The 57,671-nt window shown below is 67.1% G+C and carries 42 protein-coding genes (1 of these 42 running past the window's edge); 17 read left to right on the forward strand and 25 right to left on the reverse strand.

Annotated elements, in window-relative coordinates:
• The first annotated feature begins 55 nt into the window (after positions 1–55).
• Positions 56–4,531: a beta strand repeat-containing protein gene (locus GBZ48_RS36410; protein WP_343049634.1), complete on the forward strand. Its 4,476-nt coding sequence runs from the start codon at positions 56–58 to the stop codon at positions 4,529–4,531.
• 50 nt (positions 4,532–4,581) lie between these two features.
• Here GBZ48_RS36410 and GBZ48_RS22930 read toward each other — a convergent pair whose 3' ends face one another.
• A complete protein-coding gene (locus GBZ48_RS22930; RefSeq protein ID WP_174473122.1) occupies positions 4,582–5,076 on the reverse strand; it encodes a MarR family transcriptional regulator in 495 nt (164 codons plus the stop codon).
• A gap of 240 nt (positions 5,077–5,316) precedes the next feature.
• Between GBZ48_RS22930 and GBZ48_RS22935 the strand changes: the two genes are divergently transcribed.
• A complete protein-coding gene (locus GBZ48_RS22935) occupies positions 5,317–6,015 on the forward strand; it encodes an HAD family hydrolase (protein WP_174473123.1) in 699 nt (232 codons plus the stop codon).
• 393 nt (positions 6,016–6,408) lie between these two features.
• On the opposite strand, the gene GBZ48_RS22940 is transcribed toward GBZ48_RS22935, so the two are convergent.
• Positions 6,409–7,692, reverse strand: coding sequence for an MFS transporter (locus GBZ48_RS22940; protein WP_174473124.1), 1,284 nt, complete (start codon positions 7,690–7,692; stop codon positions 6,409–6,411).
• Between the two features lie 786 nt (positions 7,693–8,478).
• Between GBZ48_RS22940 and nifJ the strand changes: the two genes are divergently transcribed.
• From nifJ to GBZ48_RS22970, 6 genes are all read left to right on the forward strand, one after another.
• Entirely contained in the window at positions 8,479–12,054 is a 3,576-nt protein-coding gene (gene nifJ / locus GBZ48_RS22945) for a pyruvate:ferredoxin (flavodoxin) oxidoreductase (protein ID WP_425486010.1), read from the forward strand.
• A gap of 182 nt (positions 12,055–12,236) precedes the next feature.
• Positions 12,237–13,742, forward strand: a complete 1,506-nt coding sequence (locus GBZ48_RS22950) for a tagaturonate reductase (protein ID WP_174473125.1) — start codon at positions 12,237–12,239, stop codon at positions 13,740–13,742.
• A 67-nt stretch (positions 13,743–13,809) separates the two neighbouring features.
• Positions 13,810–14,106 carry a hypothetical protein gene (locus GBZ48_RS22955; protein ID WP_174473126.1) on the forward strand — a complete coding sequence of 99 codons (297 nt, stop codon included), beginning with the start codon at positions 13,810–13,812 and terminating at the stop codon, positions 14,104–14,106.
• A 34-nt stretch (positions 14,107–14,140) separates the two neighbouring features.
• Positions 14,141–15,205, forward strand: coding sequence for a LacI family DNA-binding transcriptional regulator (locus GBZ48_RS22960; RefSeq protein WP_174473127.1), 1,065 nt, complete (start codon positions 14,141–14,143; stop codon positions 15,203–15,205).
• A gap of 190 nt (positions 15,206–15,395) precedes the next feature.
• Positions 15,396–16,439, forward strand: coding sequence for a serine hydrolase domain-containing protein (locus GBZ48_RS22965; RefSeq protein ID WP_246307396.1), 1,044 nt, complete (start codon positions 15,396–15,398; stop codon positions 16,437–16,439).
• 83 nt (positions 16,440–16,522) lie between these two features.
• Positions 16,523–18,049: an FAD-binding oxidoreductase gene (locus GBZ48_RS22970; protein WP_246307397.1), complete on the forward strand. Its 1,527-nt coding sequence runs from the start codon at positions 16,523–16,525 to the stop codon at positions 18,047–18,049.
• 62 nt (positions 18,050–18,111) lie between these two features.
• Here GBZ48_RS22970 and GBZ48_RS22975 read toward each other — a convergent pair whose 3' ends face one another.
• From GBZ48_RS22975 to pflB, 3 genes are all read right to left on the reverse strand, one after another.
• Positions 18,112–20,640 carry an esterase-like activity of phytase family protein gene (locus tag GBZ48_RS22975; protein WP_174473130.1) on the reverse strand — a complete coding sequence of 843 codons (2,529 nt, stop codon included), beginning with the start codon at positions 20,638–20,640 and terminating at the stop codon, positions 18,112–18,114.
• Positions 20,641–20,755: 115 nt separating this feature from the next.
• Complete coding sequence (pflA, locus tag GBZ48_RS22980; RefSeq protein WP_174473131.1) at positions 20,756–21,517, reverse strand: pyruvate formate-lyase-activating protein; 762 nt, start codon at positions 21,515–21,517, stop codon at positions 20,756–20,758.
• Between the two features lie 205 nt (positions 21,518–21,722).
• Positions 21,723–24,008, reverse strand: a complete 2,286-nt coding sequence (pflB, locus tag GBZ48_RS22985) for a formate C-acetyltransferase (protein ID WP_174473132.1) — start codon at positions 24,006–24,008, stop codon at positions 21,723–21,725.
• A 396-nt stretch (positions 24,009–24,404) separates the two neighbouring features.
• On the opposite strand from pflB, the gene GBZ48_RS22990 reads away from it, so the two are divergent.
• Positions 24,405–25,277, forward strand: a complete 873-nt coding sequence (locus GBZ48_RS22990) for a MurR/RpiR family transcriptional regulator (RefSeq protein WP_174473133.1) — start codon at positions 24,405–24,407, stop codon at positions 25,275–25,277.
• A 9-nt stretch (positions 25,278–25,286) separates the two neighbouring features.
• On the opposite strand, the gene GBZ48_RS22995 is transcribed toward GBZ48_RS22990, so the two are convergent.
• The 4 genes from GBZ48_RS22995 to GBZ48_RS23010 form a co-directional block, all read right to left on the reverse strand.
• Positions 25,287–26,234 carry an agmatinase family protein gene (locus tag GBZ48_RS22995; protein ID WP_174473134.1) on the reverse strand — a complete coding sequence of 316 codons (948 nt, stop codon included), beginning with the start codon at positions 26,232–26,234 and terminating at the stop codon, positions 25,287–25,289.
• A gap of 14 nt (positions 26,235–26,248) precedes the next feature.
• Positions 26,249–27,475, reverse strand: coding sequence for a radical SAM/SPASM domain-containing protein (locus tag GBZ48_RS23000; RefSeq protein WP_174473135.1), 1,227 nt, complete (start codon positions 27,473–27,475; stop codon positions 26,249–26,251).
• Entirely contained in the window at positions 27,468–28,427 is a 960-nt protein-coding gene (locus GBZ48_RS23005) for an EamA family transporter (protein WP_246307398.1), read from the reverse strand. The genes GBZ48_RS23000 and GBZ48_RS23005 overlap by 8 nt, the downstream gene beginning before the upstream one ends.
• Positions 28,428–28,880: 453 nt before the next feature.
• Positions 28,881–29,258 (reverse strand): hypothetical protein, encoded by a 378-nt coding sequence (locus tag GBZ48_RS23010; RefSeq protein WP_174473136.1) that lies wholly within the window; start codon positions 29,256–29,258, stop codon positions 28,881–28,883.
• A gap of 208 nt (positions 29,259–29,466) precedes the next feature.
• On the opposite strand from GBZ48_RS23010, the gene rraA reads away from it, so the two are divergent.
• Both rraA and acnB read left to right on the forward strand, forming a co-directional pair.
• Positions 29,467–29,997: a ribonuclease E activity regulator RraA gene (gene rraA / locus GBZ48_RS23015; RefSeq protein WP_174473137.1), complete on the forward strand. Its 531-nt coding sequence runs from the start codon at positions 29,467–29,469 to the stop codon at positions 29,995–29,997.
• Positions 29,998–30,199: 202 nt separating this feature from the next.
• Positions 30,200–32,791 carry a bifunctional aconitate hydratase 2/2-methylisocitrate dehydratase gene (gene acnB, locus GBZ48_RS23020; protein ID WP_174473138.1) on the forward strand — a complete coding sequence of 864 codons (2,592 nt, stop codon included), beginning with the start codon at positions 30,200–30,202 and terminating at the stop codon, positions 32,789–32,791.
• 86 nt (positions 32,792–32,877) lie between these two features.
• Here the strand turns inward: acnB and GBZ48_RS23025 are convergent, their stop codons facing one another.
• Complete coding sequence (locus GBZ48_RS23025; protein WP_174473139.1) at positions 32,878–33,777, reverse strand: MBL fold metallo-hydrolase; 900 nt, start codon at positions 33,775–33,777, stop codon at positions 32,878–32,880.
• 283 nt (positions 33,778–34,060) lie between these two features.
• On the opposite strand from GBZ48_RS23025, the gene GBZ48_RS23030 reads away from it, so the two are divergent.
• Positions 34,061–35,170, forward strand: a complete 1,110-nt coding sequence (locus GBZ48_RS23030) for a branched-chain amino acid ABC transporter substrate-binding protein (RefSeq protein ID WP_174473140.1) — start codon at positions 34,061–34,063, stop codon at positions 35,168–35,170.
• Between the two features lie 24 nt (positions 35,171–35,194).
• On the opposite strand, the gene GBZ48_RS23035 is transcribed toward GBZ48_RS23030, so the two are convergent.
• Positions 35,195–38,218, reverse strand: coding sequence for a bifunctional diguanylate cyclase/phosphodiesterase (locus GBZ48_RS23035; RefSeq protein WP_174473141.1), 3,024 nt, complete (start codon positions 38,216–38,218; stop codon positions 35,195–35,197).
• Positions 38,219–38,676: 458 nt separating this feature from the next.
• Between GBZ48_RS23035 and hmuQ the strand changes: the two genes are divergently transcribed.
• The gene (gene hmuQ, locus GBZ48_RS23040) at positions 38,677–39,003 is read left to right on the forward strand and encodes a heme-degrading protein HmuQ (protein ID WP_174473142.1); all 327 of its coding nucleotides are present in this window, start codon (positions 38,677–38,679) and stop codon (positions 39,001–39,003) included.
• A 49-nt stretch (positions 39,004–39,052) separates the two neighbouring features.
• On the forward strand, positions 39,053–39,946 hold the full coding sequence (locus GBZ48_RS23045) for a pirin family protein (protein WP_174473143.1): 894 nt from the start codon (positions 39,053–39,055) through the stop codon (positions 39,944–39,946).
• 43 nt (positions 39,947–39,989) lie between these two features.
• Here the strand turns inward: GBZ48_RS23045 and GBZ48_RS23050 are convergent, their stop codons facing one another.
• The 12 genes from GBZ48_RS23050 to GBZ48_RS23105 all read right to left on the reverse strand — a co-directional run bounded on the left by GBZ48_RS23050 (position 39,990) and on the right by GBZ48_RS23105 (position 50,609).
• Positions 39,990–40,847 (reverse strand): hypothetical protein, encoded by an 858-nt coding sequence (locus GBZ48_RS23050; RefSeq protein WP_174473144.1) that lies wholly within the window; start codon positions 40,845–40,847, stop codon positions 39,990–39,992.
• A 129-nt stretch (positions 40,848–40,976) separates the two neighbouring features.
• Positions 40,977–41,321, reverse strand: a complete 345-nt coding sequence (locus GBZ48_RS23055) for a HesB/IscA family protein (protein ID WP_098738185.1) — start codon at positions 41,319–41,321, stop codon at positions 40,977–40,979.
• A gap of 22 nt (positions 41,322–41,343) precedes the next feature.
• Positions 41,344–41,820: an iron-sulfur cluster assembly protein gene (locus tag GBZ48_RS23060; protein WP_174473145.1), complete on the reverse strand. Its 477-nt coding sequence runs from the start codon at positions 41,818–41,820 to the stop codon at positions 41,344–41,346.
• Positions 41,821–41,835: 15 nt separating this feature from the next.
• Positions 41,836–42,303 carry a Fe-S cluster assembly sulfur transfer protein SufU gene (gene sufU / locus GBZ48_RS23065; protein WP_174473146.1) on the reverse strand — a complete coding sequence of 156 codons (468 nt, stop codon included), beginning with the start codon at positions 42,301–42,303 and terminating at the stop codon, positions 41,836–41,838.
• Positions 42,300–43,562, reverse strand: a complete 1,263-nt coding sequence (locus tag GBZ48_RS23070; RefSeq protein WP_174473147.1) for an aminotransferase class V-fold PLP-dependent enzyme — start codon at positions 43,560–43,562, stop codon at positions 42,300–42,302. Before GBZ48_RS23070 ends, sufU begins: the two co-directional genes overlap by 4 nt.
• 2 nt (positions 43,563–43,564) lie before the next feature.
• On the reverse strand, positions 43,565–44,932 hold the full coding sequence (gene sufD, locus GBZ48_RS23075; RefSeq protein ID WP_246307399.1) for a Fe-S cluster assembly protein SufD: 1,368 nt from the start codon (positions 44,930–44,932) through the stop codon (positions 43,565–43,567).
• On the reverse strand, positions 44,932–45,684 hold the full coding sequence (gene sufC / locus GBZ48_RS23080) for a Fe-S cluster assembly ATPase SufC (protein ID WP_098738189.1): 753 nt from the start codon (positions 45,682–45,684) through the stop codon (positions 44,932–44,934). The genes sufD and sufC overlap by 1 nt, the downstream gene beginning before the upstream one ends.
• Positions 45,685–45,764: 80 nt before the next feature.
• Positions 45,765–47,249 (reverse strand): Fe-S cluster assembly protein SufB, encoded by a 1,485-nt coding sequence (gene sufB / locus GBZ48_RS23085; RefSeq protein WP_174473148.1) that lies wholly within the window; start codon positions 47,247–47,249, stop codon positions 45,765–45,767.
• A gap of 45 nt (positions 47,250–47,294) precedes the next feature.
• On the reverse strand, positions 47,295–47,765 hold the full coding sequence (locus GBZ48_RS23090) for an SUF system Fe-S cluster assembly regulator (protein ID WP_174473149.1): 471 nt from the start codon (positions 47,763–47,765) through the stop codon (positions 47,295–47,297).
• Positions 47,766–48,079: 314 nt separating this feature from the next.
• Positions 48,080–49,102 carry a hypothetical protein gene (locus GBZ48_RS23095; protein ID WP_174473150.1) on the reverse strand — a complete coding sequence of 341 codons (1,023 nt, stop codon included), beginning with the start codon at positions 49,100–49,102 and terminating at the stop codon, positions 48,080–48,082.
• 11 nt (positions 49,103–49,113) lie between these two features.
• Positions 49,114–49,539, reverse strand: coding sequence for a phage holin family protein (locus tag GBZ48_RS23100; RefSeq protein ID WP_098738193.1), 426 nt, complete (start codon positions 49,537–49,539; stop codon positions 49,114–49,116).
• Positions 49,536–50,609: a hypothetical protein gene (locus GBZ48_RS23105; protein ID WP_174473151.1), complete on the reverse strand. Its 1,074-nt coding sequence runs from the start codon at positions 50,607–50,609 to the stop codon at positions 49,536–49,538. Before GBZ48_RS23105 ends, GBZ48_RS23100 begins: the two co-directional genes overlap by 4 nt.
• A gap of 208 nt (positions 50,610–50,817) precedes the next feature.
• Between GBZ48_RS23105 and GBZ48_RS23110 the strand changes: the two genes are divergently transcribed.
• The gene (locus GBZ48_RS23110) at positions 50,818–52,047 is read left to right on the forward strand and encodes a hypothetical protein (RefSeq protein WP_174473152.1); all 1,230 of its coding nucleotides are present in this window, start codon (positions 50,818–50,820) and stop codon (positions 52,045–52,047) included.
• A 160-nt stretch (positions 52,048–52,207) separates the two neighbouring features.
• Complete coding sequence (locus GBZ48_RS23115; RefSeq protein ID WP_174473153.1) at positions 52,208–54,367, forward strand: malate synthase G; 2,160 nt, start codon at positions 52,208–52,210, stop codon at positions 54,365–54,367.
• A 39-nt stretch (positions 54,368–54,406) separates the two neighbouring features.
• Here the strand turns inward: GBZ48_RS23115 and GBZ48_RS23120 are convergent, their stop codons facing one another.
• On the reverse strand, positions 54,407–55,729 hold the full coding sequence (locus tag GBZ48_RS23120; protein ID WP_211105863.1) for a class I SAM-dependent methyltransferase: 1,323 nt from the start codon (positions 55,727–55,729) through the stop codon (positions 54,407–54,409).
• 12 nt (positions 55,730–55,741) lie between these two features.
• Positions 55,742–56,218, reverse strand: a complete 477-nt coding sequence (locus GBZ48_RS23125) for a class I SAM-dependent methyltransferase (RefSeq protein WP_174473154.1) — start codon at positions 56,216–56,218, stop codon at positions 55,742–55,744.
• A gap of 386 nt (positions 56,219–56,604) precedes the next feature.
• Here GBZ48_RS23125 and GBZ48_RS23130 point away from each other — a divergent pair, with 386 nt between their 5' ends.
• A protein-coding gene (locus GBZ48_RS23130) for a methyl-accepting chemotaxis protein (protein ID WP_174473155.1) crosses the window boundary here: on the forward strand, positions 56,605–57,671 show its 5' end (the start). 1,084 nt of this gene lie beyond the right edge of the window; the window shows 1,067 of its 2,151 coding nt (coding positions 1–1,067); it begins with the start codon at positions 56,605–56,607; the stop codon falls past the right edge of the window.

The following is a 57,671-nucleotide window of genomic DNA, read 5'->3' on the forward strand; positions in this document are numbered from 1 at the left end:
TCCGCCCCCGCCCCCGGTGCTGGACCCCAGCGTCGGCAGTGACCGGCCGCATGCCGTGACCACCGCCGAGGATACGTCGGTCGCGCTCGGCCTGAAGGACGGTCTGGCGAACTGGCAGGATGTCTCCACGGTCACCCTGTCGGGCATCCCGGCCGGCGCCAGCCTGACCAACACGGCCGGCGATACGCTGACCGTCACCGGCGGCTCGATCACGCTGACCAAGGCGCAGCTGGACGGCCTGAAACTGACCCCGCCGTCGAACAGCGATGCCGATTTCACGCTCTCCATCGACGTGGTTTCGGGCAGCAGCAACGCCCACACCACGCTGACGCAGGCCGTGACCGTCACCGCCGTCGCCGACAGCCCGCTGCTGACCGTGCAGACGGCGTCCGGCAACGAGGACACCGCCATCGCGCTGGACATCACCGCCGCGCTGGCCGACACCGACGGGTCGGAAACGCTCGCCAGCATCATCATCGAAGGGGTGCCGGCCGGCGCCTCGCTGTCAGCCGGCTATCTCGACTCCACCACCGGGCGCTGGGTGCTGACGCCGGGCCAGCTGGCCGGGCTGAAATTCACCCCGCCGCACGATGCCAGCGGCACCTTCCAGCTGACGGTGACGGCGGTCTCGCGCGAGATCAGCAACGCCGACCGCGCGACCACGACCAAAACGCTGAATGTCGAGGTGGCGCCGGTCAGCGATGCCCCCGCCATTTCCGTCAGCGCCGCCACGGCGCTGGAGGATCATGCCGCAAACCTGTCCATCGACGCCGCGGTCACCGATCTGGTCGGCACCGGCGAGGTAATCACCGCCCTGCGGGTGACGGTTCCGGCCGGCTTCACCCTGTCGGGTGGAACGTCGCTCGGCAACGGCGTCTACGACCTGACCGGCCTGTCGGCGAGCGACCGCGCGGCCCTGAAGCTGACGCCGCCGGCCAACTATTCCGGCACGGTGACGCTGACGGTGGAGGCGGCCTCCCAGGACGGCACGGCGGCCCCCGCCTGGTCGACCAAGAGCTTCTCGGTCACCTACACCGCGGTCGCCGACGCGCCGACCGTCACGGTCCATGACACGACGGGGGCGGAGGATACCGCAATCGCCCTGAACCTGTCGGCCAGCCTCGTCGACACCGACGGGTCGGAGACGATGGCGGTCATCCTGTCGGGCCTGCCGGCCGGTGCCGTGCTGAACCATGGCTCCAACAACGGTGACGGGTCCTGGACCCTGAAACCGTCGGAACTGGCCGGCCTGACCGTCACGCCGCCGCGCAACTATTCAGGCGGCATGGACCTGACGCTGACCGCCACCAGCCTGGAAAGCTCCAACAAGGACACGGCGAGCACCACCGCCACCATCCATATCGACGTGACGGCAGTGGCCGACGCGCCGACCGTCATCGTCGCCAACGCCTCGGGCAGCGAGGACACCGCCATCGCGCTGAACCTGACGGCGGCGCTGGTCGACACCGACGGATCGGAGACCATGGCCATCGTGCTGTCCGGCCTGCCGGCCGGTGCGGTGCTGATCGACGCCAACGGCACCACCCTGACGCCCACCGCCGGCTCGGTCGCCCTGACCGCCGCCCAGCTGTCCGGGCTGAAGCTGATGCCGCCTGCCAACGCCGGCACCGACTTCAACCTGACTCTGACCGCGACGACGACGGAAGCCTCCACCGGCGCCACCGCCACCACCAGCCAGCTGTTCCGGGTCAGCGTCGATCCGGTCGCCGACCAGCCGATCATCACCTGGGCGCCGCTGACCGGCACCGAGGACACGGCCGTGCCGCTGAACCTCTCGGTGGCGCTGTACGACACCGACGGGTCGGAGCGGCTGGGGCTGCTGACGATTGCCGGCGTGCCGACGGGCGCGCTGCTGTCGGCCGGAACGAAGAACGCCGACGGCAGCTGGACCCTGACGCCGGCCCAGCTCACCGGCCTGACCCTGACCCCGCCCGCCAACAGCGATGCGGCGATCGCCCTGACCGTCACCGCCGTCAGCATCGAGTCCAACGGCAGCACGGCGAGCAGGACCGTCACCGTGCCGATCACCCTGGCCGCGGTGTCCGACACCCCGACCCTGACCGTGTCCGCCGCGACGGGCAACGAGGACACGGCCATCGCGCTGACGATCAATCCGGCGCTGACCGACACCGACGGCTCGGAGACGCTGACGATCACCATCAGCGGCATTCCGGCAGGCTCCAGCCTGAGCAACACGGCCGGCAACACGCTGACGATCAGCAACGGGTCGATCACCCTGACGCCGGCCCAGCTTGCCGGGCTGAAGATCACACCGCCGTCGAACAGCGATGCCGACTTCACCCTGACCGTCACGGCCATCGCCACCGACGGCAGCGCGGCACCGGCCAACACCAGCGCACCGCTCCTGGTCACGGTGAATCCGGTCACCGACACTCCGACGCTGACCGTGTCTCCCGCGACCGGCAACGAAGACACGGCCATCGCCCTGACCATCACCCCGGCGCTGACCGATCTGGACGGCTCGGAGACGCTGACGATCACGATCAGCGGCATCCCGACCGGCGCCACGCTGAGCAACAGCGCCGGCAATACGCTGACGGTCAGCAACGGGTCTATCACGCTGACCCCGGACAAGCTGGTCGGGCTGGCGATCACGCCGCCGTCGAACAGCGATGCCGATTTCAACCTGACGGTGACCGCCACCGCCAAGGACGGCAGTGCGGCTGCGGTGTCGGTGTCCTCGACGCTTGCGGTGACGGTCAACCCGGTGTCCGACACCCCGACGCTCAGCGTGTCCGCCGCAACCGGCAACGAGGACACGGCCATTGCGCTGGCCATCAACCCGGCGCTGACCGACACGGACGGCTCGGAGACGCTGACGGTCACCATCAGCGGCATCCCGGCGGGCGCCAGCCTCAGCAACACGGCCGGCAACACGCTGACGATCAGCAACGGTTCGATCACCCTGACGCCGGCGCAGCTTGCCGGGCTGAAGATCACGCCGCCGTCGAACAGCGATGCCGACTTCACCCTGACCGTCACCGCGACCTCGACCGACGGCAGCGCCGCTCCGGCCAGCACCGTTGCGCAGCTTGCGGTCACGGTAAATCCGGTTTCCGACACGCCCACCCTGCTGGTCAATCCGGCGACGGTGGCGGAGGACGGCACGGTCGCCCTGTCGATCACCCCGGCCCTGACCGATCCGTCGGAGACGCTGAGCGTCACCATCGCCAACATCCCGACCGGCGCCAGCCTGACCAACAGCGCCGGCAACACCCTGACGGTCAGCAACGGCGCGATCACCCTGACCCCGGCCCAGTTGGCCGGCCTGTCGATCACGCCGCCCCACGACAGCGGCACCAGCTTCACCCTGTCGGTCACCGCCACCTCGACCGACGGCACCGCCACGCCGGCCAGCCTGTCGCGCTCGCTCGCGGTGACGGTGACGCCGGTTGCCGACACCCCGACGCTGACCACACCGGCCGTCCATGGGCCGGAGGACACGGCGATCCCGCTGACCATCACCGCCGCATCCACCGACACCGACGGGTCGGAAACGGTGACGGTGCGGATCTCCGGCATGCCGGCGGGCGCCAGCCTGAACCACGGCACCCACAACAGCGACGGCAGCTGGACCCTCAGCGCGGCGGACCTGACCGGCCTGACCTACACCCCGCCGGCCGACGCCAACGGCACCGTCACCCTGTCGGTCACCGCGACCGCCCAGGACGGGGCCAGCAGCGCGGCGGTCACCCAGACCCTGGCGGTGACCGTCGATCCGGTGAACGACAAGCCGACGCTGGCCGCCGCCCACACCACCACCGTGATCGCCGCCGATGCGACCGACCATCCGGCCGTGGTTTCCGACGCGACGATCACCGATGTGGACAGCAGCGTCATGTCCGGTATGTCGATCCGCATCGCCGCCGGGTCGCAGACCGGCGACACGCTGAACCTCGACAGCCTGACCATCGCGACCGATCCGTCGACCGGACGCAAGACGGTGGCCGGCACCGGGATCGAGGTCAGCTGGGACGATGCCAACCACCAGCTGTCGCTGTCCGGCACGGCCTCCACCGCGACCTACACCGACATCCTCCACCATCTGGCCCTGACGCCCAACGGCAGCGGCGCCCGGACGCTGGAGGTGATGGTCAGCGACGATCAGGGGCTCTCCAGCGATCCGCTGGCGGTGCAGGTGCTGGTCTCGAACAGCGCGACGATGACCGGCAGCGCGGGTGCGGACATCCTGCATGCCGGCAGCAGCACCACCAGCATGTCCGGCGGGGCCGGCGACGACCTGTTCATCTTCGCCCCGCGCGACGGCAACCTGACCATCAATGGCGGGGCGGGCTGGACCGACGTGGTGGAGGTCGGCGCCTTCGTCGCCAATGCCGGCACCAACTGGATGCAGCAGCTGGACGGGCATGCCTACACGGTGGATCCGTCAGGCCACGGCCTGACCTTCACCCAGGAGACGACCGTCACGCTGGAGGACCAGAACCATCACCAGCTGGTGCTGCAGAACATCGAACGGCTGACGTTCTGATGGGATGGGGCGGAATGGCGGGGCAGGAGCGGAAGAGGCGGCAGGCCGGGTCAGGCGACCGGCGTGCCGTCCGTCTTCTCCCCTCCGGCTTCGCCGTCGCCGCTGTCCGTCTGCATGTGGGTTATGATCCGCTTCATCAGCCGGCCCAGCATCGCCCGTTCGTTCGCCGCCATGGCGGCGATGGGCGGGCTCAGCGACTGGCGCAGGGGGTCGCGTTCCAGCAGGATTCGGCCTTCGTCGGTCAGGTCGAACAGCCAGCCGCGCTTGAATCCGGGGTGCGGGCGGCGGGTCAGCAGCCCTTTGTCCACCAGGGTGGAGACGGTGCGCGACACCGGTGCCAAGTGGATTTTCTGGAACCGCGCCAGCGCGGTCAGGGTGCGCGCCGGCTCCGGCGCGTCATGGAAATAGCGCAGAGCCACCCATTGGGCCGGGAAAAGCCCGTCGGTGAAGCTGATGCCATAGACAAGCCGGCTGACCTGGTCCAGCAAAGTGACCAGATCGTCGTCGGTCGACGGGTTGTCGACATCCTCCGGCCTTTCCGACACGCGCTTTTCTCCCTCCCGACACTGCACCGAACCAACCGGCGGCAAGCTTGGCGGTGGACTGTAGCGAAGTCAACGCGCCAGCGGAAGCAGCAGTCTACGCGCCTGCGTGGTGAAAGTGCCGCGACGATTCGCGTGGATTATCGTTGAGGGAAATCCATTGCCGTCCGCGGCAAAAGCTTGGCGAAAGCAGCCGGTCCGCCCCATCTGTGGTCCAACCACCACAAATCGCGGATACTGGACATGACCGGCACCCCCCGTCTGACCAACGCCTTCCTGTTCGACCTCGACGGCACGCTGACCGACACGGTCTACCAGCATGTGCTGGCCTGGAAGGAGGCGTTGGACGAGGAAGGCATCGCCCTGTCGGTCTGGCGAATCCACCGCAAGATCGGCATGAGCGGCGGGCTGTTCACCAACATGCTGCTGCGCGAAACCGGTCTCGGCGCCGACCAGGCTCTTCTCGACCGGTTGCGCCAGCGCCATGCGCAGGCTTACAGGCGGCTGGCCCCCGGCGTGGTTCCGCTGCCGGGCGCACGCGACCTGCTGGACACGCTGACGGAGCTGAACATCCCCTGGGCCATCGCAACCAGCGGCCGGATGGAGACGGCGCGGCCGGCGCTGGAGAAGCTGGGTGTCGATCCGGCGAAGGCCGCCGTCATCACCCGTGACGAGGTCGAATATGCCAAGCCCGACCCCGACCTGTTCCTGGCCGCCGCCGCGCGCATCGGCGTGGACATCGCCAGCGCCTTCGTGGTCGGCGACAGCATCTGGGACATGATCGCCGCCAAGCGGGCGCGGGCGCTGGGGATCGGTCTGCTGTCCGGCGGCTATGGCCGGGAGGAGCTGGAACGATCCGGCGCGCTGCGCGTCTATGAGGACCCGGCCGATATGCTGGATCATCTGGACGAAGTCGGCGGGCGCCGCGGGCTGGCGCAATAAAAGCGGGAGTGCTGGAACCTATCCGATCCGCCGCCGTGGCCGCCGCCGCCATCATCGACAGCCAGTCCTGCCTGTTCAACTGACCGCCGTCCCCAGACCGGTCATCCTCTGATCGGATGTGCAAAAAAAAGCCGCCGGAAAACCAGCGGCTTTGAAGTCCGAGAGGAACGTCCAACAAGTTGTGCCGGGTCAACCCACGGCGCATCCAGCGGTACAGGACTAATATATTAATATCTCATCGGTCTGGCAAGCGGCTTTCCTTCTTGCGGTCAGATTTTTATTCGGAACGGCCGGACAGGCGACCGGATAGCGCCCAAACGCAAGACGCCCCCGGCGGTGAGCCGGAGGGCGTCTCGATCACATTGAAGGGATGTTTCAGGGGCGGGCGGACCGTCAGTCGGCGCCGGCCGTGGCGTTCGGGACGGCGGCGGCGGACTTCGGGCCGCGCTGGCCCAGGACCAGGGCAATGATGGCGAAGGCGGTCAGGTCGAACACGGTCAGGCAGGCGAACAGCGGCTCGTACCCGATGGTGGTGGCGAGCTGGCCGATCATCAGCGAGAAGATCATGCCGCCCATGTAGCCGGCCATGCCGCCGAAACCGGTCGCCGTGGCGACGTCCTGCTTTTCGAAGGTGTCGGTGACCAGGGCATAGAGCAGGCTGGACAGCATCTGGTGGGCGAAGGCGCCGAGGGAGAACAGGAAGATCGCGGTGATCGGGCTGGCGGCGAAGCTGATCAGCGCCGGGCCGACCATGCACACCGCACCCACGCCGACGCCGGCGATGCGGGAGTTGACCAGCGACATCCGGAAGCGCTTCACGAAGAAGGGCGACAGGTAACCGCTGAGGATGCAGCCGATGTCACCGGCCAGAAACGGCAGCCAGGCGAACAAGGCGAACTGCTTGATGTCCATGCCGCGGGTGGAGACCATGTACAGCGGGATCCAGAAGCTGAAGGTCTGCCAGGCCGGCTCGGTCAGGAAACGGGCGGCGGCGATGCTCCAGAACTTGCCCTTGCCCAGCACCCGCTTCATCGACGGTTTCGGCAGCTCGACCTGCTCCTGGCCGTCCAGGATGTAGGCGTGCTCTTCCTTGGTCAGGCGCGGATGGTTCTCCGGGTTGCGGTACAGCATGTACCACAGGGCCGACATGCCGACACCCAGCAGACCGGTGACGAGGAAGGCTTCCTGCCAGCCATAGGTCAGCGACAGCCAGATGACGAAGGGCGGGGCGATCATCGCGCCGATGGAGCTGCCGGTGTTGAACCAGCCGGTGGCGATGGAGCGTTCCTTGGCCGGGAACCACAGGGTGGAGGTCTTGACACCCGACGGCATGGCCGCCGCTTCGCTGACGCCCAGCAGGCCGCGGAAGAAGGCCATCGACTGCCAGCTGCCGGCCAGCGCGTGCATGGCGGCGGCGATGCCCCAGACGCCGGCGAACATCGCGTAACCCAGCTTCAGCCCGATCAGGTCGGTGATGTAGCCGGCGACCGGCTGCATCAGGCTGTAGCAGAGCTGGAAGGCGCTGACGATGAAGGAATACTGCTCGGTCGTGAAATGGAGCTGTTCCTTGAGCGTCGGCGCCAGGATGCCCAGGGTGTTGCGGTCGATGTAGTTGACCACGGTGCCCAGCATCATCAGGGCAAGGATTTGCCACCGCAAACCACGGATCTTGTTCATCTTTTCCTCACATGCCTGCCACGGCAGGCGCCGGTGCGCACGTACAGGCCCTTCAGGCGGCGATCCTCGGGCGGGACGCCTGGCCGGCGGGTGTTCGGTGCCGGGCGAATGGGTCGCTTCCGCTCTGCGTCAAGAGGGGCGGGAGCATCGCTGACGGAGTTATATTAATATATCAGTGTTGGGTGCAAGCGGTTTTCCGGTGCCGCCTTCGGCTCTTGCGAAAATGTCGCAGTCCAATGATGCGATGCGCTGATTTCTTCGCAGTTGCAGCAAAACCTGCCCGTTTCTCGAGAGCGGTTACTTGCTGCGATGCAATATAATTGAGGGTTGTAAGGACTGTTTTGCTGTTCGGATTTTAAAGGCGGGCCGGTCTGTCCGGTTCATCCGCCTGTAGGAAGCCACAGCATCGGCTCGCCATAAATGACCTGGATCAACGGGCTATGCGCCGTTTCCATCCCGCGGGTAATGAGGGGACGGCCGCAATGCCCCTGCCATCTCCGCGGAAACGCTCGGTCATTGCCAATTGCTGCAGTGCGACAATCTGGGGCCTTCCTTGCAAAAGTAATATATCAGACAGTTGTGCAGCGCAGAGCGGCGGCACCCGGAAATTCCGCTCCGGACTGACCGGCGTCAATGTCTCCGACCCGATTCGGACCGACCATTCGCCCTGGTCGACCGCCGTTTTCTGCCGCACCCCGCGCCGGCTTTTGAGAGACCCGCCGGCCCCGTCATCGAAGACGCCCCCCTCGGGAGACGACTGTCGCCAGCACAAAGGATTTTTCCGGCATGACCCAAAGCCCGACCTCCACCGCCCCCATCAGGCCCGCCTCTTCCGTCCGCATCATGGACGGCAACGAGGCGGCGGCCTCCGTGGCCTATCGCGCCAGCGACGTCATCGCGATCTACCCGATCACGCCGTCCTCGCCGATGGGGGAATTCGCCGACGAATGGTCGGCGGCGCGCCGCCCCAACCTGTGGGGCAGCGTGCCGCAGGTGGTGGAGATGCAGTCGGAGGGCGGGGCGGCCGGTGCGGTCCATGGCGCCTTGCAGGCCGGCGCGCTGGCGACGACCTTCACCGCGTCGCAGGGCCTGCTGCTGATGATTCCCAACATGTACAAGATCGCCGGAGAGCTGACGCCCTTCTGCATGCATGTGGCGGCGCGCACGCTGGCGACCCACGCGCTGTCGATCTTCGGCGACCATTCCGACGTGATGGCCTGCCGCCAGACCGGCTTCGCCATGCTGGCATCGGCCAACGTGCAGGAGGCGCAGGATCTGGCGCTCGTCGCCCATGCCGCCACCTTGCGGGCGCGCGTGCCCTTTCTGCATTTCTTCGACGGCTTCCGCACCTCGCACGAGTTCAACTGCATCGAGCCACTGGCGGACGACGATCTGCGCGCCCTGATCGACGACCGTTGCGTCGATGCCCACCGCCGCCGCGGCCTGACGCCGGACCATCCGGTCGTCCGCGGCACGGCGCAGAATCCCGACGTGTTCTTCCAGGCGCGCGAGGCCGCCAATCCCTGGTACGACGCCTGCCCGGCCATCGTGCAGGAGATGATGGACCGGCTCGCCGCCCGCACCGGCCGGGCCTACCGCCTGTTCGACTATCATGGCCATCCGCAGGCGGAGCGGGTGGTGGTGGTCATGGGATCGGGTGCCGAGACCTGCAACGGAACGGTGGACCGGCTGATCGGGCAGGGGGAGCGCGTCGGCTGCCTGACCGTCCGCCTGTTCCGTCCCTTCGCCATCGCCGATTTCGTGTCCGCCCTGCCGGCGACTGTGCGGCGCATCGCCGTGCTCGACCGCACCAAGGAACCCGGTGCCGTCGCCGATCCGCTCTATCTCGACGTGGTCGCCGCCCTGTCCGAAGCCCGCGCCGCCGATACGGCTGCCATCGATCCGGTGGTGATTGCCGGCCGCTACGGCCTGTCGTCCAAGGAGTTCACTCCCGCCATGGCGAAGGCGGTGTTCGACGAGCTGGGCCGAGACCGTCCGAAGCGTCGTTTCACCGTCGGCATCACCGATGACGTCACCCACCATTCGATTCCCTGGAATGCGGACTGGGCCGTGGAGGAGCCGGGCGTGTCCCGTGCCGTCTTCTTCGGCCTCGGCGCCGACGGCACGGTGGGGGCCAACAAGAACTCGCTGAAGATCATCCAGTCGCGCAGCGGCGGCCACGCCCAGGCCTATTTCGTCTATGACAGCCGCAAGTCCGGCTCGACCACCGTGTCGCACCTGCGCTTTTCCAAGGATCCGATCCGCGCCCCCTACCTGATCGGGCAGGCCCAGTTCGTCGCCTGCCACCATCTGCCGCTGATGGAGCGGGTGGAGGTGGCGGAGATGGCCGCCCCCGGCGCCACCCTCCTGCTGAACGCTCCCGGCACGGCGCAGCAGGTGTGGGATGCCCTGCCGGCCGAGGTCCAGCGCCTCTGCATCGAGCGCAGGCTGTCCCTGCACGCCATCGACGCCGGCGCCGTCGCGCGGGAGGTCGGGCTCGGCCGCCGCGTCAACACCATCATGCAGACCTGCTTCTTCGCCCTGTCGAACGTCATGCCGGTCGAGGACGCCATCGCCGAGATCAAGGCGGCGATTGCCAAGACCTATTCCCGTCGCGGCGATGAGGTGGTGGCGCGCAACATCGCTGCCGTCGATCAGGCGCTGGCCCACCTGCATCCCGTCCCGGTGCCCGACCATGTCACCGCCGGCCATTGCCGCCCGGCCCCGGTGCCGGAGACCGCCCCCGACTTCGTCAGGCGCGTCACCGCCATGATGATCGCCGGCCATGGCGACCGGCTGCCGGTGTCCGCCTTCCCGGTGGACGGCACATGGCCGACCGGCACCTCGAAATATGAGCACCGCAACATCGCGGCGGAGGCGCCGGGCTGGAACGCCGATCTCTGCATCGAGTGCAACAAGTGCGTGCTGGTCTGCCCGCATGCCGCCATCCGCGCCACCGTGGTGCCGGAGTCGGCGCTGGCCAGTGCCCCGGACGGCTTCGAGACCATCCCCTACAAGGGCCGCGAGTTCCCCGGCGGCCGCTATCGCCTGCAAGCCTCTCCCGCCGACTGCACCGGCTGCACGCTGTGCGTCGCCGCCTGTCCGGTGGAGGACAAGAGCGGCTCCGGCCGCAAGGCGCTGGAGATGCGCCCCATCCAGGCGCTGGCCGGCCAGCAGGAGGCCTTCGAGTTCTTCCGCAGCCTGCCTGCCATCCCACGCGAGTCGGTGCCGGTCACCGTCAAGCACAGCCAGCTTCTGGAGCCGCTGTTCGAGTTCTCCGGCGCCTGCGCCGGCTGTGGCGAGACCCCCTACATCAAGATGCTGACCCAGCTGTTCGGCGACCGCATGGTGATGGCCAACGCCACCGGCTGCTCGTCGATCTATGGCGGCAACCTGCCGACCACCCCCTACACCACCGACGCCACCGGCCACGGTCCGGCCTGGGCCAACTCGCTGTTCGAGGACAATGCGGAGTTCGGCCTCGGCCTGCGCGTCGCCATCGACGGGATGGCCGAACAGGCGCGTGACGCGCTGGCCCTGCTGTCCGCCCATCTTGAGCCTGGCCTCGTCACGGCATTGCTGGAGGCCGGCCAGAACGACGCCGCCGGTATCGCCGCCCAGCGCGCCCATGTCGCCACGCTGAGGACGCGGCTCGCCCCGCTGAAGGATCCGCTGGCCCGCCGGCTGGAGCAGCTGGCCGACTATCTGGTCCGCAAATGCGTGTGGATCGTCGGCGGCGACGGATGGGCCTACGACATCGGCTATGGCGGTCTCGACCATGCGCTGGCGTCGGGGCGCGACATCAACATCCTGGTGATGGACACGGAGGTCTATTCCAACACCGGTGGCCAGCAGTCCAAGGCGACGCCCATCGGCGCTTCGGCCAAGTTCGCCACCGCCGGCCGGTCAGCGGCAAAGAAGGATCTGGGGCTGATGGCGATGGCCTACGACCATGTCTATGTCGCCCGCACCGCCTTCGGCGCCCGCGACAGCCACACGCTGAACGCCCTGACGGAGGCCGAGAGCTACCGCGGCCCCTCGCTGGTGCTGGCCTACAGCCATTGCGTCGCCCACGGCTTCGAGCTGTCGCACGGGCTGGAGCACCAGAAGCTGGCGGTGGACAGCGGCCACTGGTCGCTTTACCGCCGCGACCCGCAGCGGCTGGCCGAAGGCAAGACCGCCCTGCAACTGGACAGCGGTGCGCCGTCGGCCGGACTGGCCGCCTTCATGGCCGGCGAGTCCCGCTTCAGCGCGGTGGAGCGCGGCAATCCCGAGCGCTACCACGCCCTGCTGGACGAGGCCGAGGCGGAGATCCGCCGCAAGCGCCACCTGTTTGAGCATATGGCCGGCTTCAAGGAGTAGGGGGGACTCCTTCTCCACAGGGGGAGAGGACTTCCGCCGAGTGTCGTCCTCTCCCCACCACAATGCCGCACCCTTTTCCCCTTGTCTGGCCCATTAATATATTAGTATATTGAACCCATCGCCCGTGCTTGCCCTCCTGGCGCCGGGCCCGGATTTTCAGCTCCCCTTAAGGATGCCCAGTCATGCGTTCCCTGACCCGTGACCAGCTTGCCGGCGGCGCGTTCGACGTCGCTCACACCGACGGCGCCCCGACCCTGCCCGTGACCATTCTTCAGGTGGGAGACGGCAACTTCCTGCGCGGTTTCGTCGATTGGATGGTCGATGTCGCCAATGGGCAGGGGCTGACCAAGGCCGGCGTCGCCATCGCGCAGCCGCTGGACCAGGGCATCGCGCCGCTGCTGAAGGCACAGGACAACCTCTACACCGTCCTTCTGCGCGGCATCGAGAACGGGCGGGAGGTCGAATCCCGCCGCGTCGTCTCCTGCGTGTCGGAGTCGCTGAGCCCCTATGCCGACTGGGGGCGGATGGTCGAGCTGGCTTCGTCTCCGGCGCTGCGCTTCTTCGTCTCCAACACCACCGAGGCCGGCATCGCCGACCGCGAGGAGGCCTATGCCCCCGGCACCTGCCCGGACAGCTTCCCGGCCAAGGTCGCGGCCCTGCTGCATGCCCGCTACAAGGCGCTGGGCGGCAGCGCCGACAGCGGTCTGGTCTTCCTGCCCTGCGAGCTGATCGAGGCCAACGGCACCAACCTGAAGCGCATCGTCCTGGCCCATGCCAGGCGCTGGGGCCTGGAGGCCGGCTTCGCCGACTGGATCGAGACGCACAACCACTTCCTGAACACGCTGGTCGACCGCATCGTCCCCGGCTATCCGAAGGACGAGGCCGCGGCCCTCAGCGCCAAGTGGGGCTATGAGGACAGGCTGGCCGTCGCCGCCGAACCCTTCCATGTCTGGGTGATCGAGGGGCCGGCCCATCTGGCCGAGGAGCTGCCGCTGCACAAGGCCGGCCTGAACGTGGTGTGGACCGACGATCTCCAGCCCTACCGCACCCGCAAGGTCCGCATCCTGAACGGCGCCCACACCGCCAGCGCACTGGCCGCCTATTGCGCCGGGCTGGACACTGTCAAGTCGATGATGGACGACCCGACCGTGTCGGCCTACCTGAACACAGTGATGTTCGAGGAGATCGTCCCCTACGTGCCCCTGCCGGAGGCCGAGCGGCAGGATTACGCCCGCACCATCATGGAGCGCTTCGGCAACCCCTATATCCGGCACGAGCTGATCTCGATCACGCTGAACTCGGTGTCGAAGTGGCAGGTGCGCGTCCTGCCCAGCCTGAAGGACGCGGTGGTCCGCAACGGCTCCGCTCCGGCCGGCCTGTCCTTCTCGCTGGCGGCACTGCTGCACTTCTACCGCGGCGAGCTGTCCGGCGGCGCCTATGCCGGCAAGCGCGAGGCCGGGGTCTACCCGATCAGCGACAATGCCGAGGTGATCGCCGCCATGAGCGCCGTCTGGGCAGCCAACGGCAGCGATCCGAAGGCGCTGGTTGCCGCCATCCTGTCCGACGTCCGCCTGTGGAAGGAGGACCTGACCGCCGTCCCCGGCCTCGCCACGCGGGTGGCCGACAGCCTCGCCGCCATCGAGGCGAAGGGCATGAAGGCCGCCATGGCCGATCTGGTCGCCGGCTGATCCGGCAGCTTTATTGTGGGAAAGCGGGGCGCGTCCATCGGGGCGCGCCCCGAAGGCTGTGACATCGATGACACCCGTTCTGATGCGGCGCATCGCCGAACTGGAGCTTGACGCGGCCGTGCTGCGCCATCGCCTGTTGCATATCCCGCTCGCTCTGCAAGAGGATTGCGGTCTGTGGGCAAGCCATAGGATCATCGGTCGTGAGGCGTTGAGCCTGTTCCGGGCCGTGCGCCAGGAAACGCGTGACAGCGGGGAGGATTGCGATCCGGCGCTCGGCCGGATCGAGGCCGCCTATCAGCTCGTTCACGACGCGATCCTGGCGCTGTCCGAACTGGCGCTTGCCAACCCGCCGACGCGGCACTGAAACGCCGCACTCCGATGCGTGAGGAAGACCGACGATGCAGACGACCGAAACCAGGAAGCGGACGCGCCGCGGCACCCAGCGGGTGACGATGACCGACGTGGCCACCGCCGCCGATGTCTCGGCCAGCACCGTCTCTCTCTATCTCCGCCGGCCGGAGGCGGTGTCCCGCCACCTTGCCGAACGCATCGCGCGGGTGATCGACGAGATGGGCTATGTGCCCAATCTGGTCGCCGGCAGCCTCGCCGCCGCGCGCAGCCGCACCGTCGGCGTCATCCTGCCGTCCATCCTGAATTCCTTCTTCGCCGAGACCTACAACACACTGCAGGGCATGTTCCAGGCGGCGCATTACCAGACCCTGCTCGGCGTCAGCGAGTTCAGCCCGGAGGAGGAGGAAAGCCTGATCCGCGCCTTCCTCGCCTGGTCGCCGGCGGCGATGGTGGTGACCGGCTTCCACCACACCGAACGCACCCGCGCCATGCTGGCCTCCTGCGGCGTGCCGGTGGTGGAGATGTGGGACATGCCCGGCCATCCCGGCGAGGCGGTCAACATCAGCGTCGGCTTCTCCCATTTCGAGGTCGGCCGCATGCAGACCAGCCACCTCTACGACCAGGGCAGCCGCAAGGTCGCCTACATCGGCGCCGCCGCCCACCAGGATCTGCGCGTCCGCAGCCGCACCGACGGCTATGAGGCGGAGGTGATGCGCCGCGGCCTGCACGATCCCATCGACTTCACCGTCCCCGATGCCGCCACGACCGAGGTCGGCCGCTGGCTGATCGACGAGATCCTGACCCGCCATCCCGACATCGACGGCGTGGTCTGCTCCAACGACGCGCTGGCGCTGGGCGTGCTGTTCGAGGTCACCCGCCGCGACCTGAAGGTGCCGGACGATCTGGCGGTGGTGGGATTCGGCGACCTTCCCTTCAGCAGCTCCTGCCCGCCGCCGCTGACCACCGTCCGCCCGCCCCAGCGCGAGATCGGCCGCCTCAGCGCCACGCAGATCCTGGCTGCGCTCGACGGCGTCCGCGTCACGCCGAAGCACCACAATCTCGACTGCGAACTGGTGGTCCGCGGCAGCACCCGCCCGATGGCGAAGCGGTAGATTCCCCAGCTTGCCCTTTCCCGATTGTGAGTCATACCCTCAGTTCCGGCTATGGCTTTCGGCGTAATCCCGCCGGGCCGCTCACGGGACGGGGACAGGTGGCATGCAGGGGCAAGGACAGGGCGGATCCAGCGGTTTTCGTTGTCTCATCGGGCCTTCCATTGGGCATCTGCCCCGGCTGATACCCGGCTTGGCTCTCCTGCTGGCTCTTGCGGTTCCGCTGTCCGATGCCGCAGCCGCCAAGCCAGACCGTCTGCAACGGCTGCTCGACCGCTTCCTCGCCGACGAGGAGCTGGACGGCGGCATCCTTCTGGTGTCGGGTCCGGACGGGCGGCGGGTGGTGGTGTCCGGCATCGCCGACCGCAAGGGCGGGCGGCCGGTGGCGGAGGACACCCGCTTCTATGTCGCCTCCGTCGGCAAGATGGCGACCGCCGCCGCCGTGCTGCAACAGGTGGAGGAGGGGCTGCTCTCGCTCGACCAGCCGGTGCGGGAGCTGGCTTCCGACCTGCCGCTGGACAGGATCGCCAACGCCAACCGGGCACGGCTGGTCCATCTGCTCGACCACAGCTCGGGCATTCCCGACTACATCACCGATGCCTATCAGGCGGATGAGGCGGCGAAGCCGGAACGGCTGCCGCGCGACGGCACCCTGCTCGCCTATGCGGCGGGGGAGAAGGCAACCGGTCCGGTCGGCGGGCATTACGAATACTCCAACAGCAACTACGTCCTGCTCGGCCACATCGCGTCGCGGCGCGACGGCGTTCCCTTCGCGCAGGTTCTGCGGAACCGGGTGCTGGAGCGGGCGGGGATGGGCTCGACCAGCGTCGGCGCCGATCCGCGCGACCGCAGCCTCGCCCATGGCTATACCGAGGAGGGCGACGTCAGCCGGCGGTCCTGGGCGGCGACCACCGGCGACGGGCCGCTGGTCACCACCGCCGGCGATCTGGAGCGCTTCGTCTTCGCCCTGTTCCGCGACAACCGGCTGCTGGGGGCGGCGACGGTCCGCCGCATGCTGACCCCATCGGAGAACGAAGAGGGGCAGGGGCTGGGTGTGGCGCTGTGGAAGGACCGCTGGGGACGCGGCGTTGGCCATGATGGGCGCTATGACGGGTTCGAGGCCGACGTCCGCTATTACCCCGGCCGCCGCACTGCGCTGATCTTCCTGACGAACGGCAACCAGCAGAGCGACGATGCCCTGCTGGATGCGGTGGCCGAGGAGGTGTTCGGCCCCTGATCCGGGCGTGGTTGACGGGAATTATTATCAATAGGATAGTAAATATAGAAAAACACAACTTATAAAACAGGATGGACAGGCCCATGGCGCTCGGACTGCACGCTTCCCGCCGCAATTTTCTCGTCGGGGCCGGCCGGTTCGCCGGTGCCGCCGCCGCGCTCCGGCTGATGCCGGGCTCCGCCCTCGCGGCGGAGACCGGCGGTGCATACTGCCCGCCGCCGTCGGCCTGGTCCGATCTGGCGAAGGGGGTGAAGGGCGGGGTGCTGCGGCCGGAGGATCCGTTCTTCGCCGACATCTGCCGGCCCAACAACCTGCGCTATGGCGCCACCCTGCCGGCCGGCATCGCCCGCTGTTCGCGGCCGGAGGATGTCCAGGCCTGCATCGCCTGGGTGAAGCAGCAGGCCATGCCCTTCGCCGTGCGGTCCGGCGGTCACAATTACGCCGGCTTCTCCACCACGCCCGGCCTGCTGATCGACATGACGCTGATGGCGGGGGCGGAGCCGGTGAAGGGATCCGACGGGCTGGTCCGGGTGCTGGGCGGCACGCTGAACTCCTACGTCTACAAGCAGATGGAGCGGCTGGGCCGCACCATCACCCATGGGCGCTGCGATTCGGTCGGTGCCGCCGGATTCCTGCTGGGCGGCGGCATCGGCTTCAACATGCGCAAGTTCGGCATGGCGTCCGACCTGCTGCGGGCGACGGAACTGGTCAAGGCCGACGGCAGCCACGTGAACGCCAATGCGGACAGCGAGTCCGCCCTCTATTGGGCCTGCCGCGGCGGTGCCGGCGGGAATTTCGGCATCAACACCTCCTTCACCCTGGAAACCCGCCCGGCGGAGCCGGTGACGGTGTTCAATCTGGTCTGGACCGGCAAGGATCTGCCGAAGATCCTGAAGCTCCTGCTGACCGAACTGTCGGCAGCCCCCGACGAGTTCGGCAGCAAGATCAACGTCACCATTCCGAGCTGGCAGGAACGCTGCGCCAACGTGCCGCTCAAGCTGTCGATCCTCGGCCAGCTGCACAAATCCAGGGTGACGTTGAAGGAAATCTTCAAATCCACCTGGGAGTCGATCGACTGGAGCCAGTCCACGCTTGAGGAGAATGTGCCCTACTGGACGGGGCAGGATTTCCTGACCGAAACCACCTTCCCCTACTACTACCAGGAAAAATCCAGCTACATGACGGCGGCGGACATCGGCGACGAGGCCATTGCCGCGATGTTCGACTGGGCGGCCAGGATGCCCGCCACCTCGATGCCGGTCGCCTTCAAGTTCTTCCAGGTTGGCGGCGCCATCAACCGCGTCGGCCCGACGGAAACCGCCTATGTCCACCGCGGATACGACTGGCTGTTCTCGGTCGAGGCCAACTGGTGGCGGCCGACGGATTCGGCCCTGCTGATCGAGCAGGCGCTGGAGTGGCAGCAGCGCTTCTACGACGACGTGAACCGCCGGACCAGGGCGCAGGGGGCTTTCCAGAACTTCCCCGATCCGTCGCTCGCCGACTGGCAGCGGGCCTATTACGGCGAGAATCTCGCCAAGCTGGCCGAGGTGAAGAAGGCGGTCGACCCGACCATGCTGTTCACCTTCGCCCAGGCGATCCGTCCGGCGTAGTCTTTAACCGGAGCGGCACGGCAAGTCGGGCGGGAGGGTCTCCCGTCCGACTTGCCGGTTTCTCAGAACCGGTAGCCGACCGAGGTGAAGACGCTGTGGTCGCGGTTGTCGTGACCGAACTTGCCGTCATACCCGACCTGCCACGCCACCGCCCCGCTCAGCAGCGTGACGCCGGCCCCGGCGCGCAACCCGTCGCGTTCGGGCGTGCCGAAGGTCCGGGTCACCGTGCCCAGGCTGCTGGTGGTGCGGTTGGCGAGCGTGGCGGCCAGCGTCTCGGCCCCGCGCACCCGGTTCCACTCGTAGCTGAGGCGGGCCTGCGGGGTGATCGACGCGCTCTCCGTCTCGAAGCGGTGGGCAACCTGCCCGCCGAACTCCCAGCTCCAGCCGCGCTGGGTCTGGCTCGGCAGGATGCCGTTCAGGTGGATGGCTTCCGCCTCCGTGTAGCCGTCGATGGTGGCGCGGGTGTAGCGCGCCGCGGCGACCGGCCCGAACGACCAGGCCCCTTCGCCCAGCTCATAGCCGCCGTCGACGCCGACCGACCAGCTGCGCCCCTTGGTCTCGCCGCGGGCGGTCAGGCCGTAGGCGCCGGTGTTGCGGGCGATCTTGTCGTAAGTGTCGAAGGAATAGGTGCCCGACAGGCTGCCGAAGAAGCCGCCGTACTGGCCGGCGACATAGGGGCTGATCGAGGCGGAGCGGACCTTGGCGCTGCCGGTGTCGCCGAAGGACAGGCTGTTGCGCGTGCCCCCCACGGCGAAGCCGGCGACGAGGGTGTCGGCGATGCGGATGTCGGCACCGACCTGCCCGGTGCGCGAATCGGTGTCGCCGCCGAGCGCCATGCCGGTGTCGTCGGCGTTGTTGTAGCCCAGCCGTCCGCCGGCCCAGCCGCTGATGGCCGGGCCGCTTGCGGCCTGTCCGCCGCCTTCGCCGGAGGTGCCGAGGAAGCGCAGGCCGTTCAGATGGCTGCGCACCGAGCGTGAGGCCGCGTCGGCCATCGCCACCGACGCGTTGCCGAGGCCGCGTGCCACCGGCAGGGCGGTCTGGCGCAGCGATTCGATGGCGAGCGGATCGACGTAGGTTGGCAGGGTCAGCCGGTAGACCAGCAGCATCGTGTCGACATTGGCCCCGGCGTCATAGGCGGCGCCGACCTGATAGCCGTTGCGGGTCAGGAAGTCGTTGTCGTTGCCGACGAACAGGAAGAAATCGTCGGGCCTAGCGGCGTCGAGCGCCGGCAGCAGCCCCATCGCCTCCCACTTCTCCGACAAAAGGTTGGCGTCCTGCGCGCCGCCATTGTGCAGCCCGAACTTCGCCAGCTGGCCGTTGTTGTTGATGCTCAGGAACTGGCTGTAGGACACCGGCGTGACCGAGGCCACCAGATTGCCGCCGGGGGCGACCGGGGTGGTGCCCTCATAGGCGGTGCCGACCAGATTGGTGGCGTTCGACACGTCGACGATGTCGATGCTGCGGTAGAGCGAGTTGGTGCCGCTCAGCCCCTGGCCGTTGTTGCTGTCGCGCGACAGGACGAGGAACTGCTTGTCGTTCAGCGCCAGCATCTCGCTCTGCGCCGCGACCAGCGTGCTGCTGCCGGACCGGAAGGTGGGCAGCGGCACGACGTAATGGCCGATCAGCGCCGGGCTATCCGGGTTGGACGACACATCGTAGATCAGCAGGCGGGTGTTGCGCCGGGTGGCGCTGCTGCCGCCGGTGCCGCCGTCCTGGCGGGTGGCGCTTTGCAGCAGGGTCGCCAGCTTCGTCTTGTCCGGCGTCAGCGACAGGCCTTCCAGCCCCTGGTTGTTCTGCCGCCCGGTGACCGGGTCGGCCGGGGTCGGCGCCGGCTGGCCGGTGGTCGGGTTGTTGGAGGCGAAATCCAGCCCGCCGTTGCGCACCGGCAGCAATGCTGCCGGCGGCTGCACCGCCGAGATCATCCGTCCGGTGGCGGAGAAGTGATAGATGTAGGGGCCGTATTCGTCGCTGATGAAGAAACTGCCGTCGGCGAGCCGGGCGATGCCCTCGGTGTCGAGGCTGACCTTGCCGTTGTAGGCCTGCGGCAGGGCCGGCAGGCCACCGGCGGCGGCGCGCACGCCGGTGCGCGGCTGCGGGTCGAGGCCGGTGGTGACGGTGCCGTTTGCCTCGGTCAGCAGGGTGGTGTCGAGCAGGCTGAGCCCGATCTGCGACTGCTGCCCGCTGCCGGCGGCCAGCGCGGCGCTGCCGTAATAGGGGGTCAGCGACAGGGCCAGCGTGTTGAAACGCGGCCGGTAGTCGGTGGTGCCGGCGACGTTGTAGCCGCGGTCGGGCAGGGCATACATGATGCCGCTGTAGCTGTCGCCGGTGCGCCGCCAGGACTTGGCATCGAAGGTCAGCCCGGACATCGAGCCGAAGGTCTCGCCATACTTGTCGCGGGTGGCGGAGCCGATCCGGCCGACGCCGACCAGACCCTGGTTGACGAAGCTGGAGCCGCCGACGGTCACGCTGTCCACGGTCTGGGCGGAGGCGACCCCCATCGCAACACCGCAGGTGGACAGGATGAGAGAGGCGAGGCCGGTGGCGGACAGCAGCGCCGTCCTCAACCATCCCGCGCGGTGTATCGTCCGCATTGAAAAGAACCCCCCAATTGAAACCCAAGCGAATTCCAAAGGGGGTATTAGGCGAGGGCGCGTGACGGCGTCGTGTCGCCTTCGTGACGTGTCGATGACGTTTTCGGCAGGGGGCTCAGTCGGCCCGCAGCCCTTGGGCCTGGAACTGTTTGCGCACCCGTTCCACCAGCTCGCGCGACGGCGGCTCGGTGTCGGTCAGCATGTATTTGCGTCCCAGCGCCTTCCACTTGTGCTCGCCCATCTTGTGGAAGGGCAGCACGTCGACCCGGTCGACCACGCCCAGCCCGGCGACGAACTCCGCCAGCCGGTCGATCTCGGCCGCGTCGTCGGTCAGGTTGGGGACCAGCACATAGCGCAGCCAGATGCGCTTGTTCAGCCCGGCCAGCCGTTCGGCGAACTCCAGCGTCGGGCGCAGCGGAACGCCGGTCAGATGGCGGTAGGTCTTCTCGGAAAAGGCCTTGATGTCGAGCAGGACGAGGTCGACGTCTTCCAGCAGATGGTCGTCGGCATGGTTGCCGAGGAAGCCGGAGGTGTCGAGCGCGGTGTGCAACCCCAGCGCCTTCGCCCCGCGCAGGACGGCGGCGGTGAATTCCGGCTGCACCAGCGGCTCGCCGCCGCTCAGCGTCAAGCCGCCATGGGCGCGTTGCAGGAAGGTAGCGTAGAGCGCGATGTCGTCGAGGACTTCCGCGGAGGTCGTCCGCGTCCCGTCATGCATGTGCTGGGTGTCGGGATTGTGGCAGTAGAGGCAGCGCAGCGGGCACCCCGACATGAACAGCACATAGCGGATCCCCGGCCCATCCACCGTGCCGCCGGTCTCGACCGAATGGATCCAGCCGGAAACGGAGCCGGGGCGGGCTTGGGGGAGGGGGGGCGTCATAACCGATCCAATTGTAAAACTTTGCGATCCGGGGTGTGCCCTCTCCCGTCCCGGGAGAGGGAGGGGACCCACGAAGTGGGGAGGGTGAGGGGTAGCCCAAGGATCGGAAATCCATGTCTGAATAACCCCTCACCCTTCCCACCGCTTTGCGGCGGGCCCCTTCCCTCTCCCGGGGCGGGAGAGGGAACCGACCCGCCGACACCCCTCAATGCTTGTCGTGGAACGTCCGGCTGATGACGTCGAGCTGCTGCTCGCGCGTCAGCTTGATGAAGTTCACGGCATAACCGGACACCCGGATGGTCAGCTGCGGATACAGCTCCGGATGGTCCATGGCGTGCAGCAGCGTCTCGCGGTCGAAGACGTTGACGTTGATGTGGTGGCCGCCCTGCGCGGCATAGCCGTCCAGCATGCCGACCAGATTGCTCACCCGTTCGTCTTCGGTCCGGCCCAACGCGCCGGGGACGATGGTGAAGGTGTAGCTGATGCCGTCCTGCGCATGGGCGTAGGGCAGCTTCGCAACGCTGGCCATCGACGCGATGGCGCCCTTCTTGTCCCGCCCATGCATCGGGTTGGCGCCCGGCGCGAAGGGCTGGCCAGCCTTGCGGCCGTCCGGCGTGTTGCCGGTCTTCTTGCCGTAGACCACGTTGGAGGTGATCGTCAGCACCGACTGCGTCGGCATGGCGTTCCGGTAGGGCTTCTGCTTGCGCAGCGCCGTCATGAAGCGCTCGACCGCCCACACCGCGATGTCGTCGACCCGCGCGTCGTTGTTGCCGAAGGCCGGATAGTCGCCCTCGATCTCGAAATCGGTGGCGAGGCCGTTGGCGTCGCGGATGACCTTCACCTTGGCGTGCTTGATCGCCGACAGGCTGTCCGCCACCACGCTGAGGCCGGCAATACCGCAGGCCATGGTGCGCAGGATGTCGCGGTCGTGGAGCGCCATCTCCATCCGCTCGTACATGTACTTGTCGTGCATGTAGTGGATGGCGTTCAGCGCGTTCATGTAGACCTTGGCCAGCCACTCCATCATCGGCTCGAAGCGGGCCATGACCTCGTCATAGTCCAGCACGTCGCCGGTGATGGGCGCGTAGGCCGGGGCGATCTGCTCACCCGAAACCTCGTCCTTGCCGCCATTGATGGCGTACATCAGCGTCTTGGCCAGATTGGCGCGGGCGCCGAAGAACTGCATCTGCTTGCCGATGCGCATCGCCGAGACGCAGCAGGCGATGCCGTAATCGTCGCCCCAATAGCCGCGCATCAGGTCGTCGCTCTCGTACTGGACCGAGCAGGTCTTGATCGAGGTGTCGGCGCAGAAGCGCTTGAAGCCGTCCGGCAGCTTCTCCGACCACAGGACCGTCAGGTTCGGTTCCGGCGCCGGCCCCAGGTTGTGCAGGGTCTGCAGCATGCGGAAGTTGGTCTTGCTGACCAGCGTCCGGCCGTCCAGCCCCATGCCGCCCAGGCATTCCGTAACCCAGGTCGGGTCGCCCGAGAACAGCTGGTCGTATTCCGGCGTGCGCAGGAAGCGGACCAGACGCAGCTTCATGACGAAATGGTCGATCATCTCCTGGGCTTCCGCCTCGGTGATGACGCCGTCGCGGAGGTCGCGCTCGATGTAGATGTCGAGGAAGCTGGACACGCGGCCCAGCGACATGGCGGCACCGTTGGCTTCCTTGACCGCCGCCAGATAGGCCAGATAGGTCCACTGCACCGCCTCGCGGCCGGTGGCGGCCGGGCGCTTGACGTCGAAGCCGTAGGAGGCGGCCATCTCGACCAGCTCCTTCAGCGCGCGGATCTGCTCGGAGATCTCCTCGCGCAGGCGCAGCACGTCCTCGTCGATCCGGCTGACTTCCAGCGAGGCCAGCTGGGCCTTCTTGTCCTTGATCAGGAAATCGGCTCCGTACAGCGCCAGCCGGCGATAGTCGCCGATGATGCGGCCGCGGCCATAGGCATCGGGCAGGCCGGTGATGACGCCGGACTTGCGGCAGCGCAGCATCTCGGGCGTGTAGACATCGAACACGCCGTCATTGTGCGTCTTGCGCAGGACCGGGAAAATCTCTTCAAGCTTCGGCGACGGGGTGTAGCCATAGGCCTCCAGCCCGGTCTTGACCATGCGCCAGCCGCCGAACGGCATGATCGCGCGCTTCAGCGGCTTGTCGGTCTGCAGGCCGACGATCACTTCCAGTTCGCGGTCGATATAACCGGCGGCGTGCGAGGTGATCGAGGCGAAAACTTCGGTGTCGGCGTCCAGAACGCCGCCCTTGGCGGCGCGTTCCTGCTTCAGCAGGTCGGTGACCTTGGCGAACAGCGCGGTGGTGCGGGCGGTGGGACCGGCGACGAAGCCCGCGTCCCCTTCATAGGGGGTCAGGTTGCGCTGGATGAAATCGCGGACGTCGACCGAGCGGCGCCAGACGCCCGGGGCGAAGCCGCGCCAGGGGTCGGCGGCGGACTGCTGCTCCGTGGCCTGGGCAAGTCCGTCCATCAGCAGGGTGTCCATGATGACTCCTCAGAGATATAGCCGTCGGCGCGGGTCAATGGCCGTGTCGGCGGTCTCGTGGTGCCCGCGAACCGCGCGGGACGATTGGAAGCATAGGCGCGATCGGCGCCGGATTCGTTGATACACGTCATATTTTCAGACCGGGCGCGGGGCGGCCGATGCGGTGACCGGTGCCCTGCGTTGCGCCCGTTCTGTAGTTTTACTACATACTCCGGGACGGGCTTCCGGACAAGGCGGACAGGCTCGGCATTTTGTCGCAGGGCAAGGCTGTAACGGTTGGAAACGCTCGGAAAGGGCAGGCTGCGTCCGCGACGGAATCGGTCGTTCGCAGCGCTGTATATGTAGCTTTGCTACATGTGCTATGCTGACCCACAATCAGAAGGGAGCGCCCCCCACATGCTGGCGAGAATCGCCGCCGTCCGCGACCAGATCCGTCCGTCGGAACGCAAGCTGGCCGACTATGCGATGGCCCATCCGGGCGACGTGATCAACCTGTCCATGGCCGAATTGGCCGACCGGGTCGGGGTGAGCGAGCCGACGGTCGCGCGCTTCTGCGCGGCGCTGGGCTGCCGCGGTTTCCGCGAGTTCAAGATCAAGCTGGCGCAGGACATCGCCGGCGGCATGCCGTTTCTGCATCAGGACCTGTCGGTGGGCGGGGAGCTGGATGCGGATGGCAATGTTCCAGGGGGTGTGCCGGGGGCGGTGCTGGCCGGCAAGCTGTTCGACCGTACCATCGCCACCCTGATGCAGGTGCGCAACAACCTGCCGGCCGACGCGGTGGACCGCGCCGCCGACGTGCTGGCCGCGGCCCGCCGGATCGAGTTCTACGGCTCCGGCAATTCCGGCACGGTGGCGGAGGACATCCAGCGCAAGTTCTTCCGGCTGGGCATGCCGACCGTCGCCTACACCGACTCCCACGTCTATTTCGCCTCCGCCCTGACCCTGGCGAAGGGCGATGCCGTGGTTGCGGTGTCCAGCACCGGCCGCACCCGCGACATCCTCGACGCCGTGCAGAACGCCCGCAAGGCCGGGGCCGACGTGGTGGCTCTGACCCGCTCGGGTTCGCCGCTCGCCGACATGGCGACGGTCAGCCTCGTCGCCGATGTGGCCGACGATTTCGACATCCATTCGCCGATGACCGTCCGCATCGCCCATCTGGTGCTGGGCGACATCCTGTCCATCGCCGTGGCCCTGCGCATGGGCGACACGCTTCAGGAAAGGTTGAAGCGCCATGACCGCGCCGTGGATGCACATGTGTCGGAGCGTTAGGCGGCCGGATCAGCCTTTTCGGAGGCGGGCGGCCCGGCCGGCCAGGAAATTCATCGCCAGATGGGCCGCGGACTGGGCGGTGATGCCGCTGCAGTCCAGCGGCGGGCTGACCTCCACGATGTCCAGGCTGGCGTGGGCTGCGCTGCGTGCGATCTCGAACACCGCGTCGGCGACCTCCCAGAGCGTCAATCCGGCGGCATTGGGAACGCTGGTGCCCGGAGCGAAGCCGGCGGACAGGCAGTCGATGTCGATGGAGACATGGACCGCGTCGGTCGGCTCCACCGCATGCCGGATCGCCTCGGCGACGGTCGCGGCAAGCCCGGCGCGGCGGATGTCCCATGGGGTGCGGACCATGATTCCCGCCGCTTCCGCCAGTTCCATGTATGCGCCGGAGTAGATCGGCGCGTCGATGCCGAGCTGGACGCTGTGGCGATGGTCGAACACCTCGGCCACCGTATGCATCCAATGACCGGAATGCTCCTTCCCCGGAACCGGACTGCGCGAGTCGAAATGGGCGTCGAAGACGATCAGCCCGAGCTTGCGGTCCGGATGGCGGCGCAGCAGGCCGCGCAGGATCGGGTCGGTGATGGAATGGTCGCCGCCCAGGAACACCGGGGTGTCGCCGGGAGCCAGGCCGGCGATTGTTTCCGCGATGTGGCGATAGGTGGCGTGGATGTCGTTGGTGACCTCGATGTCGCCGAAGCGGCGCAGCCGCAACCGGCTGAGATCGGTCCGCTTGTCCGTGCAATAGAGGCTGAAGCCGTCCAGAACCGCCAGGATCGCGGACGGGCCGAAGCGTGTGCCCGGCCGATGGCTGACCGCATGGTCGAACGGAATTTCCAGGAACAGAATGCCGGCACCGTCTTCGGCGACGGGGCGGTCTTGGTTCTCTTCCGGCCCCTCCCAAGCGCCGGAAATCCAGCGGACGGCGGAGTCCTCGACGACGCGCGTGCTCATATCGCTCCCCGCCATTAATCGCCAGAACCGACCGCGACCGCACCGGTCCGGGCGAGTTCGATGCGGCCAACCCCCACCATCTCCTTCGCCCGTTCGACGATGTCGTCCGGTGCATTGGCCGCCTGCCAGTTGTGATAATCCTCCAGCTTGCGGGCCACGGCCGACTGGTCGCGCCCTTCCCATTGGCGTTCGCGCACAAGGCAGAAGCCATCCTGGTCCGGCTGCCGCACATGGCGCGCATAGGCGGAATTCCAGATCGCTTCGAGCGAGTCCGTGCGGACATGGCCGATCAGGCGGGAAAGCCCGTTGCAATCGTAGACCTCGCCGAACAGATTGACGAACAGGCCGCAATTGACCTGCCGGCAGCGGTAGCCCCCACCCATCGGCCTGCTGGGCTGGTAGACGATCCCGTATTCCTCCTCGTCGATGCCCCGCATCAGTTCGATCAGATCGTCGGCACGGTTTCGTTCGAGCAGGATCGACTTGTGGTCGGCCAATCCTTCGGGGATGAGGGTGACGATATAGCTGTGAACATTGTTGTCCCTGCACCAGCGGAACAGGTCGGCGACGCCGTCCAGGTCATGGTATTTCGGGGTCACGACGACGTCGATTGCAAGGCGGGTCGGAATGGTCCGGTTGAATCCGCGGGCGAGCAGGAGGCGCATGGCCTCGTGCGCCTTCTCGCCATAGCCGCGAAGGCCGACCATGCGGTCCTGCACGACGGTGTCGATGTTGTTGTATTTCAGGAAGATCGTTGCCCCCAGATCGTACAGCCGGTCGGCCGCCGCCTCGTCCAGGTGATAGCCGCTGGTGAACACGACGCTGGTCATGCCCAACTCGTGGATGAACGAGATGATTTCCCAGAATCCGGGGTCAAGCATCGGTTCCCCGGCACCGGGAAACTCGACCGTCGTGGCTCCGAGCGCCCTGGCTTGGCGGATGATGTCCTTGCGCTCCGCTGTGGTCAGTTCCCGCCGGTTGGGAACGCCGTTGTAACGGTCCGGCGTGCGGTCGCAATAGAAGCATTTCAGGGCACAGTCGCCGGTCAGGTCCAGATCGAGATGGATCATCCGGCCGGTCGACGCGGCGGCGCCGATCAGGCTGGGGCAATGGTCCGTGCCTTTTGCCCACAAATCCTCCAGCCGTTTTCCGGCCGCCTGGATATGGGGGAGGGAGCGCCGGTCCAGATCGGGCTCGATACGGAGATGATCGAGCGGAAGGGCGGCCGGGGTATCAACCATTGTTTGCCTCCAGCAGGGGGGCGCCTTCGGCGGGGCTGCGGGGCGATTTTGCCGGCGCGCTGCTCTTCTGCCGTTCCGAAAGCGTGACGAGGATGACGGAAAGGGAGACGAGCGCGATGCCCGCCATGTTGGCGGGGGTCAGCGTTTCTCCCAACAGAAAGTAAGCCATGAGGCCGGCGGCCAGCGGGTCGAGCAACCCGATCACCGTCGCCGGCAGCGCATCGACATGGCGCAGGCCGAACAGCAATAGCCAATAGGGCAGGATGGTGGCGACCACCGCGATGAAGCCGATGTAGGCGATCATCTCCGCCGTCGGCTCCAGCCTGTGCACCCCGAGGAAAGGCAGAGCGGCGGCCCAGACGGCGGAAGAGATGGCGAAATTCCAGAAGGTCAGCGCCGTGGCGCCGATGCCCCGCGCCTTGCAGGCGTTGCCGATGATGTTGAATATGGCAAAGGCGAGGCCGCAGGCGAGTCCGACGGCCAGACCGGCGGAAAGCCTTACCCATTCGCCGCCTCCCCCCGTCAGAAGGAAGCAGCCGACGAGGCTGAGTGCCACGATCCCGCAATCGCGACCACGGATGCGCTTGCCGCCGAAAAGCGCGCCGAGCACCAGCACGAAGAAGGGCGAGGTGTATTCCAGCGTGATGGCCGCCGCGACATTCATCATGTCGATGGCCAGATAGAAGGTCGCATTCACCACGACGAATATGATGCCCGCCGCCAGCGCCATCGGCCGGGCAGGGGGCGGAATGTGAAATGACCGACCCGGAATGAGGGCCATGATCGGCCCGAGAACGGCGCAGGCCACGAAACTGCGGATCGCCGTCAGGTCGAGAGGGGACACATTGCCGACGAACAGCACCTTCGCCGCCGCTCCCGCCGCCCCGAAAAGGATCGCCGCGACGAAGATCGCGACCATGCCCATGGCACGCATGGACCTCTGCTCCGCCATGTCTTCTCCTGATGCGGTGTTTTCCGGTCGGCCATTAGCCGGCAGGCCAGCAGCAGTGCGTCACGGACGCGCAAGCCGTGTCATGGGAAGCAGGCGGCTTTCCCATGAAATCCGGCTCGCGAACGGATCGTGGCGGTGCGGAAGGCTTTCGGCAGCGGTCAGAATGACCACAATCAGGCTGCGGGATTAGCGTTACCCACATCGGATCCGGGCGTCAAGGCGAAATTCAAAAATTTAAAGTAAAACATATGTAAGTATGAAGAATAGACAAATGGAAACTTAGAATTCGAAGCGATGATTGGAGGGTGTCGAGGGGTCGGGAAAATTCCTGTCCGCCAAAGTTAAGACAGGTCAGAGGTTCTCAAACGATCTCGGGAATGCGGCACCGTCCCGGCGGAGCCGCCCGTCGGCAGGCGGAGCGGCTCCATCGAGGAATGGCCTCGGTTCTCCGCTTCAGCGTCCGGCCGGCAGCTTCGCCCCTTCGCGGGCATAGATCTGGATCGGCCGGCAATCCTCGTCGAGCGTGACCACCAGCGAGCCCGGCTGGTCCTTCAGATACACCCAGGCGTCCCAGCGGACGATCTTGTCGCGGTATTCATCGCGATAGATGCCGTAATTCACGCCACGCACATTGCTGGCAGGCAGGCCCACGCCGGTCAGCACCGCGGCGGTCTGCGGGTTGCAGTCGTTGGTCACGTTGCTGTTGATGACGGAAAGCAGCGCCGGATCGGGCTGTGCCACCGGTGGGGGCGAAAGGGTCGAGGCGCAGGCGGAGACCAGCATCGTCAGCGCACCGGCCGCGGCGAACGCCGCGAAGTTCGGCGATTTCATGGGAAAGGCACCATCCGTTTTCTTCGTCTTTTTGAAAATATGGGTGGCGGTTGCCGGGACGTCGATTGCACGTTCGGCAAGTCTCCTGCGTCACGTTCGCCGACCTGCCGCCATCGCGGCGCGCGGCTCTTGCCTGCCGCCCGCCTTTGGCGCAAGAGGTGACGCGAGAAAGTCCCTGCACCGTTCACGCTGTGGAGTTCAAAGCCCCATGACGATTGACCAGACCGCCGCCGACCAGATTGCCGCTCCCATCACCCCCACCTGCGACCTGTTCGACCGCTTCAAGGACGACGCCCGCTATGTCCTGCCGGGCTTCCGCGACTTCGGCGCCGTCACCCGCTTCACCGGTCCGGTGGTCACCGTGAAGTGCCTGGAGGACAATTCCCGCGTCAAGGAACTGCTGGCAACCCCCGGTGCCGGCCGCGTTCTGGTGGTGGACGGCGCCGGCAGCCTGCGCTGCGCCCTGATGGGCGACATGATCGCCGCGTCGGCCGTCAAAAACGGCTGGGCCGGCGTGGTGATCTGGGGCTGCGTCCGCGATGTGGCCGAACTGGCGACCCTGCCGCTCGGCATCAAGGCGCTGGCATCGATCCCGCGCGCCTCCACCCGCCGCGAGCAGGGGCTGGTCGATGTGGCTGTCGAACTGCCGGGCGCCGCCGTCCGGCCGGGCGACATCCTGTTCTCCGACGAGGACGGCATCGTGCTGCTGACGCCGGAGCAGGCGGCCGCGCTGAAGTAAAGCCGGGAAGACGAAGTGGTCATACCAAGCGCCGGTAATACCAGTGCAAAAAGAATGGCAGCTTCGTCCTGCCCGCTTCACGTAAGCGGGGCGCCCCCTTGCACTTTCATTTAAGCAGGCATATAAACCCGACCTGAGTTCAAGCGGGCCGTCTCACGGTTCCCATCCAAGGGCCGGCCTTTCATTTATGAGGAACCCTGCCGTGCTCGAAGCCTACCGCCAGCACGCGGCCGAACGCGCCGCCCTCGGAATCCCGGCTCTGCCCCTGACCGCGAAGCAGACGTCGGAGCTGATCGACCTGCTGAAGGCCCCGCCGGCGGGCGAGGAGGCCTTCCTCCTCGACCTCATCACCCACCGCGTTCCGGCCGGCGTCGACGATGCCGCCCGCGTCAAGGCCGGCTTCCTGGCCGCCGTCGCCAAGGGCGCCGACAGCTCTCCGCTGATCTCCAAGGTCAAGGCCACCGAACTGCTGGGCACCATGCTCGGCGGCTTCAACGTCCAGCCACTGATCGACCTGCTGTCGGATGCCGAGTGCGGCACCGCCGCCGCGGAAGGCCTGAAGAAGACCCTGCTGGTCTTCGACTTCTTCCACGACGTCAAGGAACTGGCCGACAAGGGCAACGCCAACGCCAAGTCGGTGCTGCAGTCCTGGGCCGATGCCGAGTGGTTCACCTCGCGTCCGGAAGTCCCGGCGTCGATGACGCTCACCGTCTTCAAGGTGTCGGGCGAGACCAACACCGACGACCTGTCGCCGGCCCCCGACGCCTGGAGCCGTCCGGACATCCCGCTGCACGCGCTCGCCATGCTGAAGAACCCGCGTCCGGGCATCGAGGCCGACGAGCCAGGCCAGCGCGGCCCGACGAAGCAGCTGGAAGCGCTGAAGCAGAAGGGCAACCTGATCGCCTATGTCGGCGACGTGGTCGGCACCGGCTCCTCGCGCAAGTCCGCCACCAACTCGGTGCTGTGGTTCACCGGTGAGGACATCCCGTTCGTCCCGAACAAGCGCTTCGGCGGCGTCTGCCTCGGCACCAAGATCGCCCCGATCTTCTTCAACACCATGGAAGACGCCGGCGCCCTGCCCATCGAACTCGACGTCAACAAGATGGAGATGGGCGACGTCATCGAGCTGCGCCCCTATGAGGGCAAGGCGCTGAAGAACGGCGAGGTCATCGCCGAATTCACCGTGCGCTCCGAGGTGATCTTCGACGAGGTGCGTGCCGGCGGCCGCATCCCGCTGATCATCGGCCGTGGCCTGACCGCCCGTGCCCGCGAGGCGCTCGGCCTGCCGGCGTCGGAGCTGTTCCGCCAGCCGGCCTCCCCGGCCGACACCGGCAAGGGCTACACGCTGGCCCAGAAGATGGTCGGCCGCGCCTGTGGCCTGCCGGAAGGCAAGGGCGTCCGTCCGGGCACCTATTGCGAGCCGAAGATGACGACGGTGGGGTCGCAGGATACCACCGGCCCGATGACCCGCGACGAGCTGAAGGACCTGGCCTGCCTGGGCTTCTCGGCCGATCTGGTGATGCAGTCCTTCTGCCACACCGCCGCCTATCCGAAGCTGGTGGACGTCAAGACCCACCACGAGCTGCCGGACTTCATCTCCACCCGCGGCGGCGTGGCTCTGCGTCCGGGCGACGGCGTCATCCACTCCTGGCTGAACCGCCTGCTGCTGCCGGACACCGTGGGCACCGGCGGCGACAGCCATACCCGCTTCCCGATCGGCATCAGCTTCCCGGCCGGCTCCGGTCTGGTTGCCTTCGCCGCGGCCACCGGCGTCATGCCGCTGGACATGCCGGAATCGGTCCTCGTCCGCTTCAAGGGCGAGATGCAGCCGGGCGTCACCCTGCGTGACCTCGTCAACGCCATCCCGCTCTACGCGATCAAGGCCGGCCTGCTGACGGTCGAGAAGAAGGGCAAGAAGAACATCTTCTCCGGCCGCGTGTTGGAGATCGAAGGTCTGCCGGACCTGAAGGTCGAGCAGGCGTTCGAGCTGACCGATGCCTCGGCCGAGCGCTCGGCGGCGGGCTGCACCGTGCTCCTGAACAAGGAGCCGATCATCGAGTACATGACCTCCAACATCACGCTGATGAAGTGGATGATCGCCAACGGGTACGCCGATGCGCGCACCCTGGAGCGCCGCATCAAGGCGATGGAGGCGTGGATCGCCGATCCGCAGCTGCTGCGTCCGGACGCCGATGCCGACTATGCCGCGGTGATCGAGATCGATCTGGCCGACATCAAGGAGCCGATCCTGGCCTGCCCGAACGATCCGGACGACGTGAAGACGCTGTCCGAGGTCGCCGGCGACAAGATCGACGAGGTGTTCATCGGCTCCTGCATGACCAACATCGGCCACTTCCGCGCCGCAGGTAAGATCCTGAACGGGAATTCGGACATCCCGACCCGCCTGTGGATCGCACCGCCGACGAAGATGGACGCGATGATGCTGACCGAGGAGGGCTACTACGCCACCCTCGGCAAGGCCGGCGCCCGCATGGAGATGCCGGGCTGCAGCTTGTGCATGGGCAACCAGGCGCAGGTCCGCAAGGGTTCGACCGCCGTCTCCACCTCGACCCGCAACTTCCCGAACCGTCTGGGCATCGACACCCGCGTCTACCTGTCGTCGGCCGAACTGGCCGCCGTCGCGGCGCTGCTGGGCAAGATCCCGACGACCGAGGAGTATCTCGCCCAGGTCGGCGTGGTGAACAAGTCCGCCTCCGACATCTACCGCTACATGAACTTCGACCAGATCCCGGCCTTCCAGGAAGTCGCGGACAAGGTCGCCGTTCCGGCCTGATGGCCGCAAGCAGCGGTCGGTAAAGGAAACCCCCGCCGGTGCGATCCGGCGGGGGTTTTTCTTGCCGGCACCAAATGAGGCGGAGGTCAGGGCGCGCGATAGGCGCTGCGGTCCTCCGCCCGCGCCGGCTTTTCCAGATAGATCCCCTGCCGCGGGATGGCGATGCTGTCGAACTCGTCGGCCAGCTTATGCAGCGCGGCCCGCATCTCGGCCCCCTGCATCGGTTCGCCATGGCCGGTGATGACCAGCTCCGGATCCAGGGCGGCCAACCGGGCGACCGCCTCCCGCGCCTTGTCCCACTCCACCGTGAAATACATCGGCGGTCCGTGCATCTCGGCCCGCTGAACCGCGACGGCATAGGCCGACTCCTGGCCCGTGGTGACGAAGGCGTCACCGACGATCATCGAGCGGTCATGCTCCCGCCAGAGGGAGACATGGCCGACACTGTGCCCCGGCGTGTGAACCCAGCGCCAACCCGGCATCATCGGGACCGATCCGTCCTCCGGCAGGGCGCGCAGGCGCGATCCGACATCCACCGGCTTGCGCGGGTAGAAGCGCGCCAAGGCCGCCATCGCTCCGCCGCCGACCGACGGGTCGCCGGGCGGGTAGGCGGCCCGACCGTTCAGATAGGGGTGCTCCAGCGGGTGGGCGTAGACCGGGGCGTCCCATTCCTCCGCCAGATCCTCCAGAACCCCGACATGGTCGAAATGGCCGTGGGTCAGGACGATGGCGGCGGGTCGGGCATCGCGACCGAACCGCTCCGCCGCGGCGGAGCGGATGAAGCCCTTGGTGCCCATCAAACCGGCGTCGATCAGCACCCAGCCGCGGTCTCCGGCTCCGGGTTGACCCCAGAAGACCACATTGACGATGCCAAGCCGCCGATAGGCGAGGTCAGGCGCGATCTCGTGCGTGTGGTCGTTGCGCAATGCATCGAGCGCCGGATCGATCGCGCTGCTGTCCTCAGACAACGGAATCTGCGAGGCCATGGCCGTCCATCTCCCACCTGTGTCCTTGGACAACAGTACTGAGCGGCGCTCGTCCTGTTTTCGGCTTCGGTTTTCCTGCCTTGCTCAAATCCCGCTGCAGGTCGAAGACTGCCTCAAATAGGGGAAAGTCCGACGATGGCGGCGAACGGTCGCGGTTCCCGTCGGAGCGCTGCGAAACCCATGATCGCGCTTTCAAAATCCTGTCGTATCGGTCAGAAAAGGATACATGCCGTGGCCGGCGGATATGGTCCGGCACAAAATGGTCATCCTGGGAGAACCAATCATGCGTCTCACCGTCCTTTCCTTCGTCAGCGCGACGGCACTGCTGGCCGGCTTCGGCACGGCGCAGGCCGATATCGTGATCGGCCTGGGCACGGCGACGACCGGCCCGGTCGCGGCGCTGGGCGAGCAGTCGGTGTACGGAGCCAAGCAGGCGGTTGCGGACATCAACGCCAAGGGCGGCGTGCTGGGTCAGAAGCTGGTGCTGAAGGTGGGCGACGATGCCTGCGACCCGCGTCAGGCGGTGGCCGTCGCCAACCAGTTCGTGCGTGAGAAGGTGACGGCGGTGGTCGGCCATCTCTGCTCCGGCGCCAGCATCCCGGCGGCCGACGTCTACCAGGAGGAAGGCGTGGTGATGGTCACCCCGACCGCCACCAATCCGCTGCTGACCGCCAAGGGCCATCCCAACATCTTCCGCGTCTGCGGCCGCGACGACCAGCAGGGCGTGGTTGCCGGGAACTATCTGGCCCAGACCTTCAAGGGCAAGAACGTCGCGGTGCTGGACGACAAGCAGGCCTATGGCAAGGGGCTGGCCGACGTCGTGGTGGAGACGCTGGAGAAGGCCGGCGGCAAGGTCGCCTATCGCGGGTCGGTTACGGCGGGTGAGAAGGACTTCTCGGCGCTGATCACCAGCCTGAAGGACAAGAACATCGATGCCGTCTATTACGGCGGCTACCATCCGGAACTGGGCCTGATCGTCCGTCAGGCGCAGGAACAGGGTATGAAGCCGCAGTTCATCGCCGGCGACGGCCTGAACAACCAGGAATACTGGTCGATTACCGGCCCGGCCGGCGAGGGCACGCTGTACACCGACAGCGCGTCGGCGGCGAGCGATCCGAAGGCGCAGGAACTGATCGCGTCCTTCAAGAAGGCCGGCCTGCCGGAGCCGGGCAACTTCGCCTTCTACAGCTATGCCGCGGTCCAGGTGATCGCCGAGGGGCTCCAGAAGGCCGGCAGCACGGACAGCGGCAAGCTGGCGAAGACCCTGCATTCCGGCAGCTATGACACCGTCGTCGGCCCGGTGGAATTCGACAAGAAGGGCGACATCACCAAGCCGAACTATGTCATGTATGTCTGGAGCAACGGCCAGCCCAAGATGGTGGCCCAGAAGTAACCAAAGCAGGGTGCCGGCCCACCATCATGCGTGGGCCGGCTCTTCCATCTCAAGAATCTCCGGTTTCTTCGTATATTTGGCGATGAAGTCTTCGACCGGCATCGGGCGGTCGAAGTAATAGCCCTGGAAAACCGCGCAGCCACGATCCTCGAGAAAGTCCCGTTCGGCCGCGGTTTCAACCCCTTCCGCCACCACCTTCAGGCCAAGACGGCTGGCAATCGACAGCATCGTCTCCACCAGCACCGCATTGTGGCTGTTGCTGTCGACATCCTGGACGAAGGAGCGGTCGATCTTGATTTCCCGCACCGGCAGCCGCTTCAGGTAGGACAGCGACGAGAAGCCGGTGCCGAAATCGTCCAGCGAGAAGGAAATGCCGAGAGCGGCAAGCTCCGACATCTTGGCGACGGTGTCGGCGCAGTCGCCGACCGCGATGCCTTCGGTGATCTCCAGCATCAGGCGGCGCGGGTCGGTCCGGGTGGCACGCAGAGCGGCGATGACGCCAGCGCAAAAGTTCGGCTGACGGAACTGGCGCGGGCTGATGTTGACCGACAGGTGGCAGTCGCTGCCGGCATCGGACAGCCGGCGAAGCACATGGCAGGCCTCCATCAGGACCCAATCGCCGATGGGCAGAATCAGGCCGGATTCCTCGGCCTCCGCGATGAAGGCGCCGGGGGCGACGAAGCCGCGTTGCGGATGCTGCCAACGGATCAGCGCTTCCGCCGCCACCAGCGTGCCGTCGGCGCTGGTCTGCGGTTGCAGGAACAGGGTGAATTCTCCGGCATCGACCGCCTTGCGCAAATCCTGGAGCAGCAGCAGCCGGGCCTGGGCCTCGATCAGCATGGTGGGGTCATAGTCGCGGATGGTGTTCCGTCTGCTGTCCTTGGCGGCATACATGGCGGTGTCGGCCTGCTTCAGCAGATCCTCGACCGACTCGTCCGGCGTCTTGGGGAAGACGGTCAGCCCGATGCTGGCGGAGATGCTGTGCTCGCAGCAGTCGAGCTGGAAGGGTTGGGCCACGGCCAGCCGGAGCTTTTCCGCCACCTTTGAGGCGATGGCGGTCGCCTCCTCCAGCGTGGTGCCAATGTCCGGCAACAGGATGACGAACTCGTCCCCGCTCAACCGGCAGACCAGATCGCCCTTGCGCAGGGTGGCGTTGAGCCGTGCCGCCAGTTCGCGCAGCAGCATGTCGCCGATCATGTGGCCGCGGGCGTCGTTCAAACCCTTGAAATCGTCCAGATCGAGGAACATCAGCGCACCGCAGTGCGCGCCCAGCCGGGCCGCCCGCAGATGGACGTCAAGATGCTCCATCAGCAGGCGCCGGTTCGGCAGGTTGGTCAGCGGGTCGTAGAAGGCGAGATTTTCGATCTGCCGCGCCGCCTGCTTCCGCTCGGTGACGTCCATCACCACGGTCAGATAGCCGCGGATCGCACCGCCGCTGTCGCGCAGCACGCTGGTGACGGTGGAAATCGAGATGCGGGCGCCGTTCCTGCGCACTCCGGTCCATTCGCCGGGTTCGGGCCGGCCGCTGCACCGGGTGTGGGCGACCAGCGCCGCGAAATCCGCCTTTACCGGACGGTCGAGTTCGATGGACAGCCCGTCGGCGTGGGCGCGCAGTTCGTCCGGGTCATAGAGGCGCGGCAGGTCGGCGCTGCCGATCATCTCCGCCGCCGGGTAGCCGAAGATGCGCTCCGCCTCGCGGTTGAAGACACGGACGACGCCGTCCAGCGTGGTGGCGATGATGCCGCAGGCGGCGCTTTCGAGGATTCCGGTGTTCAGCGACAGGCTGTCCTTCAACGCCTCGCGGCTGGCATAGGTCTCGGTCACATCCTGGAAGACCATGACGACGCCGTGCAGCGTGCCGTCCCGGTCGCGGATGGGCGAGGCCATGTCGGCGATGTGGCTGCGGGCTCCGTCACGCGACACCAGAACGGTGTGGTTGGCGAGGCCGACCATGTCGCCGTTTGCCAGCACCTGCTCGACCGGCACCGGCACCCGCCGCCCCGTCTCCGCATTCTGGATGTCGAACACCTCGGCCACCGGTCGGCCGGCGGCCTCGCCCAGGGTCCAGCCGGTCAGCCGCTCCGCCACCGGATTCATCAGACTGACGCGGCCGGCGGTGTCGGTGGCGATCAGCCCGTCGCCGATGGACAGCAGGGTGACGCGGGCCTGCTCCTTTTCCCGCCAGAGGTCGCGCTCCGACTGGTGCAGGGCGTCATAGGGGTGATGCACAGCGGTCACGAACACGGCGCGGTACAGATACCAATAGCCGATGACCTTGTAGACATGGCCTGCCATGTTCGCGAGATCGTAGACGCTGAGATAGAGCGTGAAGCACAGTTCGCTGATCGCGATGGCGATTGCGGCGATCACCATGCGGTGGACGTCGAGCGTATGCGCCGCGCGCCGACGGCGGTAGAACATCGCCGCGGCCCCGGCATAGAGAAGGACCAGCAGATATTCGGCCGCGATTTTCAGCGGCGTCAGCCCGCTCCCGGCCACATAGGTGCGCGGCAGCAGGTCGGGGTGCCACAGGACCGCCCAGAAGATCGCGGCGCTCGTCAGCAGCACCCCGCCGATGAGCGGATAACGCAAGGCCACCGAGTTCCCCGCTCCAGCCTTCCAGGGAAGGACGGCCGCCATCAGCAGGGCCAGCGCCGCCACCAGCCGGGCGCCGAGCCAGAAGGCGATGGCCTTTTCCGGGCCGGCCGGCGTCACGAAGTCGGGCATGCCGGTGAAGGATAGCAGATGCCCGAAATCGAGCAGCGCCACGCCGAGGAAGCAGGTGGACAGCGCCATCAGGGCCGGCGGGGTGTCGTCGTTCCGGGAGTGCCAGCCGATGGCGAAGATCAGGGTGGCGACGGCGATGGAGAAGGTCTCGAAGAAGGTGTGCAACGGCAGGTAATGGGCCAACTCCACCGACCCCGGCACACGGGCTCCCTGAAGCACGAGCAGGAAGGGAACGGAAAGGGTGACGAGCGTGGCGATGGCGCCGGGGGGCTCGGCACGGCCTTGCACCGTCCCCGTCTGCTTTGGGACTGTTCCGGTCATTTCGCTCCCCCCGGCCACTGGGTCGGTCACCCTGCCCGCGGACCTTGTACCTCTTATGGGTACATTAGAGCTTAACGGCATTAAGGGTCCAGACACGGACAACCCTTATCGAACCGGACGCTTGGAACACTGTGAAACAGTTTTCGGAGGTTGTTGCACTGTTCAGTGCGCCCGGCCTGTGTGGAGATCGCGAAGAACTTGCGAAGAACGTGCATGGCGGCTTTTCCAGAGCGAGGAAGGCGTGCGCATTGTATCCCATCGGTCGTAAAGCATGTGGGCGCTTGGGAAAAACCGACATCAAGGCATTGATCTGCATGAGAGATTTGCGGATTCGGCGTCCCCTGTCCGGCACCGCAAGATCATAAGCGACGGCGCGTCAGGTTGATTGCCCCGCGCTGCTGCCAACCTCTATCCTCGACCGGGTCGGGCCTGTCGACCACGCCGGAAAGGAATGCCGCATGTTCATCGCGATGAACCGTTTCAAGGTCCGCCATGGGGCCGAGCAGGAGTTCGAGGAGGTCTGGCTGAACCGCGAGGTGCATTTGCACAAGGTGCCGGGCTTCGTCGAGTTCCACATGCTGCGGGGGCCCGACCGGGACGATCACCGGCTCTATTCCTCCCACACGGTTTGGGAGTCCGAAGGCGCCTTCCAGGGCTGGACGCGGTCGGAAGCCTTCCGCAACGCCCACGGCAATGCCGGTGCCCGCAAGCCGCTTTATGTCGGGCCGCCGGAGTTTGAGGGATTCGAGGTTATCCAGACCGTGGCGCGCGATCCGAACGCCTGAACGAAACAAGCCTGAACGAAACAAGCCTCAACCGTCGGGAGGAAGACCCATGCTGGATTTGGTGATCGAGCAGCGCCGCAAAAGCCTTGGCGGATTCGAAGTGGGGCGGGTTCTGCCCTTCGTCCAGCGGCGGATGGTCGGCCCCTTCGTCTTCTTCGACCATATGGGGCCGGTCGATTTCCAGCCGGGTCTTCCCCGCGATGTCGACGTGCGTCCCCACCCGCACATCGGCCTGTCCACCGTGACCTACCTGTTCGAGGGCGAGATCATGCACCGTGACAGCGTGGGCTCCGAACAGCCGATCCGGCCGGGCGAGGTGAACTGGATGACCTCCGGCCGCGGCATCACCCACTCCGAACGCTTCGAGCGTGCCCGGATGGAGGGCGGGACGATGCACGGCATCCAGGCTTGGGTCGCCCTGCCGGAAGCGGACGAGGAGACCGACCCGGCTTTTGCCCATTACGGCACCGGCGACCTGCCTCTGTTCGAGGAAGGCGGCGTGCGCGGCCGGTTGGTGGCGGGCGAGGCGTTCGGGGCCAGGGCGGGGGTGAAGACCCATTCCCCTCTGTTCTACATCCATTGGGATCTCGCCCCCGGCGCCCGCGTCGCCCTGCCGGAGGACGGATGGCAGCGCGCGGCCTATATAGTGGCGGGAAGCGTGGAGGTGGAAGGGCAGCGGTTCGAGGCGGGGCGGATGATCGTCTTCGCGCCCGGCCACCCGGCGGCGCTGACCGCCGCCACCCAGTCCATCGTCATGGCGGTCGGCGGCGAGCCGCTGGGGCAGCGCTTCATCGACTGGAATTTCGTGTCGTCTCGCAAGGAGCGGATCGAGCAGGCCAAGGCGGACTGGCGGGCCGGGCGGATGAAGCTGCCGGATCTCGACAATGGCGAGTTCATCCCGCTGCCGGAGATGCCGAAGCCGCCGGCGAATCCGATGTCGTGAGGGGCAGTGAAAGGCGGCGCGGTATAATCGGGAACCCGGAAATCTATCGGCTGACTGGTTTGAAGCTGAACCACGCCGGCATCGTGCCCTTGCCCAGACCGGGAATGTCGTAATCGGCGGCGAAGCGCGCCATAGCGTTGTTTTCGAGTTTGAAGCCGACGGCGAAGAGCCGGTCGGCAGCGTCCAACTCATCCTTGCTCGCGATCTTGTCGGTGGTCGAGCTGGTTTCCCGATCATCGTCACCAAAGTTCAGATCGGCGAACCGATTGGCCTTGCTGGTGAAGACCGCCCCCATTAAGGAACGCTCCTCGTCTGACACATGGATGGCACCGGGGGGCGTGGTTCCTTTGAGGCGTTCGGAGATCGAGCGGTGCATGGCGCTGACCTCCTCCTGACTGACGGAGCCATTTTTTCGCGCTTCGCCCAGTTGGTCCATTTCCTTGAGCGCCGACCAATAATCTGGATTCTCGGTGGCCTTCGCCGCAGCGGCACTCTGTTCGTGCGCGACCTTCATGCGGTCGGACATCTGCTGTTCTTCGGCACTGTGACCGCTTTCGGTCACGAAGCGGTTGAACAGCGCATTCTTCGCCAGCGACCGCAACCCCTTCACAGCGTCATCCGCCGACACACGGCCGGATTCGACGAGGCCTTCCAACTGCTTCTTGCTGTCGGAGTCGAGATGCTCGAATGCCTTCGCTGCGAGGCCGCTCAGCGCCTTGCCGAGTTTGCTGACCGCAACGGTATCGCCGACAGGGGCGGTCGATGCGTTGGCTGACGCCGTTTCCGCTTTGTTTGGCATACCGGACGAAGCGGCTTTGCTGGCGAACAAGGGCGCTGTTGCGGTTGTACCGGCCTTGCCGGTCAATGCCGCCCAGGCGTTGCTGTAAACGCTTTGGACCATCCCACACCCCCAACTTTGCGTGGCAACACGGTCAACATAGCTCAAGTGGGGGTATAAGTCAAAATTACGCGCGAATTATCATTATATTTCCTCCACCGCCGCGAGTGGCGGTGGAGGCATTGCTGAATCTCAGACGTGGAAGCTCTCGCCGCAGCCGCAGCGGCCCTTCTCGTTGGGGTTCTTGAAGACGAAGCCGGTCTGGAACTTGTCGTCGACATAGTCCATCTCGCTGCCGATCAGGAACATGACGGCGGCCGGGTCGATCAGGATGGTGACGCCCTTGTCCTCCACCACCTCGTCGAACTTCATCTTCTCCTTGGCATACTGAACGTCGTAGCTGAGGCCGGAGCAGCCGCGCGCCTTCACGCCGATGCGCAGGCCGACCATGTCGTCGGTGGCCTTGGACATCAGCGCCTTGACGCGCTCCGCGGCGGCGTCGGTGATCGTGAGCGCCTTGGGCAGGGGGCGGGCCATGGTGACGGTCTCCTAATACGGCTCAGAACATATCCAGTTGCAGGCGGGCTTCCTCGGACATCATGCCCTGGTGCCACGGGGGCTCCCACACCAGCTCGATCTTGACCTCGTTGACGTCCTCGACGCCCAGCACGGCCTGACGGACCTGTTCGGGCAGTTCGCCGGCCACCGGACACATGGGGCTGGTCAGCGTCATATCAATCTCGACATTGCGCTGACCATCCATGTCCACACGGTAGATCAGCCCCAGTTCCCAGATGTCGACCGGGATCTCAGGGTCGTAGCAGGTCTTGATGGCCGCCACGACGCGATCCATGATCTCCTCCCGCGGGTCGTAGCCCTCGGGCGGCTGGGGCATCGGGGCGAAGTCCTTGGATTCGGCCTTGGCTTCGGCGGCACTCTCGGGGGCGGTCTCGGCGGCGGCCTGCGCCTTCAAATGCGCCTCGGCTTCAGCCGGATTGGGAGCCATCGGGCGCTGGGTCAGGGCTTCATCGGGCATTTCGATCCCCTTCCGTCAAAACTGGTCGCTGGAGGCCGAAGCCTCGCCATGGAGTGCCGCGTTCATGGCGTGCCAGGCCAGGGTCGCGCACTTCACCCGCACTGGGAACTGGCGCACGCCGGACATCACCATCAGCTTTTCCATCGTCTCGTCGTCGACACCCTCGGGGATGTCGGGCTCGTCCTGGGTGCACAGCTCGTGGAAGGCGTGGAAAAGTTTCTCCGCCTCCGCCGCCGTCTTGCCATGCACCAGCTCCGTCATCATCGAGGCGCTGGCGGTGGAGATGGCGCAGCCGCGGCCCTGGAAGGCCACGTCGTCGACCACCCCGTCCTTCAGGGTCAGATAGACCATGAAGCGGTCGCCGCACATCGGGTTCTCGCCCTTCGCCTCGCGGTTGGCGTCGTCGGGATGGCGGAAGTTGCGGGGATTCTTGCCGTGGTCCAGGATCACTTCCTGATACAGCTCGCGCAGATCGTCCATCATGCTCCGAAGAACTCCTTGACCGCCTGGAGGGACTGGACGAGGGCGTCGGCTTCCTCCCGGGTGTTGTAGAGGCCGAAGGAGGCGCGGACGGTCGGTCCGACGCCGAACCGCTCGGCCAGCGGCTCGGCGCAATGGCGGCCGACGCGCACGGCGACGCCATACTGGTCGACGATGGTGCCGACGTCGTGCGGGTGCACGCCCTCCAGAGCGAAGGAGATGATCGGCCCCTTGCCGGGGGCGGTGCCGACGATGCGCAGCCCATCGACCTGCGACAGCTGCTGGGTGGCGTATTGCAGCAGATCGTGCTCGTGCGCGGCGATGGCGTCGCGGCCGAGAGCCTCGATATAGTCGATGGCGGCGCCCAGCCCGATCACCTCGGTGATCGGCGGCGTGCCGGCCTCGAAGCGCGACGGCGGCGCCTTGAAGGTGGTGCCTTCGAAGCTGACGCTCTCGATCATGTCGCCGCCGCCCTGATAGGGGGGCATTTTCTTCAAGAGGTCGTACTTGCCGTACAGCACGCCAAGGCCGGTCGGGCCATACAGCTTGTGTGCGGTGAAGACGTAGAAGTCGGCATCGATGTCCTGCACGTCGACCGTGCCATGGACCACCGCCTGGCTGCCGTCGAACAGCACCGGAACGCCGCGCTCATGCGCCAGCCTGGCGATGGTCTTGGCCGGGGTGACGGTGCCGAGCACGTTGGAGCAGTGGGTGATCGCCACCAGCTTCGTGCGGTCGGACAGCAGGTTCCTGTAGGCGTCCATGTCGAGGACGCCGTCCTCGTCGCAGGGCACGACCTTGATGACGATCTTCTTCTCGGCCTGGAGCAGTTGCCACGGAACGATGTTCGCGTGATGCTCCATGATCGACAGGATGACCTCGTCGCCTTCGTTCAGGAAGGTCCGGCCATAGCTGCTGGCGACGAGGTTGATCGCCTCGGTCGAGCTGCGGGTGAAGACGATGCAGCGGTCGTTCGGCGCATTCAGGAAGCGTGCGACCTTGGTGCGCACCGCCTCGAACTGGTCGGTCGCGGTCTGCGACAGGAAATGGACGCCGCGGTGGATGTTGGAATAGTCCTCCTCCAGGAAGCGGGTCATGGCCTGGATGACCTGACGCGGCTTCTGGGCGGACGCCCCGCTGTCCAGATAGACCAGCGGCTTGCCGGGCTTTCCCTTCCTGGCGTGGACGCTGCGGGCGAGGATGGGGAAATCCTCCCGCACCCGCTGCACGTCGTAGGCTTGGTTCAGGATGGCATCGGACATGGTTACTTCTGCTCCTCCAGCCAGCCGGCCACGATCCCCTGGAAGGCGTCGCGGATCGACTCTTCGGCGATTTCCTCAAGGGATTCCGACAGGAAGGCGCCGATCAGCAGGCCCTGGGCGGTGTCGCGGTCGATGCCGCGGGCGCGCAGGTAGAACAGCGCGTCGTCGTCCAGTTCGCCCGCGGTGCAGCCGTGGCTGCACTTCACGTCGTCGGCGTGGATCTCCAGCTCCGGCTTGCTGTCGATCTCGGCCCCGTCCGACAGCAGCAGGGCGCGGTTCAACTGGTAGCCGTCGGTCTTCTGCGCACCGGGGCAGACGGTGATCTTGCCCTGGAACACCGCACGGGCGGTGTCGTCGATCACACCCTTGTAGACCTCGCGGCTGGTGCCGTTGGGCTGGGCGTGGACGATCAGCGTGGTGGTGTCGGCATGCTGGGTGCCGCGGACCAGATAGCCGCCGCTGACATGGGTGCGGGCGTCGGTGCCGTCGAGGCGGCTGACCACCTCGTTGCGCGACAGCTTCGCACCGGTCGTCAGGATGAAATTGTCGTAGCAGCCGCCGGTCGCCACCGTCGCCGCGATGTGCGACAGGTGGATGGCTCCGCCGCCGTCGCGCTGCGACTTGTAGTGGTGCAGGGTGGCGCCTTCACCGACGAACACCTCGGTGACGTGGTTCGCCAGCGTCGTGCCGGCGCCACGGCCGACATGATGTTCGACCACCACCGCCTTCGACCCGGCCTCCGCGATCAGCAGGGTGCGCGGATGGCAGGAGGTCGCCTGCGACTCCGACCCGACCGAGACGAAGACCAGCTCGATGGGGCGCTCGACCTGGACACCGGCCGGCACATGCAGGACGGGACCGTCGGCGAGATAGGCGCTGTTCAGCGCCACCAGCGGACGGTCGTCCGCCGCGGCGAGGCGGCCGATATGGTCGGCCAGCAGGTCAGTGTGACTGTTGAGCGCCGCGGCGATGCTCAGCAGTTCCACACCGGGCGGCAGGCCCTCGACCGAGGACAGGTCGGCGCGGAAACGGCCGTCGACGAAGACCAGACGCGGGCCGTCCTGCCCCTCGGCCCGCACGGTCGGCAGAAAATCGATCACGGCGGCGGCGGGGGCGGCCGGCTGGAAGCTGGTCTTGGCGAGGTCGCGCAGGTTGGTGTAGCGCCAGCTCTCGTTCCTGATCGTCGGCAGGCCGACGGCGGCAAAGCGCTCACGTCCGGCGGCGCGCAGGTCGGTCAGCCAGGACAGGCCGCTGCCGGGCAGGCCGGCACCCACCTCATCGAGCGGTGCCAGAAAGGCCGGCGCCGTCGCCGGATCGGCGCCGCGCGTCGAGTAGGTCATCGGATGGAGAGGGGAATGGTTGGCCGTCATCACGCCGCCTCGCTCGCGCCGAAGTCGCGGTAGCCGTTCTTCTCCAGCTCCAGCGCCAGTTCCTTGCCGCCCGACTTCACGATGCGGCCGGCGGCCAGCACATGGACATGGTCGGGAACGATGTAGTCGAGCAGGCGCTGGTAGTGGGTGATGACCAGCATCGAGCGTTCCGGCGAGCGCAGCGCGTTGACGCCCTCCGCGACGATCTTCAGCGCGTCGATGTCGAGACCGCTGTCCGTCTCGTCGAGGATGGCGAATTTCGGCTCCAGAACGGCCATCTGCAGCGTCTCGTTGCGCTTCTTCTCGCCGCCGGAGAAGCCGACATTGACGGCGCGCTTCAGCATCTCGTCGCTCATGCCGAGCGCCTTGGTCTTCTCGCGGATCAGCTTGAGGAACTGCATGGCGTCCAGCTCCTTCTCGCCGCGATGCTTGCGGATGGCGTTGATCGCGGTCTTGAGGAAGGTGGTGTTGCCGACGCCGGGGATTTCGACCGGATACTGGAAGGCCAGGAAGACGCCCTCGGCGGCCCGCTCCTCCGGCTCCATCGCCAGCAGGTCCTTGCCGTAATAGGTGACCGACCCTTCCGTGACCTCGTAGCCGTCGCGGCCGGCAAGGACATAGGACATGGTGCTCTTGCCGGCGCCGTTCGGCCCCATGATGGCATGGACCTCGCCCGGGCGGATGGTCAGGTCGACGCCCTTGAGGATTTCCTTGCCGTCCACGGTGGCGTGCAGGTTCTTGATTTCGATCATCGTCTTCGCCTCGTTGTCTTCTTCAGGCCGCCGGCACGCCGTCCGGTCTTCACGTTCTCTTCGGTGGGTGGGAGAAGCCCTCAGCCCACGCTGCCTTCCAGGCTGATGCCCACCAGCTTCTGCGCCTCCACGGCGAATTCCATCGGGAGTTCCTTCAGGACCTCCTTGCAGAAGCCGTTGACGATCAGCGACACCGCGTCCTCTTCCGAGATGCCGCGCTGGCGGCAGTAGAACAGCTGGTCCTCGCTGATCTTGGCCGTCGTCGCCTCATGCTCGATGCGGGCGGAGCGGTTGCGGCTCTCGATGTAGGGAACCGTGTGGGCGCCGCACTGGTCGCCGATCAGCAGGCTGTCGCACTGGGTGTGGTTGCGCGCACCCTCCGCCCTGGGCAGGATCTTCACCAGCCCGCGGTAGGTCTGCTGCGCCTTGCCGGCCGAGATGCCCTTCGACACGATGGTCGACCGGGTGTTCTTGCCGATGTGGATCATCTTGGTGCCGGTGTCGGCCTGCTGGAAGTTGTTGGTGATGGCGACCGAATAGAACTCGCCCACCGAGTTGTCGCCTTGCAGGATGCAGCTCGGATACTTCCAGGTGATGGCCGAGCCGGTCTCGACCTGCGTCCAGGAGATTTTGGAGTTCTTGCCGCGGCAGGCGCCGCGCTTGGTCACGAAGTTGTAGATGCCGCCGACGCCTTCGGCATTGCCGGGATACCAGTTCTGGACGGTCGAATACTTGATGGTTGCGTCGTCCATCGCCACCAGCTCGACCACCGCGGCGTGCAGCTGGTTCTCGTCGCGCTGGGGCGCCGTGCAGCCTTCGAGATAGCTGACATAGGCGCCCTCGTCGGCGATGATCAGCGTCCGCTCGAACTGGCCGGTGTTCGCCTGGTTGATGCGGAAGTAGGTCGACAGCTCCATCGGACAGCGCACGCCCTTGGGGATGTAGACGAAGCTGCCGTCGGTGAAGACGGCGCAGTTCAGCGTCGCATAGTAGTTGTCGGTGTATGGCACGACCGAGCCGAGATACTTCTTCACGAGTTCCGGGTGCTTCTGCACCGCCTCGGAGATCGCGCAGAAGATGATGCCCATCTCCTCCAGCTTCGCCTTGAAGGTGGTGGCGACCGACACGCTGTCGAACACGGCGTCGACGGCGATGGCCGGACTCTTGCCCTCCGACCCTTCGACGCCGGCCAGGATCTCCTGCTCACGCAGCGGGATGCCCAGCTTCTCGTAGGTCTTCAGCAGTTCGGGATCGACCTCGTCCAGCGACTTCGGCCCGGCCTTCTTCTTCGGCGCCGCATAGTAATGCGCGTCCTGATAGTCGATGGGCGGGAAGCTGACGGCGGCCCACTGCGGCTCCTCCATCGTCTGCCAGACGCGGAAGGCCTTCAGGCGCCAGTCCAGCAGCCACTCCGGCTCCTCCTTCTTGGCGGAGATGAAGCGGACGATGTCCTCGTTGAGGCCCTTCGGCGCGACGTCGGCCTCGATGTCGGTCGTGAAGCCGTACTTGTACTTCTGCTCCGTGACGGCGCGGACCTGCTCGACGGTTTCCGGTTGGGCGGCCATGGCTTTGCCTCGTCCTTCTCAAGAATGCTGTTCGGTGCGCGCCGTTCAGTGCGCAGGGCGGGCCGGCTGGGCGGCTGTGGAATTCGTTGCGGCTGCGGGAGCCGGGAAGGTGATCGGGACCATCATGTCGGCCAGCGACACCTCCTCCAGCGCACCGCGGATGGCGCGGTTCACCTTTTCCCAACCGCCGCGCATGGGGCAAAGTTGCTCCACCCCGCACTGGCTGTCGGCGCCGTCGACGCAGGCGGTCAGCGCGATGGGGCCGTCGAGCGCCGTGATGATTTCCGCGATGGATATTGCATCGGCAGGCCGGCTGAGCGCATAACCGCCGGCGGCGCCGCGCTGCGAGGTGGTGAGCCCGGCCGGCGTCATCGCCTTCATCAGCTTGGCGACGGTGGGAGCGGGAACGCCGGTGCGGTCGGCAAGATGGGCGACGGTATGGACCGTGCCGACCTGGCGCGCCATCTCGCTCAGCACGACGATGGCATAGTCGGTCAGCTTGCTCAGCCGGATCATGCCCGCACCCCGTTTCACCCCGGTTTCGAATACAGGACCAATTTAGTCCTGATTGCTCCGGGGGGCAAGGGGCGTTTGTCGATAAAAGTGCAGGGTTTCCGCGGCTTTCGCGGGTTTGCATGGCTGATGTGCCGGCAATACCCGTCAACGCCGCTTGGTTATAGCGTTGCGATTGTCCCCACGCTACAGCGAAGCCGCAGGTCAGGGGACAGAGTGCGGCGGTTTGCCGCAGGGTGGCAAGAGAGACCCCCAATGCGGAAAAACCCCGCGCCGGGGGCGGCGCGGGGTCGGTCCTGTGGCGATGAAAGCGGGGATCAGCCCGGCTTCTTCACCTCTTCGCGGGCGGCGTTGGTGGCTTCGGTGACAACGTCGCGAACGTCTTCCTTGGCCGACTCGACCACGGTCTGGGCGGCCGCCTGGGCGGCGCGGGTGCCGCGGTCCAGCGCGTCCATGGCGATGGCCTTGGCCCGCTCGGTCGCCTCGTCGGCATAGTCGCCGACCCACTGCTTCTCATAGCGGGTGCCGGGCAGGGCGGCGCCGATGGCCGCACCCAGCGCCACGCCCATGGCGCCGGCGACGATGGGATGATCCTCGATCAGATCCCAGAAGCCGGTCGACATGTCGTGCGCACGGTGGCGCAGATGGTCGGTCGACGGCGTCATCGAGGACAGGCGCGACACGCCGCGGCTGACATAGCCCTGCGACTGGCGCTGGTTGTGGAGGTCGCCCCGGCCGGACACATGGTCGTTGTCCGAGCCGCCCACCATGCCGCTGACGGTGCCGGACGCACTGTCGTAGGCGGAGCTGACCGCGCCCGAGGCGCTGTCATAGGCCGAGCTGGCGGCGTTGCGGACGCTCTCGCCGGCGTCGCTCAGCGTTTCACGGGCATAGTCCACGGCGTCGCCCATGCGGTGGCGGGCGTTGCGGACCGTGCTGGAGCGGGCGATGCGGCGGTCGTAGCCGGTGCTGGACAGGGCCAGCCAGCCCAGGCCGATGCCGACCAGCGCCAGCGGGATCGGGTTGCCGGTGACGCTGTCCAGCACTGAACCGGAGGACTGGGACTGCCGGCGATTGTAATGGACGGTCTGGCCGCTTTCGTAACGGTCGGTCTGGTGCAGGTTGGCGCGCTGGGACGGGGTGTCCGGCGTCGACGGCGAATAGGTGTGCTTCATGGAATTCTCCATCAGGGTTTGGGGAGACCACCGCGTCAGACTGTCGCGCAGACGGGATGTCCGGTCGCGCAGCGCATCGACGGTGCCGCCGATGCGCGCGCGGCTGGCGCGGATGTCGCCCTCAAGGGCGTCGAGATCCTTGGATTGACGATCGTCGTCCGTCATCGGCCGGCCCCTCAGCGGGCAAGCTGGGATTTCGCCCAGCGCTTGTCCTCGTCCAGCGTGTTCATGGTGCGGCGGGGGCGGAGGTTGGCGGGGCTCAGCCGGTTCTTGCCAACGTAAGCCAGGATGCCGCCCACCGCCAGAACCACCACGCCGACGATCAGCGCGGACAGCCACGGGGCCAGGACGTTGGACAGGCCGAGAACCGCGGAGGCAAGCAGGACCAGGACGCCGGCGAAGGCGACAAGTCCGCCGACGGCGATGAAGGCGACGCCACCGGCGGCCTCGGAGGCCTTGTCGGTCAACTCGGCCTTCGCCAACGCGATCTCGGATCGGGCGAGGTTGGCGGATTCGCGGGCGAGATCGGCGAACAGGCCGGCGAGCGGCCGGTCCTGCCGCGGATCCCGCGGCTCGTCATAGCGGTTCTCGGCGGCGCTCATGGACGCTGACCCTGCGGCTTGGAGGTGGAGGAGGTGGCCCCGGCAGGGCCGCCCTGGCTACCGCCCTGGACGTTGCCGATGCCGGTGGTGCCGGAGTTCACGGTGCTGCCGGCGGCACCCGACGCGCCGGCCGGCGTGCCGATGGTGCTGGTGCCGAGAGCGGTGTCCGCCGACGGCGAGGCGCCGTGGCCGGTGACCGAGGCCGGGGCGGTGGACAGCGGCATGCCGATGCGGCCGGCGGCCGGTTTCGGTTCACCCAGGCGCTCCGATCCGCGTTCGGACTCCATGCGGCCGGCGAGATGGCCGGTGTTCACGCCCGACGAACCCGTCGTCGGGGTGTCGGCGCTCTGGGACGGCGTGCTGCGGCTGACGGATTCGCCGATGCCGCCTGCCATGCCTCGGCTGGAGGTGGAGCCGCGGCCCGTATCACGTCCTGTGTCTCGGCTCGTGTCGCGATTGCGGTCGCGGCCGGTGTCGTAGGAGGCACCGCGGGCGGTACGCACGGTCTGCGACGGGTGCGCAGTGCCGCGAAGCGAGGTCGAGGCGCGGTGCATGCGGCGGTCGCTGGAGCTTTTGAGGAAGCGCGCGGCGAGGAAGCCGACGGCGAAGGCCGCGCCGATGAACACCTCGGGCTGGCGGCGGGCAAAGCCTTCGACCTCGCCGACGATGTCGTCGACGGAGGCATCGCGCAGCATGTCGGCGACACGCTCGACGCGGCTGGCCGCCTGCTCGGCGTAATCGGCGACCACGCCGCCATTTTCCTCGTTCAGCTGCTCGGCGGCCTTGTGCAGGGCGTTGGCGACGCCGCCCAGCTGGTCGGCGGCGCGGCCGGTCTGCTGTTCCAGCAGCGAGCGGATGCGGCCCTGGGCGTTGCCCAGCGTCTCGCGCCCGGTGGACATCACGTCGTCGGCCGCGCGGTTCACGGTCTTCTTCATCTCATCGACGCTGCCGCCGATGTTGGAGCTGCCGGCAGCGAAATTTCCGGTCGACGAGCTTCCAGCGGTTGAACTTCCGGTGGTGGAGCCGGTCGGGGTCGGTCCGCCGGTGCCGGTCATGTCGCGGTTCGGCATCTTGTCTTTCCTCCTCGGGGATTCCGGTATTCCGTGGCTCCGCGCCTGCGGTTATCGAACCGCCCGTTGCGGAAGCGGGTGTCGGGAAGTGAAACACCGGCCAAGCCTCCGGGGTTCCACGCACGCACCGCGCGAAATGGACAGTTTCTTCGATTGTGCTAAACTTTGCCGCGAACAAGTTGGTTCGGCCGGACCGGAGGGTGGCGGCATGAGCGTTTTCAGCGTGGTGGCCGACGGTCAGGCCGGACTTTTCCGCCTGCAGCAGGCGAAGAAGCCGTGGGAGAAGGAACTGCAGGCCAAGGACGCCCACGGCCAACTCGCCCAGAAGGCGGAGCGTGCGCAGGCGCTGACCCAGGCCGCTGCCAAATGGCAGAGCGACCATGCCAGCGCCCAGGCGGCGCTGGAGGAGGCGAGGCGGGTCGGCGGGCCCAAGCAGGCGGCTGCCGCGCGGCTTGAGCAGGTCGAACGCAAGATCGAGCAGTTGAAGCTGGCGATGCGCTTTGCCCAGGGCGATCCGCAGAAGCTGGCGACCCTGGCGCGGGAGGCGGCGCTGCTGGCGCGCGAGGCCGGGCGCGCCGCCAAGGAATATGGGGCCGGGATCAAGGCTGCGGCAGAGTTGGGGCTGCCGGGCGATGCCGGCGCCGCCACCGGCGGCGGCACGATGCTGTCGTCGGAGACGACGATCACCCGCACGACCACCAGCCTGACCCTGCAACAGACCGAGGTGACGCTGACCATCGGCATCTCGACGGGGGAGGGGGCGTCGGCCGCCGGTTCCGCGGAAAGCGCCGCCGACCTGATGGCGGCCGATGCCGGCGCCGATGCGGATGCGCAGTCCGCGGGAGCGGCGGAGATGAGGGATGGCAAACTGCCCGCCGACATCGCCCGCATGGTGGAGGATGTGCTGTCGGGCCTGGACAACGGTGGGATGACTGCCGCCAGCCCGTCAGGCGCCGATCCGTCCGCCACCGGCCAGCCTGCCGCCGGCCACTCCGCCGCTCCGACGGCCGGTACCGGCGGGCGAAGCGCGATGATCCAGCAGCTGATGGCCGACAACGCCATGAAGATGTCGCGCTACCGCGAGGCCGACATTTTCGGCCAGCGGGTGGAGGGGGTGCTCGCCACTTCCAAGCGCATCATCGGCGAGGCGAAGGCCGCCAACATGCTGGACGAGTCGGAAAAACGGCGGCGCGAGCGGCGGGAAGGTTTCAAGGCCGACGACAAGATGGTCGACGCCGCCCAGAAGGAGGTCAACGCCCTGCGCGCCGCGGCACTCGGGTCGGCCAAGGAGCTTGGGCAGGCGCTCGGGGCCGCCGGCACGACCGACAACGCTGCGGAGGGGGCGGATGGCGCGGATGGTGCGGCCTTATCGACCGCCGCCGCCTCGGCTGCACAGCCGGCCTCCCAGTCGGCTGCCGTGCTGAATCTGCTGGCGTGAGCGCGGCCGGTCCGGTGCCGGCCGCCTGCTACCATTTCTCCATACGCTGCGCTGCGACATTGTGTTGACCGGCTCGCGCGGAAGACGCGATAACCGATGAACCAAGACTCCCGGAGAGGAGTCTGCGAACCGAGCGCAAGAGAATGGGACACGCAACGAGATGAGCAACTGGATCCGCCGTGGCGGCCTCGAAATCGCCCGCCCGCTGTACGACTTCATCAATGACGAGGCGCTGCCGGGGACCGGTGTCGACGCCGACCGTCTCTGGACCGGCCTCGACCAGCTCCTGCACGAGCTGGCGCCGCGCAACAAGGCTCTGCTGGACAAGCGCGACAGCCTGCAGGCGCAGATCGACGGGTGGCACACCGCCCGCCGCGGCAAGCTCTTCGATCAGGCCGAATACGAGTCCTTCCTGCGCGAGATCGGCTATCTGGTGCCGGAGGGCGGCGACTTCGCCGTCGGCACCGGCAACGTCGATCCGGAAATCGCCTATCTCGCCGGCCCGCAGCTGGTGGTGCCGATCACCAATGCCCGCTATGCCCTGAACGCCGCCAACGCGCGCTGGGGCAGCCTGTACGACGCGCTGTACGGCACCGACGCCATCCCCGGCATCCCGGCGGCCGGCGGGTATGACGCCGCCCGCGGCGCGCAGGTGATCGCCTGGGCCCGCAAGTTCCTCGACGACAGCGTTCCGCTGGCCGACGGCAGCCATGCCGACGCCGCCGGCTATGCGGTCGAGGGCGACGCGCTGGCGGTGACGCTGAAGGACGGCCGCAAGACCGGCCTGAAGGACAAGGCCGCCTTCGTCGGCTGGCAGGGCGAGGCCTCGGCGCCGTCGGCCGTGCTGCTGGTGCAGAACGGCACCTACATCGAGATCCGCATCGACCGCAACAGCGTGATCGGCAAGGACGATGCCGCCGGCGTCGCCGACGTCGTGCTGGAAGCGGCACTGTCGACCATCCAGGACTGCGAGGATTCCGTCGCCGCCGTGGATGCGGAGGACAAGGTCGTCGCCTACCGCAACTGGCTGGGCCTGATGAAGGGCACGCTGGAGGCCAGCTTCCCCAAGGGCGACAGGACCGTCGTCCGCAAGCTGAACCCCGACCGCGTCTACACCACCCCGACCGGCAGCGTCACCCTGCATGGCCGCAGCCTGCTGCTGGTCCGCAACGTCGGCCATCTGATGACCATCGACATGGTCAAGCTGTCCGACGGCAGCGAGGCGCCGGAAGGCATCCTCGACGGCGTCTTTACCTCGCTGATCGCGCTGCACGATCTGAAGGCCGAGGGGGGCTTGCGCAACAGCCGCGCCGGCTCGGTCTACATCGTGAAGCCGAAGATGCACGGGCCGGAGGAGGTCGCCTTCGCCGACGAGCTGTTCGGCCGCGTCGAGGATCTGCTGGGCATGGCCCGCAACACCCTCAAGGTCGGCATCATGGACGAGGAGCGGCGCACCAGCGTCAACCTCAAGGAGTGCATCCGCGCCGCCAAGGACCGGGTGGTGTTCATCAACACCGGCTTCCTGGACCGCACCGGCGACGAGATCCACACCTCGATGGAGGCCGGCCCGGTCGTCCGCAAGGCGGCGATGAAGGCCACCAAGTGGATTTCCGCCTATGAGGACAACAATGTCGATGTCGGGCTGCGCGCCGGTCTGAAGGGCCGCGCCCAGATCGGCAAGGGCATGTGGGCGATGCCCGACCTGATGGCCGACATGCTGGTCGCCAAGATCGGCCATCCGAAGGCCGGCGCCAACACCGCCTGGGTGCCGTCGCCGACCGCCGCCACCCTGCACGCCACCCACTATCACGCCGTGAACGTGGCCGAGGTGCAGGACCAGCTGGCCAAGCGGCAGGCCGCCGCCCTGTCAGACATCCTGACCATCCCGCTCGCCGACCGCCCCAACTGGTCGGAGGACGAGATCCGGCAGGAGCTGGAGAACAACGCCCAGGGCATCCTCGGCTATGTGGTGCGCTGGATCGACCAGGGCGTCGGCTGCTCAAAGGTGCCGGACATCCATGACGTCGGGCTGATGGAAGACCGCGCCACCCTGCGCATCTCCAGCCAGCACATCGCCAACTGGCTGCATCACGGCATCTGCACCGAGGCCCAGGTGATGGAGGTCATGAAGCGCATGGCCGCCGTCGTCGACAAGCAGAATGCCGGCGACCCGCTGTACAAGCCGATGGCCGGCAACTTCGACGGCAGCATCGCCTTCCAGGCTGCCTGCGATCTGGTGTTCAAGGGCCGCGTCCAGCCGAACGGCTACACCGAGCCGGTCCTGCATGCGCGCCGCCGTCAGGTGAAGGCGGCAGTCTGAGGGTGATTTTGCTGCGGGGGGCGTCGCTCCCCGCAGCATCTAACCCGCGTGCCCAATCTCCAGAATCCGCACCGCCACCTGCTTGGTGTAGGGGCTGGCGGCGAAATACTCGTAGCGGACCGCGTTCTCGGCGACGAACTCCTGGAACGCCCGGTACTCGTCGTCGCGCCAGCTGCGGTTGCCGATATATTCGTCGAAGACGATGATCGTTCCCGGACGCACCCGGTCGGCCAGCGCGGTCAGCACGGTGCGGGCCGAGGCGTAGATGTCGCTGTCGACATTGACGAAGCGCACCGGCCCCGGATGGGCCGACAGGAACGGCGGCAGGCTATCCTCGAACCAGCCGACATGCAGGCGGGCGTTGTCGCGCACCGGCGGCAGCTGGCTGCCGGTGGTCAGCACGCCGCGGGGAGAGTTGACCCAGCCCTCCGGCAGCCCTTCGAACGAATCGAAGCCGTGGACTTCCTGGCCTGCCACGTCGGCGATGTGGTCGAGCGAGGTGCCGCGCCGCACGCCGAACTCCAGCACCAGACCGGGCGTGGCGGCGCAGGCGACCGCGTGACGCAGCAGCCGGCCGCTGTTGCCGAACAGCCGGAAGTCGGCGGAGAGCTTGGGCAGCAGCGCCTTGACCCCGTCCGGCAGCGGGCGGCGCTTCGGGTTGTCGCCGACCTCCGCCTCCTCTACCGCGTCGGCCTCGGCATCCCGGCCGAGCAGCCGCAGGGTGGCGGCGAGATAGCCCCAGTATTTGCCGGCGGCGCCGCCGCAGCGGGTGGCGCGGCACAGGCGGCGCAGGGCTTCGTCCGGGCCATGGTCGTGCAGGGCCTGGGCGTGGCTGCCGAACCAGCCGGCGGCATGCTCGGGATCGTCGGCCAGCAGCGCGTCGAAATGGGCCAGCGCCTCCCCGTCACGCCCGAGATAGGCTGCGGCGGTGGCGGCCTCGAAGCGGATGTCGGGGGAGAGGTCGCCGGCGGCCAGCGCCTCGCGCGTCAGGGCAATCGCGTCGCTGTAGCGGGCGTCGCGGCGCAGGGCTCCGGCCAGCGCCGCGGTCAGGTCGGGGCGTCCGGGGGCGACGCGCAGCGCGCGCTCCAACCAGGTGACGGCGGGGAAGGGGGCGTTGTCGGCCTGATGGGCCCTGGCGAGCATGGCCAGCCGGTCGGCGTCTCCGGGGCTGTCGGCCAGCACCCGGCGCAGGCAGGCGACGGCGGCGGCCGGACCGCGATGGCCCAGATGGGCCAACCCCAGCAGATGGAGCCGCTCGATCCCGGAGGACGAGGGTGCGCCGCGGAGCAGGCGCAGGGCGGGGCGGTAACGGCGCGCGTCGATCAGGGCGCGCGCCTCGTCCAGTACGGTATCAGCGGTCAAAATGACTCGTCGTCAGGGCAGCCTGCGGAAGGTCCAGACCGACGCCGGGGGCAGGTTCCGGGCGATCCAGGCATGGCGCCGCGGCTTCAGCCGCAGCCGCCGGATCAGTTCCGGATTGACCGGGGCGAAGGGACCGTAGGTGAATTGCACGAAAACGCCGTCGGGCGCCAGCACGGAAAAGGCGCCGCGCACGATCCGCGCCTGTACCGACAGCGGCATGGCGATCAGCGGCAGGCCGGAGACCACCGCGTCGCAAGTCTCCCAGCCATGGGCCTGGACGATGCGGTGGACCCGCGTGGCGTCGCCGCGCACAACCGCGGCGCTGGGGTGCAGCATCGACAGATGATCGACGAAGGCGGGGTCGAGTTCCACCATCAGCAGATTGTCGGGCGTGACGCCATGGGCCAGCAGCGCCGAGGTGACGGGACCGGTGCCCGGCCCCAGCTCCACCACACGCCGCGTGGGGCCGCACTGGGCGGCTTTGGCCATCGCGCGGCACAGTTCAGGTCCGCTTGGAGTTACCGACGCGACCTTCAGTGGTGAGCGAATCCAGCGCTCGACAAAAAGCTTGCGCTCAGCAAGTGACATCGACCGACCTCCCAACAGACGCCCGATCAAATCCTCGGCTCTGCATAACCCCTTTCTACTAAGTTACGTTTCATTGCGCCAGCCGAATGGATTTTGAATGATCGTTTAACAAAACGATGAAGATCCTGTGTCGGTTTGTTAACAGTTTGCCAATAGGATTATACGTGTACGGCGCCATGGCCGGTCGCTCCATCGGGTGGAAACCATCCGCAGGACGGAGCGGCCGATCCGCTCGCCGGTGAAGCCGGGCCAACCGGCACCTTGGTCTGCACGGGAGGGGTACAACTTTGAATAGATTGCTTCTGCGTCACAAAATTCCCGGCGCGGTGGTCGGATCGGCGGTGCTGACGGCGCTGCTGCTCGGCAGTTTCGCCTATTCCGCGGCCACCGACCGTCTGCGCACCGCGGCTCAGGACAAGCTGGTGGCGTTGGCGGACGCCCGCGCCGCCAGTGTCCAGTCCTATCTGGAAGGGTTGGAGGGCGACATCGTCCTCACAGCCAACACGCGCTCGATGCGGGACGCTGCGGTGGCGCTGGGCAATGGCTGGAGGATCGAGGGCGACCGCGGCGACCCCGGCACCCTCTTGCGCAAGCGCTATGTCGACGACAACCCCAACCCGCCGGCCGAGCGCTACAAGATGGAGAAGCCGGAGGGCAGCACCATGTACGACATGGCGCATCTGCGGCTCCATTCCTGGATGACCGACCTGATGCTGCGCCGCGGGCTGGCCGACGTCCTGCTTCTGTCGCAGGATGGAACAGTGGTCTACAGCGCCGCGAAGGGCGGCGATTTCGGCAAGCCGGCCGCCGACGGTCCGCTTGCCGCGCTGGCCGACTCGGTGAAGCGCGATCCCAAGCCGGACGAGGCCCGGACGGCCGACTTCAGCGCCTATGCGCCGGCCGGCGGCGCCCCGTCGGCCTTCCTCGCCGCCCCGGTGGCGCTGCGCCAGCCGGACGGCAGCGTGCAGATTCTGGCGACCCTGATTTTCCGCATCGAGGCGAATGGGCTCGACCGTATCATGCGCGCCACCGGCGGCATGGGCGACAGCGGCGACACCTTCCTGATCGGGGAGGATGGCAGGCTGCGCAGCACGCCGCGATTCGCGAGAGGGATGGCGGTGCTGAAGCCCTATGAGGGCGGTGCCATGGGCGTCATCAGGAGCGATCCCGACCACACCGGCGTGGTCGAGGCGACCAACATCTCCGGCGACGTCCCCGCCCTGACCGCCTATCGGCCGATGACGCACAACGGCATCCAGTGGCTGGTGCTGGCCGAGGCCGGCGTCGACGAGATTCTGGCGCCGGTCAGGTCGATGCGCGACAACATGATCGGCGCCGGGACTGCACTGCTGCT

Source organism: Azospirillum melinis, from assembly GCF_013340935.1.
GTDB lineage: Bacteria > Pseudomonadota > Alphaproteobacteria > Azospirillales > Azospirillaceae > Azospirillum > Azospirillum melinis.

Excerpts from the sequence above, each read along its gene's own strand:
- GBZ48_RS23055 (WP_098738185.1), bottom strand. The coding sequence starts at position 41,321 with ATGGCCCGCCCCCTGCCCAAGGCGCTCACGATCACCGACGCCGCCGCG.
- pflA (WP_174473131.1), bottom strand. The coding sequence starts at position 21,517 with ATGACGCCCCCCCTCCCCCAAGCCCGCCCCGGCTCCGTTTCCGGCTGG.
- GBZ48_RS23050 (WP_174473144.1), bottom strand. The coding sequence starts at position 40,847 with ATGGTCCAAAGCGTTTACAGCAACGCCTGGGCGGCATTGACCGGCAAG.
- GBZ48_RS22970 (WP_246307397.1), top strand. The coding sequence starts at position 16,523 with ATGGCGCTCGGACTGCACGCTTCCCGCCGCAATTTTCTCGTCGGGGCC.
- sufD (WP_246307399.1), bottom strand. The coding sequence starts at position 44,932 with ATGACGGCCAACCATTCCCCTCTCCATCCGATGACCTACTCGACGCGC.
- GBZ48_RS23025 (WP_174473139.1), bottom strand. The coding sequence starts at position 33,777 with ATGGCCTCGCAGATTCCGTTGTCTGAGGACAGCAGCGCGATCGATCCG.
- GBZ48_RS22950 (WP_174473125.1), top strand. The coding sequence starts at position 12,237 with ATGCGTTCCCTGACCCGTGACCAGCTTGCCGGCGGCGCGTTCGACGTC.
- rraA (WP_174473137.1), top strand. The coding sequence starts at position 29,467 with ATGACGATTGACCAGACCGCCGCCGACCAGATTGCCGCTCCCATCACC.
- GBZ48_RS23100 (WP_098738193.1), bottom strand. The coding sequence starts at position 49,539 with ATGAGCGCCGCCGAGAACCGCTATGACGAGCCGCGGGATCCGCGGCAG.
- GBZ48_RS23005 (WP_246307398.1), bottom strand. The coding sequence starts at position 28,427 with ATGGCGGAGCAGAGGTCCATGCGTGCCATGGGCATGGTCGCGATCTTC.
- hmuQ (WP_174473142.1), top strand. The coding sequence starts at position 38,677 with ATGTTCATCGCGATGAACCGTTTCAAGGTCCGCCATGGGGCCGAGCAG.
- GBZ48_RS23115 (WP_174473153.1), top strand. The coding sequence starts at position 52,208 with ATGAGCAACTGGATCCGCCGTGGCGGCCTCGAAATCGCCCGCCCGCTG.
- GBZ48_RS23045 (WP_174473143.1), top strand. The coding sequence starts at position 39,053 with ATGCTGGATTTGGTGATCGAGCAGCGCCGCAAAAGCCTTGGCGGATTC.
- pflB (WP_174473132.1), bottom strand. The coding sequence starts at position 24,008 with ATGGACACCCTGCTGATGGACGGACTTGCCCAGGCCACGGAGCAGCAG.
- GBZ48_RS23105 (WP_174473151.1), bottom strand. The coding sequence starts at position 50,609 with ATGCCGAACCGCGACATGACCGGCACCGGCGGACCGACCCCGACCGGC.
- GBZ48_RS23060 (WP_174473145.1), bottom strand. The coding sequence starts at position 41,820 with ATGCCCGATGAAGCCCTGACCCAGCGCCCGATGGCTCCCAATCCGGCT.
- GBZ48_RS22935 (WP_174473123.1), top strand. The coding sequence starts at position 5,317 with ATGACCGGCACCCCCCGTCTGACCAACGCCTTCCTGTTCGACCTCGAC.
- GBZ48_RS23070 (WP_174473147.1), bottom strand. The coding sequence starts at position 43,562 with ATGTCCGATGCCATCCTGAACCAAGCCTACGACGTGCAGCGGGTGCGG.
- GBZ48_RS22975 (WP_174473130.1), bottom strand. The coding sequence starts at position 20,640 with ATGCGGACGATACACCGCGCGGGATGGTTGAGGACGGCGCTGCTGTCC.
- GBZ48_RS23010 (WP_174473136.1), bottom strand. The coding sequence starts at position 29,258 with ATGAAATCGCCGAACTTCGCGGCGTTCGCCGCGGCCGGTGCGCTGACG.
- GBZ48_RS23095 (WP_174473150.1), bottom strand. The coding sequence starts at position 49,102 with ATGACGGACGACGATCGTCAATCCAAGGATCTCGACGCCCTTGAGGGC.
- sufU (WP_174473146.1), bottom strand. The coding sequence starts at position 42,303 with ATGATGGACGATCTGCGCGAGCTGTATCAGGAAGTGATCCTGGACCAC.
- GBZ48_RS23000 (WP_174473135.1), bottom strand. The coding sequence starts at position 27,475 with ATGGTTGATACCCCGGCCGCCCTTCCGCTCGATCATCTCCGTATCGAG.
- GBZ48_RS22995 (WP_174473134.1), bottom strand. The coding sequence starts at position 26,234 with ATGAGCACGCGCGTCGTCGAGGACTCCGCCGTCCGCTGGATTTCCGGC.
- GBZ48_RS22940 (WP_174473124.1), bottom strand. The coding sequence starts at position 7,692 with ATGAACAAGATCCGTGGTTTGCGGTGGCAAATCCTTGCCCTGATGATG.
- GBZ48_RS22955 (WP_174473126.1), top strand. The coding sequence starts at position 13,810 with ATGACACCCGTTCTGATGCGGCGCATCGCCGAACTGGAGCTTGACGCG.
- GBZ48_RS22960 (WP_174473127.1), top strand. The coding sequence starts at position 14,141 with ATGCAGACGACCGAAACCAGGAAGCGGACGCGCCGCGGCACCCAGCGG.
- sufB (WP_174473148.1), bottom strand. The coding sequence starts at position 47,249 with ATGGCCGCCCAACCGGAAACCGTCGAGCAGGTCCGCGCCGTCACGGAG.
- GBZ48_RS22990 (WP_174473133.1), top strand. The coding sequence starts at position 24,405 with ATGCTGGCGAGAATCGCCGCCGTCCGCGACCAGATCCGTCCGTCGGAA.
- GBZ48_RS23030 (WP_174473140.1), top strand. The coding sequence starts at position 34,061 with ATGCGTCTCACCGTCCTTTCCTTCGTCAGCGCGACGGCACTGCTGGCC.
- GBZ48_RS23125 (WP_174473154.1), bottom strand. The coding sequence starts at position 56,218 with ATGGCCAAAGCCGCCCAGTGCGGCCCCACGCGGCGTGTGGTGGAGCTG.
- nifJ (WP_425486010.1), top strand. The coding sequence starts at position 8,479 with ATGACCCAAAGCCCGACCTCCACCGCCCCCATCAGGCCCGCCTCTTCC.
- sufC (WP_098738189.1), bottom strand. The coding sequence starts at position 45,684 with ATGATCGAAATCAAGAACCTGCACGCCACCGTGGACGGCAAGGAAATC.
- GBZ48_RS23110 (WP_174473152.1), top strand. The coding sequence starts at position 50,818 with ATGAGCGTTTTCAGCGTGGTGGCCGACGGTCAGGCCGGACTTTTCCGC.
- GBZ48_RS23090 (WP_174473149.1), bottom strand. The coding sequence starts at position 47,765 with ATGATCCGGCTGAGCAAGCTGACCGACTATGCCATCGTCGTGCTGAGC.
- GBZ48_RS23035 (WP_174473141.1), bottom strand. The coding sequence starts at position 38,218 with ATGACCGGAACAGTCCCAAAGCAGACGGGGACGGTGCAAGGCCGTGCC.